Raw genomic sequence first — 57,671 nt, 5'->3', positions numbered from 1 at the left:
ATGGAAATACAATAAGATAGCAGGATGGCTGATAGAAGCTCTGTTAGTAGCAGGACTGGTCTATACGCTCTGCTTCCACTCTGTCTTCGATGAATACGGAGGCGGCGCGCCCAAAATAGCCAAGTTGTTCTTAGGCTGGAAGCTCTTGAGTTTTACGCTCCGTTTTCGTCTCCCGAGCATACGCAACGCGTGGCGGCGTGTTTCTCTTTATGCCGCATGGGGCATCTACGTGTTCCTCTTTCTCTGTGTAACGGTGGGCGAGATATTCTTCTGGCAGGAGTTTGGCGTACGTTATAACTTCATTGCCGTTGACTATCTGGTCTACACACACGAGGTTATCGGCAATATCATGGAGTCCTATGCGATTATTCCCATCCTTATCCTGGCGCTCCTCGTTACTGCAGGCATCATACTGTGGGACTCCCGCAAGAGACGTTTCCGTCTCACAGGCCTCTATACCCCCCGTTTGCTTGCCGTTCATTTAGCCATTTATGCCGCTTTTGCAGTCTGTGCAGCCCTGATACTCTGGGGAACACACTCCCTGCAGAGTGACAATCAGTATGTCACACAGCTCGAACAGAACGGCGCCTACGACTTCTGCATCGCTTTTCAAAGTAACAAGCTGGAGTACGACAGGTTCTACCCGATGCTGCCCAAGCCACAGGCAGTGGCTCTGTATCGCCAGGAAGCCGGCCTGAATGCCAGCGGTTACAAGAACATTGGCGACAGTCTGGGAGCCAACCGGCCTAACATCATACTCATAACCGTAGAAAGTCTAAGCGCCGACTTTCTGACCAGATACGGAAACAGCCAGCACCTAACGCCCGAACTCGACCGACTGATACCGAAAAGTCTTGTCTTCGACCGTCTCTACGCTGCCGGCAACCGCACGGTACGCGGACTGGAAGCCTTATCGCTCTGCATTCCGCCAAGCGCAGGCGAGAGCATCATCAAGCGCAAACAGAACCGCATGGGCAACCTGTCGGTAGGTGCAGTGCTCCGTAAGCTCGGCTACCGCACGCAGTTTTTGTACGGTGGCGACAGCTATTTCGACAATATGGGCGACTTCTTCGCCCACAACGGCTACGAAGTCATTGACCGTAAGGATATTGCATCCAATGACATTACCTTTGCAAATATATGGGGCGTGTGTGACGAAGATCTCTTCCGCAAGAGTCTCAGCGTGTTCGATGCCGATGCAAAAAGCAGCAAACCCTTCTTTGCTCAAATCATGACGACCAGCAATCACCGCCCTTACACCTATCCCGACGGCCGCATCCACACGGACGGAGAGCCCAACACGCGTGAAGCTGCCGTGCGTTATACCGACTATGCCATAGGTCGCTTCGTCCGTGAAGCAGCGAGCAAGCCCTGGTTTGCCAACACCGCAGTCATCATCATCGCCGACCACTGTGCCTCAAGCGCCGGAAAAACATCGCTGCCCATCCATCGCTACCACATTCCTTGCCTCATCTATGCACCACGACTGGTAAAACCAGCATATATAAATAAGGTGTGTTCGCAGATAGATGTCATGCCAACACTTCTTTCCTTGCTTCATCTGAGCTGCAAGGTGAGCTTCAGCGGGCAAGATGTACTTGCCCCAACCTTCCGTCCCCGAGCCTTTATGGCAACCTACCAGGACCTGGGATACTATGATTCCAATCGCCTCACGGTGCTCTCACCCGTACGCTCCGTCCGCCAGTTTGCCGTCCGTCCGCTCCCTGACGGCACATCCGACGAGCAGCCTGTCAGCCATCCCGACCCCACGCTGGTACGCAAGGCCCAGGCCAACTACCAATACGTGAACCTTTACCTCAACGCCAAGTAAACCTCATAGCGAAGAGGCTGGGGAAACAACAGCCACTACACATTTTTCCGCTCCCACCGACCAATTCCTTGTACAATCGCTTGCATATCTCGAAAAAAAGTGCGAATATTGCACAACTTTTGTACATACATTGGCCTGAACCTTCCTGTTTGGCCACCATCAAGTGGCCAACGGTCAATCACATGTGCAACTTTTTGAGTACAAGTATTTAAACTTTTGCCAACGGCTTAACATGCCTTTGGCGTACACATACAACAAGGAACAACCGAAAGATGAAAAAGAAACTGAAACCCTCGACCCTTTGCGTCAAGGCGGGTTGGGAACCCAAGAACGGAGAACCTGTGGAGCTGCCGATTGTACAGAGCACAACATTCAAGTACGACAATAGCGAGGAGATGGCCATGCTCTTCGACCTGAAGAAAGACGGATACTTCTACACCCGCCTGCAGAACCCCACCAACGATGCCGTAGCCCGCAAGATTGCCGCCTTGGAGGGCGGTGTGGGCGCCATGCTCACCTCCAGCGGCCAGGCTGCCAACTTCTACGCCGTGTTCAACATCTGCGAGGCGGGCGACCATATCGTGTCCTCCAACGAGATTTACGGCGGCACCTTCAACCTCTTCGGCGTAACGATGAAGAAGCTGGGCATTGAGTGCACCTTCGTTAATCCAGAGGCCCCGGACGACGAGATACAGCAGGCTTTCCGCCCGAACACGAAGGTGATGTTCGGCGAAACCATCTCGAACCCCGGCTGCAACGTGCTCGACATCGAGAAGTTTGCCCGCATAGCCCACCGCAACGGCGTGCCCCTGATAGTAGACAACACCTTTGCAACACCCATCAACTGCCGTCCCTTTGAGTGGGGATGCGACATCGTGACCCACTCCACCACCAAGTACATGGACGGCCACGCCACTTCAGTGGGCGGAGCGGTGGTAGACAGCGGCAACTTTAGCTGGGAGCAGCACGCCGGCAAGTATCCCGGGCTCTGCACGCCCGACGCCTCCTACCACGGTCTTACGTACACCAAGAGCTTCGGCCGCATGGCTTACATGACCAAACTCGTGGCCCAGCTCATGCGCGATCTTGGCAGCATACAGAGCCCACAGAATGCTTTTCTGCTCAACCTCGGCCTCGAGAGCCTGCATCTGCGCATGGCCCAACACTGCCGAAACGCCCAGCGCGTAGCCGAGTTCTTACATAACGACCCGCGCGTGGCATGGGTTCACTACAGCGGACTTACCGACGACCGCAACTACGAGCGCGCCCGCAAGTACCTGCCCAATGGAAGTTGCGGCGTGATAGCCTTCGGACTGAAGGGCAACCGCGACACCGCCATCAAGTGGATGGACTCACTCGAACTCATCAACATCGTGACCCACGTGGCCGACAGCCGCACCTGCGTGCTCCATCCAGCCAGCCACACCCACCGCCAGCTTACCGACGACCAGCTGCGCCAGGCCGGCATAGCCCCCGACCTCATCCGCCTGTCCGTGGGCGTTGAGGATTGCGACGACATTTTAGACGACATCAAACAGGCGCTGGACAAGATTTGAACGGCGCCCCTGCACCCAAAAGCCAAAGCCACTCCATGCGGCTTTGGCTTTTCCCGATTCACAGCAACACATGATAAAGACCAACGACATTAAACTGATAGCCTTCGACGCCGACGACACCCTGTGGGACTGCCAGTCGCACTTCGAGCAAGTACAGCGCTCGTACGAGCACATTCTCTCGCCTTACGCAACCGCAGAAGAGGTTGACAAGGCGCTCTTTGAAACCGAAACGGCCAACATGCCCCTCCTGGGCTACGGCTGCAAGGCCTTTACACTCTCGCTTGTAGAGAATGCGGTGAGAGTGAGCAAGGAGCAGATAGCGGCCTCCGACCTGTTGCGCATTACGCAACTGGGCAAGTTGCTGCTCCAGATTCCGGCCACGCCCCTGCCCGGAGTAGACGCCTGCCTGCGCACCATACGCCAGGCAGACAGGTACAGCATGGTTGTTTTTACTAAGGGAGAGCTGCTTGACCAGGAGCATAAGCTCATGCGGTCGGGCCTGCGCAACAGGTTCGACGACGTGGTTATCGTGTCCGACAAGTCGCCCGAAGCCTACCAGCAGCTGTGCCGCCGGTTCGGCGTAGGCATGGACCAGCTGCTCATGGTGGGCAATTCCTTCAAGTCGGATATCGAGCCCGTGCTCCTGCTGGGCGGCTATGCAGTGCACATACCCTTCCATGTGCAGTGGCAGCACGAGGTTACGGCCGAGTACGCCCACCCTCATCTGGCGCGTATCCAGCACTTCGGCGAGCTGGCTGAGGTACTCGGCATTTAGCCCGGAACAATGCCGGCCGGCGGCAGAAAGCATCAGTATTTATTTTTACAACACCCCTCGCGTAGCGGCCGTATTTGCAACCGGGCGTTCACCCCGTTGCAAATACGCGCCAAAAACGGCATCCTTTAAGTAACTGGCTATCAGCATCTTGCTTCCGGGAGCACGGAAACGGGCTGCCCGAAGGGCTGCATCAAGGCCGCAAAAGCATGCTTTCGGTGCCGCCAGAGGCGCCTTTCGGGCTCCTTGAAGCTATGCTTCAGGCGCGCCGGAGATATGCTTCGGGCAGCCTGAAGCATAACCTCAAGCCCGCGAATGATGACAAACGGGCTCCCGGAAGCATGTTTGCATCTTTCTCGTTATCTGTTTCGGCCGAAAACGCTGCACTGTTTTTCGGCATAAATTCCTTACATTCCGGCTTCACAGAGACAGGCAGCAAAGGGCCGTTGCGCCACCAGTCAGTGCGGCCATCACGCCGTCCGGCCATCCGGCAGCATCACTCCCGCAGTTTCTTTTTCAGTTTGTTGATGGCGTGCTCCAGGCTCTCCGTGGGCTCAATGATGTTGTCGTGGCCCCAGAACTGCGGGTCGTCGAACAGTTCCACCTTGTCGTAAAGCGACTCGTGTGGGCGGAAGCTGCTCTTGCCCCGTATGCGGTGAACGCGGTCGGGGGCTGCCCGGTCGGTGACAACCATCTCCGACGTGACCGTGTAACCGGAGTGGAAGAGGCGGCGCTTCCAGTCGCAGTTGAAGCGCGAGGTGCTGCGCACGTAGCTGATGCGGCTCACGCCGTCTTCGAGCGAGTAGTTTACAACGAGCGAGAGCTGGCGCGGCTTGAACCTCACTCCGGCCGGTTTGCTGACCAGCATCACGGCCGTGGCCCGGGTTCTGTCGGTCATGTCGAGGTCCATCTCCACGCGCGAGAACGACAGGGTCTCGCGGTCTATGTACACCTTGGCTATGTAGAGGGCGCCGTTGAGCATCTTGCGGGGGCGCATGAGCACAACCACCTGCGGGCGGTCGCCCGTCTTCTCGGGCGGTGCCAGCAAGAAGTCGTACAGCCGGAGCGTCTCCTCGCTGAAGAGATAGTCAATGTTCTTGGCCACGTCTATGTACACCGGCAGCGTTGGTCCGCCCACCATCTTGGCTCCAAGGGTATCGGTCTTGCGCGTGCTGATGAGCCTCCGGGCCTTGTCTATGCTCACACGGTCGGCATAAACGTCGCGGGTGTACTCCGTCTTGTACATGTTGACCACGGCCTCTGCCACGTAGATGCAGCGGCGCCCGCGCTCGGTGGTCTCGCGGTAGAAGCCGCGGAACAGCTCGGGTACGCTGCTGTAGTTGGCGGGTATCTTGCCGATGGCGCTGCGCAGTATCTTCTCCGCATCGCCCGAAGCCACCACCACCTCCGAGAGCTGGATGGTTCCGGGCTGCATGCGTATGTTCAGCCGCTGGCCCTCGGCACCCACCTTGCAGCGCGTGGTCTGATAACCCACGTGGGTGAGCACCAGCTGCGAGGGGCGGACAGGCGTCTTGAGCACGAACTCACCGTCGGCATTGGAGACGATGGAGACATGCTGCCCCGCCACGGCAATGGCCACGTAGGGCAGGCGGCGGCCCGTCTCGGCATCAGAAACGGTGCCCTGATAAGTGTAATAGGTGTTCTGTGAGCCGGCAAGTGCGCTCACCATCAGTGCCAGCAACAACAGAGTGGCACGGCAAAGGGTATCGGTCAGTTTAGTCATGGCAGGTTCCTCCCTTCCTTTGTTTTATGCTGTAAATATAATAAAATAATCGTAAAGTAATGGCAAAAAGCCGTTTATTTTTTCCCGACAGGCCACTGTTGGGCCGCAAAGCTGCCTAAAATCAAGAAAAAATGCCTACTTTTGCAACAAAATAGATAAAATGCAGTTTTAATATTGGAATGGGGAAACCATTCAACAGACTATAACGAACATCTGCGGGTCTGCATGTCAACCGGCATGCTGACCTACATGCGGAGGATTCCGAAGAGTTTCGACCTTGCTTGCCCACACCTTCTGATTTTGCTGCTTGCATTGGGAGGAAGAGAGGTCGTACACGCACGGAAGCCTCCGGCAGGATAAAACAAACGGACAATGAACATCAGAAATCTCGCTATTGCATCCTTACTGGCCCTGGGTATCGTATCCTGCGCCCCTCCGCAGAAGATAACCTACTTCGGCGGACTGCAGCAGGGCGAAATCCGCACGATGGCAGAGAACGCGGAAATCAGGCTCAAGCCGCAGGACAAAGTAACCATTGTAGTAAAGAGCAAGGACCCTGTATTGAGCAATCTCTTCAACTTACCCATCACTCAACAGATTGTTGGCTACACCGAACAGCAAGCTCTCATGCAGAGTAACTACTCTGCCGCCTACACCATTGACGGCGAGGGAAACATCGACTTCCCCATTGTGGGCAGCCTGCACGTGGCCGGCATGACGCGCAACGAGGTGGGACAGGCCATCAAGTCGGTGCTGCTGGGCAAGCAGTACCTCAAGGACGCCGTGGTTACTGTTGAGTATGCCAACCTCCGCCTCTCCGTTCTGGGCGAGGTGAAGGACCCGGGGCAGTTCGTCATCGACCGTGACAAGTTTACCATTCTCGACGCACTGAGCAAGGCCGGCGACATGACCATCTACGGCCGCAGGGACAGCGTAACCGTTCTGCGCGACTTCGGCGACCGGCAGTATGCCTACAAGGTGGACCTCTCGAGCGACAGCCTGTTCCGCTCGCCGGCCTACTACCTGCAGCAGAACGACATCGTCTACGTGTCGCCCAACAACTACCGGCAGCGCCAGGCCACCGTAAACGGCAACCAGCTCACGTCGGCCTCCTTCTGGCTTTCACTCATTTCGGTGCTCACCACGGTAGGAGTTTTATTGTTCAAATAACGCTAAGACACGCTCATGGTATTAAAGGAATATGACAATACGACGGCGCCGGACATGGGCACCGTGAGGTTCAAGGAGTTCGTGTCGCTGTGCATGGAGAAATGGAAGTGGTTTGTCGCCTCGGTGCTGGTGTGCATGCTGCTGGCCGTACTGTTCCTGCTCCGAACCGCTCCGCAATATACGCGCTCGGCAGCAGTGCTGATAAAGGAGGAAGACAACGCCGCCTCATCGGTCTCGAGCGAACTGGGAGCATTCTCGGGCATGGGACTCTTCAATGCCGTTTCAAACGTTTACAACGAGCAACTGGCGCTGCAGTCGCCCTCGGTCATGCTCAAGGTGGTGCGCAGGCTGCACCTCGACTACGCTTACAGACAGCGTCAGGGCCTGCGCAACGTGGAACTCTACGGCCGCACACTGCCCGTCAGCGTGCTTGTTCCTGCCCTGACCGATGACGACAGGCTCCGCTTCACCCTCACGGTGAAGGCCGACGGCAGCCTCACCATTGCCGACATCAGGAAGAACAAGGAACATATCGGCGGCTCGTTTACGGGCCGCCTGGGCGCCGTTGTCAAGACTCCGGCCGGCAGCATGATGGTTTCGGCCACGCCTTACTTTGCCAAACTCATGGGCAAAGACGAGGAGCTGACCGTCAAGGTTAACAGAGCTGCACCCATAGACTGCACCGAGGAGCTGATGAATAAGTTCACCGCATCGGTTGCGGACGAAAATGCGTCGGTCATCAACCTCGACATCAAGGATGCTTCCATTGAGCGGGCAGAGGACATTCTCAATGCAGTCATAGCCGCGTATCAGGAAGACTGGGTGAAAGACAAGAACAACGTGGCGCTCAGCACATCAAAGTTTATTGACGAGCGGCTGAAGTCCATCTCCCTCGAACTGGGCAATGTAGACAACGACATATCAGCCTACAAGAGCAAGAACCTGATTCCCGACGTGGCTGAGGCAGCCAAGATGCACATGGAAAACGCCAACCAGGCCGACCAGAGCAAGTTGCTGCTCAACAACCAGCTGTACACCGCGACCTATCTGCGCAACTATCTGCAGAACAACAGCAGGCATAACCAGCTGCTGCCGGCCAACGTAACCGAGGGCAACAAGGCGCTGGAAGCCCAGATAGCGGAGTATAACACCAAGCAGCTGGAACGCAACAAGCTCGTTGAAAACAGCAGTACGGCCAATCCACTGGTTGAAGACCTGGACTTGCAGCTCAAGAGCATGCGCCAGTCGATACTGGCCACGGTGAATAATGACATCCGTCGGCTCAACATACAGATAGGAGGATTCGCGGCAAACCAAAGCAAGAACACTGCTGAAATTGCCTCCAGCCCCGCACAGGCCAAGCATCTGCTCTCCGTGGAGCGGCAACAGAAGGTGAAAGAGTCGCTCTACATCTACCTTCTTCAGAAGCGGGAAGAGAACCAACTCTCACAGGCATTCACCGCCTACAATACCCGCATCATCACGCCTCCTATGGGAAAGCTGGAACCCACGTCGCCCCGCAAGGGCATCACGCTGCTCGTTGCGCTGCTCATGGGCCTCATCCTGCCCATCGTCATCATCTATCTGCGCGAGCTGCTCAACACCACCGTGCAGGGCAAGAAGGATTTGGAGAAACTCTCCATACCGTTCATAGGCGAGATTCCACTGACTCCCAGCAAGGCCAAAGGCAAGGACTTGGCGCCGGGCCGCATCCTCGTGCAGCCCAAGAAGCGCAACATGATAAACGAGGCTTTCCGTGTTGTGCGCACCAATGTGGAGTTCATGGCCAGCAGCAACAACCAGGCAAAGGTCTTCATGGTTACCTCCGTTAACCCCGGCAGCGGCAAGACATTCGTCTCCATCAACCTTGCAGCCGTGTTTGCCCTCAAAGGCAAGCGCGTAGCCTTGCTTGACACAGACATCCGCAAAGCCTCGCTCAGCGAGTACGTGGGCATGCCCCACGACGGCATTTCGACCTACCTGGCCGGTCAGAGCAATGACTGGCGGAAACTCATCGTACACCATGACGACTGCCCCGACCTCGACATCATCCCCGGAGGAGCCATTCCGCCCAACCCGACAGAGCTCCTTGGCAACGGCAGACTGCAGCAACTGGTCGGTGAACTGAAGCAGGAATACGACCTGGTGCTGATGGACTGTGCCCCGGTTGACATCGTTGCCGACACCAACATCATAGCCGGCATGGCCGACATGACGGTGTTCATCGTGCGCAGCGGCCTGCTGGAACGCGACATGCTGCCCGTTATCGAAGAGTTCTACACACAGAAGAAGCTCAAGAACATGGGCCTCATCCTCAACGGGAGCAAGGTTGTAAGCGGCAAATACGGCTACAGCCGCCATGGCTACGGATACGGCTATGGCTACGGAAGCTACGCCAAGGAGGACGAATAGGATGTGGCCGTTCAGCAGTAAGGTTACCATCAAGGACAGCGGACTCCTGCAGGGGTTCACCGATTACCACTGTCATTTGCTGCCGGGGGTGGACGATGGCGTGCAGAAAACAGACGAAACGCTCCGCATACTCCAGCTGTGGGAGAGCTTGGGCGTGGCATCCGTGTGGCTCACACCGCACATCATGGACGACATTCCCAACGACCCGGCCGACTTGCAACAGCGGTTCGACAACCTGCTCGCACACTACAAGGGGCACATCCGGCTCCACTTGGCAGCCGAAAACATGATGGACGACCTCTTTGCCAGCCGCCGCAAGCAGCTCAACCTGCTGGCTTTAGGCGAAAGCGGAAACCACCTTCTGGTAGAGACTTCCTACTTCAATCCGCCCTACGGAATGGCAGACATCCTGCACGACGTAAAGCGCATGGGCTTCTTCCCGGTGCTGGCACACCCCGAACGGTACCAGTACATGAACATCGGCGACTACGAGAAGCTCAAGCACAACGGCATTCTCTTCCAGCTGAACCTCCCATCCATCGTGGGTGCTTATGGCAAAGCCGTGCAGCGCAAGGCCGAAATGCTCCTCGACAAAGGCTTCTACGACCTCTGCGGTACCGATACCCACGGCCTGAGGTTTTACAACTACTTCCTCTCGCAGCCTATAGCTAAGCAGCGTATCGGCAAGATTGGCAGGATAATAGCAGGCCAACACCTCTGAAGCTGCTCCCTACCAGGATGAAAATCATCAATCACTTACTCGCCCAATACCGGCATTCCGACATCGCGAAGAGGATGGCCAGCGGCGCCATCTGGTCGTTTACGGGCACTGCCACGGCCAAGTTTGTCGTCATGCTGGCGGGCATCATCTGCGCCAACATACTCGGAAAGGAAGACTTCGGCAAGTTAGGCATCATCCGTTCAACCATCAACATGTTCATTGTTCTGGGCTCCGTAGGACTGGGAGTTACATCAACAAAGTACATATCGCAGTACCGCAACGGCGCCAAAGAGCAGATACCGTACATCTACAGCCTAACCAACACCTTTGCCACGGCATCGGGCATGGTGGTTACCCTCCTCATTCTGCTTTCTGCCCACGCCATAGCAACGGGCATACTCAAGGACCCGCAGCTCACCGCACCCATTCGTCTGGGTGCCGTACTGTTGTTTTTCTCCATCATCAACGGGGCGCAGAACGGTGCGCTCATGGGCTTCGAGAACTTCAGGGGCATAGCCTTCGGCACCCTTGCAGGCAGCATCTGCGAAGCCGTTTTCATGACTCTTGGCGCTTACTACTACGGGGTGAGCGGCGCCATACTGGGCTTTAGCATCGGGTTCATAGTCGTTTATCTATGCAACAGGCACTTTATCAGCCAGGACTTCAGGCACTTGGGACTTCGGCACACCTGGCACCGCATCCACCGAAAGGATTTGGGCATCATCTTCTCCTACAGTCTGCCCGCGGCCCTGTCGGCTTTGATGATAGCCCCAACGTTCTGGCTGCTCCGCTCGATGATAGTAAGGCACGACGGATTTGGCGAACTCGCCGTCTTTGAAGCTGCCGACCAATGGAAGGTAATGATACTTTTTGTGCCCACGGCCATCAGTCAGATAGCCCTGCCCATACTCTCGAGCCTCACTGCCGATGGCGACAAGTTCCGCCAGACGCTACGTGCCAACTGTCTGCTCATAGGCGCCGTGACGGCCGTGGCGGCCACTCTGGTGTGCCTGTTGAGCAATTCTATCATGTCGTTTTATGGCAGGGCGTTCGCTGATAACGTGCCGCTCGTCATCCTCTCCATCTCAACCGTCTTCTCGGCCGTAGCCAACATACTCGAAATGTCGATGTACAGCCTGGCCAGGATGTGGACAAGTTTCGCCTTCAACGTGATATGGGCGGCCATGACCATCATCGTTTCCTGGCTCCTGCTGGGGCAAGGCATGGGTGCAAGAGCCATAGCCATGGGCATTCTTGTAGCCTACATATTCAACTGCATCTTTCAGTTTGCCTACCTGAGCCGCATGGCCGGAAAGCTGCCTGCACCCTGACGGCAAAAGCACACCTACAGAGCACAAAAACAAGAGCTATGCTTCAAGCCCGCCGAAGGTATGCTTCAAGGCGCTTGAAGGATACATTTAAGAACGTTGAATGATACCTATCATATTTCTTGTCATCACCATCATTGAAGTCATACTGCTCTCCAGCCTGATTTCAAACCACAAGGAAAGGAACAGAGTGGCCCTTATTCTGTTCACGGTCCAGTTCTTTGTCTTCTTTGCTTTCAGGGACAGCAACGTCTTAGCCGATACTCACACGTACGCATATTTCTTCAACAGGATAAACGACCACCTTCCTTTTTACCACATCAAGCCGCACGAGAGGCTGGAATCCGGTTATGTCATCTATCAGCAATTTATCCATCGGTATATCTCTTCCAGCTTTCTGGTCTTCAATATCATCAACACCGCCATCGTACTCACAGCCATCATGCTGTTTTTGTACAGGAATTCTTCCAGAATGATGGTGTCCTTATTTCTGCTGGTTGCAACCCTGCAGGTTTACTACCAGTTCATAGCCATACGCCAGGGTATAGCGATGAGCATCCTTCTGCTGTCACATCCGCTGTTGGAGAAGAGGAGGTTTCTGCTTTATTCCCTGGCCGTTTTGATAGCCTACACTTTCCATTTCTCGGCTTTGCTGATGGTACTTTTCATTCTGTTTTACAAGTATCCGCGCCAAAACAAGCGGATTAAATACCTTGCAATAGGCGGGGCCGTAGTGCTGTTTGTTTCTTTGCAGGCTATACTCACCTTTTATTACAGGGGAGCGGCAGATACGGTTTATCTGGATAAATCGGCAGAGAAAGGGTTCTTCTCGGCCGTGGGCATCTTCAATACTGCCAACGCCTTGGTTCTTTACGTCTATTCCAATTACCTCAAGAAGCACCTGCAAATAGATAATGAAGAGGTGAGGCAAGAGAGCAACACGCTGAGTTTGGTGTGCCTCCTGAACCTGATTGTGGCCTTGCTTTCCATCAGGATGTTTGTATTTAGCAGATTTTCCATTTATCTGTTGCCCTATATCATTGCCTATATCTCCAACTTATACGGAACGGGGAGCAAGATACAAGGCAAATATAACGCGCTGGCCGCATTGTATCTGGTCGCTTCTTACATCTTCTATGTACTGTACCGCCCCGAATGGATTGGGCTCGAAACGTACCACTTCTATGGCTGACGCTCCTCTGTTCTCCATCATCATCCCCACCTACAATAACCTGCAGCTGTTCTGCCAGGCCTTGCAGTCGGTGCGCAGGCAGACTGTACAGGACTATGAGGTGATAGTTGTGGACGATTCTACCGACAACGCAATAGAGGAGTTTGTACGTCAGAACCCGCTGCCGCAGCTACGCTACCACCACAACGTGCCGCCCCGAGGAGCCGTAAGCAACTGGAACTACGGCCTGTCGCTGACCGGCGGGCAGTACGTTATCCTGCTGCACCACGACGAGGCGTTTGAGTCGCCCCGCCATCTGCAGTGCCTCCGCGAGCTGATGGACGGCGGAACGGAGGTTGCCGTTACGGGAGTGAAAGTCAGCAAAGGGGGCTGTACCGTTGCCAAAAGGCACAACGCCCTGCGCCGGCTGCTGCTCTCACGGCCGGCCTCGCTGCTGTGCTGCAACTATATAGGCCCGTGCGCCTGCCTCTGCTTTGCACGGCGGTGTCTCCAACAGTTCGACAGCAGGCTGCTGTGGCTTGTGGATGCAGAGTGGTACTATCGCCTTCTGGCTAAAAGGAAGACGGTGTTCGAGCCCCGTCTGTACGTTCTCTCATTCCATGAACACGCAGACAAGATAACCAACCGGATAAACATCACCAAGGCCTACTCGCAGGACTACACGACATTAAGGAGCAAATATAGGGGCCGGCCGGGTGCCTCGTTCTTTCTTATAATGAGCAGGCTGTACATGTGGCTGCATGCTGTAAGCCACCGGTAATAGTGGAGCACTTGCCGCGCATTAGGCAGCCTGCGCCGCTGCAAGCGGCAACTTTGGAACACGGAACAAAGAAACATGCGCATTGTTAAAATCATAGGAGGGCTTGGGAACCAGATGTTTCAGTACGCGCTGGCACTCTCCTTGCAGCACAGGTTTGAGGACGAAGAGGTAAAACTCGACCTGCACTGCTTCCGTGGTTATAGGAAACACTACGGCTTCGAGCTGCCCCGCATCTTCAATGTCAGGTATGCAGCGGCCTCGCTGTGCGAAATCGCCCGCGTTGCTTACCCCTACCCCAACTACCTGAGCTGGAAGGCAGGCCACAGACTGCTGCCCGCGCGCAGGACAATGCTGGTGGAGCAGGCCGACATGAAGCCTGTAGACGACCTCTTCGACCGCACCTCCATCGGTTACTACGACGGCTACTGGCAGCACGAGAGCTACTTCAGCGCCATCGGCGAGAGGGTGAGAGCGGCGTTCGCCTTTCCCGACTTAACCGACGAGCGCAACCGAGCCGTGCTGCAAACCGTTACGACCGGCAACAGTGTGGGCATACACGTGCGCCGCGGCGACTATCTTACCGACCCGCTGTTTCGCGGCACCTGTCCGGCCGGCTATTACGACCGGGCCATCCACCTGACCGAGGCACGCGTGAACCCCGACGTGTACGTGGTTTTTTCCAACGACATGGCATGGTGCCGCCAATACTTTGCAACGATAAGAGAAAGGAAGAAGGTGCTGTTTGTTGACTGGAACCGGGGGCAAGAGAGCTACCGCGACATGCAGCTGATGAGCCTATGCCGGCACCAGATAATTGCCAACTCGTCGTTCTCCTGGTGGGCTGCATGGCTCAACCCGTATGCCGGCAAAACCGTGATAGGCCCTGCTAAATGGATGAACCTGGAGGGAGCCAGCTCGCCAATGTGCGCCGACTGGCTGCAAGTATAACCTGCCCGCTCCGACCGTTAACTGCAATCACTACCCGAGAATGACTGAATTTGCTGTCCTGCTGGCAGTCTACGCCAAGGAGAAACCTGAATACATGCGCCAGTGCTTCGACAGTATCTACACGCAGACACTGGCACCCAAGGAGGTTGTGCTGGTGGAGGACGGAAGGCTGACGCCTGCTCTCTACGAGCTGGTGCACCGCCTGCAGGCCGAACACGGCAACCTGCGGGTGGTTTCCTACAACGTGAACAGGGGGCTGGGCTATGCACTCAACGAGGGACTGAGGCACTGCACGTGCGACCTCGTGGCCCGAATGGACACCGACGACATCAGCAAGCCCGAGCGTTTCAGGCTGCAGGTGCAGTACATGGAGCGGCATCCGGAGGTGGCTGTGGTGGGTTCCTGGATTGATGAATTCATCAACCGCCCCTCGAACATCAAGTCTACACGCAAGGTGCCCGAGCAGAACGAGGAGATTAAGCGGTTCGCTCGCAGCCGCAACCCCGTGAACCACCCCTCCTGCATGCTGCGCAAGAGCGCCGTGGAGACTGTGGGCGGCTACCGCACGCAGCCCTACTTCGAGGACTACGACCTGTGGGTGCGGCTGCTGCTGGCAGGCTACAGGCTGCACAACCTGCAGCAGTCGCTGCTCTGCTTCCGCCAGTCGGAACAGATGTTCAGCCGCCGCGGCGGGCTGAAATACAGCTGTGCGGAGATACGTTTCCAGCTGCACATCCACCGGATGGGGTTCATCAGTCTCGGCCGGGCCGTGGGTAACGTGTGCATCAGGTTCGGTTTGCGCCTCGTTCCAAATGTAATCAGACGTGTTATTTACTTAAAACTTCTTAGAAAGTAATGCCGTCCGGACACTAAAAACAGCAAGTTGTCGTTAAAAAAAATATGATGACAAACGAGACAACGTATATTCCCGACGGGATGACCGAGATAGAAAGAAACGTGAAACGCATTGTAGACATGCTCTTAGCCGCCATCGGCATGGTGCTTCTCTCGCCCCTCTTCGCTATTTGCTACATTGCCGTGAAGCGCGAAGACGGCGGCCCGGCCATCTTTAAGCAGGAACGCATAGGGCGCTTCGGCAGGCCGTTCTTCATCTACAAGTTCCGCAGCATGAAGCCGGGAGCTGAGGATGGGAGACCGGAACTCTACACGGAGGGCGACGAACGGCTGACCAAGGTGGGCAGATTTCTGCGTGACCACCATCTCGACGAGCTGCCGCAACTGTGGAATGTCTTTAAGGGCGACATGGCTTTCATCGGTCCGCGCCCGGAGCGCAAGTACTTCATTGACCTCATCATGCAGCACGACCCGCGTTACGAATACCTCTACCAGATACGGCCGGGCGTTACATCGTATGCCACGCTGCACAACGGCTACACCGACACCATGGACAAGATGCTCACCCGACTGGAGATGGATTTGTACTATTTAGCGCATCGCTCCTGGTTTCTCGATGCCAAGATTCTTGCAGAAACCATTCTGAATATCCTCTTCGGAAAGAAGTTTTAGAACTTGGTAAAATAGAGTTTTACCAGCTGGTTCTTTAGTATCATCTTTCCATCGCTCAACTTTTCCACCTCAAATCTTTCTTCCAAGGCGTTAATACCGTAGTGGCTGAGTTCCTGCGGGTCAGTTACCTTGCGGTCGCCCTCGCCGCTCTCGCGGTCGTACATGTAGGGTTGGCTTACTTCGAGCATGCCACCCGAGTGGCTGAAGCGCAGCAGGTAGATGTTGTAACCACCGTCGTAGTCGCTCATCTCCAGCAGTTTGCCCTCGAACATCCAGAAGATTCGGTTCTCTGACACGTCTTTCTGCTGCCCGTTTTGCAGCGAGTCTACCCGTTCCAGGTGCCAATAACCGTACACATCGCCCGATCCCAGCGAGTTTACATCGACGCTGCAGGAACTCAACGAGGCTGCCAACGCGAGCATAACCGTGAAAAACAACATCCTGAGAGGCTTCATTTCTTTCTTCATCTCTTAAACAGTCCGTATTTTGTCAGCGTGAACTGCACGCCGTAGTTGTCGCCCAAAATCTCGCCGAAGTCGGCTCCCGCGGCTCCCTTGACCATCCAGTTGCCCCACTTGGGCAGCGAGAAGCGGTAGTGCATCTCGGCCATCAGGCTCACGTTGTGCTGCCTGTGGGTAAACGGGCGATCGTAGTCGCCCCATCCGTTCTGGTAAGTTGCCAGCATGCGGTAGCCCATGTTGCGGTACGGATGGCCCGAGAAGCCCACGTGCCAGGCCACAAAACGGTTGTTCTCTACCAGGATTAGGCCGTCCGTATTATATATAGGAGAGCGGTAGAGCGGATTTCCCATCACCTGCCCCCAGTGCATGTAGCCGTTGTACCACCAGTGGTTGTAGTAGCTGTCGCGGCCTCCAATGTGGTCGCTGATGGTGGGCGTGCGGTCGTGATAAACCGGTCCGCTCTGGTACTTGGTCGTAATGAACTCAAAGACGGCATTGTCCAGCCAGCGGTAACGCGGCAATCGCAGCTCCGCACCCACCATGAAATCACGCAGACCGTAGGACACGTAGCGCCTGTCTTTTTTCGTATTCCACTCTTCGCCGGTGCCATAGCCGTCGTAATCGAGGAAGAGCATCTGCGAGTGATCTTCGAAGTAATGGTCGCCATAGAGGCTGAAGCCCCAACTGGGACAGTCCCAGTTGAAGCGTACCACATAGCTTCCCAACTGGTTACCCTCAACATTTTGGTACGTGGTCTCGCCAACTCCCGCGCCTCCTGGTAAGAAGGCATCCCAGTAAGAGCGCAATCCATGGGGCGCCTGGGTAACGGTAAGGTTGCCGTTCTCATCGTACGCGTGGCGCGTTCCACCGAACTGCGACACCATCTCCAGCCCCATCTCGAACGAGAAAGGGTACTCCTGCCGTCGGTTCTCTATCTTCAGATAGCCTGCCTTGCTGTGGTAGAGCGCTCCCGTGGCGTAAGGAGCCTTGCTGGTGCGCGTAAATTCCGTCTTCCAGCTGTTGTCCGTGAACTTTCCATAGGCTATGTGGCCTTTTACGTGCAGCCATCCGTAGAGCAGGGGGAGCGTCCAGTATTCCGGCAAAGCGAGCCTCACCTGCGGCACGGGGCGTGCATTGATGCCCAGAGTCTGTGCTCCGCTGCTCAAGCTGTTGTTCTTCAGCTCCATCGGATACTCCTTGCTGCCCACGGTGAGCAGGCCGTGAAGCCAGCGCAACTCACCGTACGCCTGCTGCACTATGGGCTTGCTGGTATAGTGCCAGGCGCCGGCCACGTCGAGCCCGTAGCCTATCGCCCACCTGCGGGCAGAGTCTACGGACAGCGGCCGGATAACTGCCGCCCGCAAATAGCCGTTTGTTTTCTCCAGTGAACTTAGCCCGTACTTGTTGGCATTGAGCCATAAGGGAGTCTTGCCTTTCGACACCGAGCCCTGCATCTCCACGCGGTATTCCAGCCCCTTGGCAAGCTCAGGCTTGCCCGGAGCCGTGTTGTTCTTCCAATAATATTGTGCATGAAGCTCTGTCAGTGCAAGAAACAAAGCCATGATGACGGATATTCTCTTCATTCCTCTTCATTATTCCTACTTATAACGGCGTATTGTGATGATTATTTTAAAGTGTAGGGATTTTCCTCTGCCTATTTAGGGAAAATCCTTTCACTGCCCTCCCGATTTGCGTTACTTTTGCATCAGACAAAGAACAGAACATTTTAAACGATACGCAAATGAAGAAGTTTATAATTGCCTTGACAGCACTGCTGACACTGACGGTTTCAGTGAGCGCCATGAGTTACGAACAGGCACGTGAACAAGCTCTTTTCCTTACGGACAAGATGGCGTATGAACTGAACCTGACTGATGACCAATACGAGGCTGCCTACGAGATAAATCTCGACTACCTGATGGGCATCAGCGATTACAACGACATATACGGAGCATACTGGACGCAGCGCAACCTCGACCTGAGTTATATCTTGCTCGACTGGCAATACCGCGCCTTCTGTGCTGCCAACTACTTTTACCGTCCGTTGTATTGGGACGGCGGCTACTGGCACTTCCGTGTCTATGCCCGCTACCCGCACCGTACCTACTACTACTTCGGGCGCCCCCACTTCTACACTGTGTATCGCGGAGGTCACAGCTGGAGGTCTAACGGAGGCAGAAGCTGGTACCACGGGCGCTCTTACGGACAGCGCCATAACGACCGCAGGATAGGCATGCGCGACGGATTTGACCGCGGCGACTACGGAAAAGGCAGAACCTTCGGCGGACGCAGCAGAGACTACGGACGCAACAACGCCAACTACGACCGCGACTGGAACCGCCAGAACCAGAACCGCAGGCTTGAGAACAGGCAGAACCGAACCTTCGGCGGCCGCGCCGACAACAACCTGCAGCGCAACAACACCATGCGCCAGAGCAGCACGCGGGCTACGGAGAGAGGCTCGTTCGGCGAAAGAAGCAACCGGATAGAGGAACGCTCGTCAGGCAGCTTCGGCCGTCCGGAGAACCAGACGCCTAACCGCACCTTCACGCCCAGCCGTTCGGCACAGGAGCGCCAGACAGCCCCCACCCGCTCGTTCGGCTCGCCCTCACGCAGCAACGGCAACTTTGGCGAAAGCCGCAGCAGAGGTTCCTTTGGCGAAAGCCGCAGCAACGGCAGCTTCGGCAACATGGGGCGCAGCAACGGCAGCTTTGGAAGCAGCCGTAATAGCGGTTCCTTTGGAAGTGCCGGACGCAGCGGCGGCAGCTTCGGAAGCATGGGACGCAGCGGTGGCGCCACGAGAGGCGGCGGTTCTTCCAACGGCCACTTCGGAGGCCACAGATAACAAGAAAGTTGCTATAAAAATAAAGACATAGGTGTTAAACAGAAAGAAAAAGTTGTTTTTCGGGATCTCATAATTAGAGAGTTATTATTTAGGGAAGAGGCTTCCGGGTTATCCGGAAGTCTCTTTTTTTGGTTACCCGCACGGTTCCCTGCCCCGTATATGCCCGCTGCGGGCCCGTTTCCTACAGCAGCAGCACGCGTACGTCGGCATTGGTCATGCGCTGTATCTCGTTCATGGGCTTGCGGTAGTACACGCTCTGGATGGCTTTGTTCACGATGCCGTGGCCCACGGCGAGCACCGTCTGGTCCGGATAAGCCACCTTGAGCCATGTAAGAAAGTTCTGCGCCCTGGCCCGCAGATGCTCGATAGTCTCCACATTGCCGGGCCATTCGGCATCCTTGAGGTCGGGAATGAACTTGCCCGTAAAGTCTCCCCAGTCGCGTTCGCGCAGCAGCGGCGTAGTAACAACCTCGCAGTTGTGCGGTTCGGCGATGATGCGACACGTGTCGACGGAGCGCTTCAGGTCGCTGGCCACGAAGGCGTCTATGGGTTCCGCCCTCAGTTCATCGCGCACCTTGCGGGCCTGAGAGATGCCCGTGGCATTGAGTTCACCCTGTTCCTGCCCCTGCAATATCTGCTTGGCGTTGTCTACAGTTTCTCCGTGGCGCACTAAGTACAATTTTGTCATCATCTGCGTTTTAGGCTACAAAATTACAAAAAATATTGCACGGTTGGCAGATTGTTTGTATTTTTGCAACAAATAAATTGCCTATGAAAGTCTTCAGAAGTTCCCTTTTCCGTGCGCTTTGCGCCATCGTTATAGGCGTATTGCTTATTCTGTACCGCGAGCAAACCGTTACGTGGATAACCATTGCCATCGGCGTGCTGTTCTTCCTCTCGGGAGTTATATCCGTGGTATCCTACTACAGCGCCAAGCACCATGCCCAGGAGACCGAAGTCTACGACGCCGAAGGGCGGCTGATAGCCGGCGGCAAGCCCGTGTTCCCCATCGTGGGCATAGGCAGCCTGTTCTTAGGCATCATCCTGGCGCTGATGCCCAACACCTTCATTACATGGCTCATGTACATCCTGGCGGCCGTTCTGATACTGGGAGCCATCAACCAATACATGAACCTTGCTACCGTTGCAAAGGGCGGCCACGTAGGACTTGTTTTCTGGCTCCTTCCCTCCATCATCCTCATGATAGGCATCGTGGCCATCGTTCACCCAGCAGCCATTGCCAGCGCGCCGCTCTTCATCATTGGCTGGAGCATGCTTTTTTACGGCGTGGTGGAGTGTGTGAACGCCATCAAGATAAACCACGAGCGCAAGAAGAACGTGCCGCAGCAACCTGCCCCGCAGCCTGCAGAAGCCATAGAGGCACCGCAGGAGGAGGCACAGGAACCGGAGCAGAACCCCTGACGGCTCCCCCCACGCTCCGCTCCACGCGTAAAGCGCAGACCAAGAAACCTACAAACAGAAACAGCAAACGGCACTCCGAGGGTGCCGTTTGCTGTTTACGGGAACTTTTGACAAGTGTCGCACGATTGTGCGACAGGTGTCACATGATTGTGCGACAGGTGTCGAAAGTTCGCGAAAGATACGTTTAAGAACCTAACGGGATATTACTCGGTAGGCGGAACAATGCCCTCAATGTACTTGCACAGTATGGCTATGCCCTTTGCATTCTCGCCTCCCTGCGGAATAATGAGGTCGGCATAGCGCTTGGTGGGTTCGATGAACTGCTCGTGCATGGGCTTGAGCACCTTCAGGTAGCGGTCAACCACCATGGAGACAGTGCGCCCGCGGTCTATCGTATCGCGCTGTATGTTGCGGATGAGGCGCTCGTCGGGGTCGCAGTCTACAAAGATTTTGAGGTCCATCATGTCGCGCAGCTTCTTGTTGATGAGCGTCATGATACCCTCGATGATGATAACGGGCTTGGGTTCTACGTGCACCGTCTCCGGCAGTCGGTTGCAGAGCAGGTACGAATAGGTAGGTTGTTCTACGGCGATGCCCTGCCGCAGGTCGTTTATCTGCTTGTTGAGCAGCTTCCAGTCGAAGGCGTCGGGATGGTCGAAGTTGATGTTGTGGCGCTCCTCATCGGTCATGTGAGTGGTGTCGTTGTAGTAAGAATCCAGCGGAACAACGGCTACGAAGTGGGGCGGCAGGGCTTCTACGATTTTACGAACCACGGTAGTCTTGCCCGAACCCGTGCCTCCGGCAATGCCGATGATGGTGATATGGTCGTCTGTTACGTTCATAGTATATCTGTTATAGTATTTCGTCAAACATTGTCCGATAGGCTTCTGCCTTCTTCTCCACCTGCAGCGGGTAGGCGCGCGAGCTGCTGGGCTCGCGGTACAGGCGCAGCGTGCGGCCCTCGAAGCCGAACTCGGTGTAGGTTCCCATCTTGGGTGTGTGGCGGATGTTGTAGTGTTCCATGAACACCTGCGTGGCCAGCTGACCCGCTGCCAGCACGGCACGGCACTGTGGCAGGGCGCGCAGCATGCCGTCGAGGTCGGCCTGCTCTACGATTTCCAGGTCCTTGTCGGAGGCCGTTCCCTTGGTGCGGCGTATGCGCAGGGCGGTGTCGAAGATGGCGATACCACGCTGCCGCAGGAAGTCCTTGATGGCTTCCACGCGGAAAGTCTTGCGGCGTGCGTCCACGAAGTGCATCTTGTCGCCGAAGAAACACAGGCCCACGATGCGCCACATGTCGTTCTGGAAGTTGGGGTAATACCACTCCATGCACCACCGCTTGGGAGCGGGCGGAAAGGTGCCGAGCATGAGCAGCTTGGCATTTCCGGGCAGGAACGGCTCAAAGGGGTGAACCTCGATGGGGTTCGGAGTTAGGTCTGTCATCGCATATATGTCCGTTTCCCGCCGGCAAAGGCCGGCAGGAAAAAGCATGTTACTTCTGTTCTTTCACAAAATAGGCCACCACGGGCAGGTGATCTGAATAGCCGTCGAGCCACACACCACCGGCAGTGGTGCGCTTGGTGGAACCCTTGTAGGGGCCTTCGGACTGGAAGAGATAGTCGCGGCGGAATATCTGGTTGGTCCAGAACTTGAGCGTTGAGTAGTCGCGTTGCCCCTTCTTGTTGAGCAGGTTGGGCGTCATCACAATCTGGTCGAAGAGGTTGGGGCTGCCCTCATAGGTCAAGGTGCCCTGTCCCTGCTTAACGAGCAGGTTGTACCAGGGGTTATACATGTCGCCTGGGCCAACCATGTCGACTTCTTCCTTGGCCGATAGCACCTCGTGCATGCTTTTGTTCGTGGGGTCGTCGTTCATGTCTCCCATCACCAGTATCTTGCAGTCGGGGTCGTCGGCAAGGAGCGAATCCTTGAGTGCCTTTACCTGGCTGGCCCCCTGCTCGCGGTAGAAGGAGCCGCTGTAACGGCTCGGCCAGTGGCACACTACGGCCGTAACGTGCTCGCCGGCCAGCGTTCCGCTCACGGTGAGGAAGCCGCGCGTGTGGTAGGCGCTGTCTTTCTTCAGGCTCTGCACGTAGGGTACGAGCTTGACATCGCGCACGGTGAAGAGGCTGGGATTGTAGATGAGGGCGCAGTCGATGCCGCGTTCATCGGACCCTTCGATATGGCAGAACCGGAAGTCGCGGGCCTTGAGCGGCTCCTGGGCCACGAGATCAGTCAGCACGTGGGCGTTTTCCACCTCGCTCAGTCCGATGAAGGCGCAGCCCACACCGGGCAGTTTGTCGGTGCCCATCTCGGCCAGCACCTTGGCCATGTTGCGCAGTTTGTGGGTGTACTTCAGCTCATCCCACTTGTAGGAGCCGGAGGGCAGGAATTCGTAATCATTCTTTCCTTCGTCGTGAATACAGTCAAATAAATTCTCCTGGTTATAGAATCCCACTGCGTAAACAGAGTAGGTTTTCTGTGCCATGACAGGCAGACAGAGCAGGCAGGCTAATGCCAGCAGGATAGATTGTCTTTTCATCATATCTTGAATTATTCTGCAAATATCGTAATTATATCCGAACAAATTACCTTTTTCATGAAAATTTAATGAATAATACTTTCTTTTTTAAAATTTATTTCGTTACTTTGCAGTCAAAGTATAACAATTATTAATCAACAATCGACTATGCAGAAAAAGCTGAAATTAGCAGTGATAGCACTCTGTTATTCATCTTTGGTTGCGGCTCAGAACACCAACCAGCAGAGCCAGGCACCCAAGACGATGGATGAGACAGCCTTCACGTTCACTGAAGCACAGCTTGGAGAGGATGATAACATGTCGCAGAATGTTACCGTTCTGAACTCCACAACCAACATGTATGCCAGCGAGGTGGGGTTCCTCTTTTCTCCCGTGCGCTTCCGCTACCGTGCCTTCAACCAGAAATACAACGACATCTATATCAACGGAGCGCCGGTAAACGACATGGAGACGGGTCAGTTCCGCTACTCGCAGATAGGAGGACTGAACCGCTTTACACGCAACGTGGACTTTGCCCTGCCCTTTGAGAGCAACAACTTCTCGCTCAACGGCATGGCGGGCAGCAACAACTACAACATGCGGGCAGGCAGCATGCAGACGGGCAACTATGCCTCGGTAGCGGCGGCCAACCGCAACTACACCCTGCGCGGCATGTACACCTACGCTTCGGGGTTCAACAGCAAGGGCTGGGCTTTCGCTGCCGGCCTCACGTATCGCTGGGCCAACCGGGGCTATGTGGAGGGTACATTCTACAATGCACTGTCGTACTACTTCGGTGTACAGAAGAAGTGGAACAACGGTCACAGCCTCTCACTCTCCACCTGGGGCAACCCGACGGAGCGCTCCACGCAGGGAGCGTCGACTGATGAGGTTTACTGGCTGGCCAACGACTATTCCTACAACCCCTACTGGGGCTACCAGAACGGGCACCGGCGCAACTCGCGCGTGGTTAACGACTTCGCACCGTCGGCCCTGCTCACCTGGGACTGGGACATCAACAACAACAGCAAGCTCACCACTTCGCTCTTCGGGCAGTACAGCATGTACAAGAGCACAAAGCTCAACTACAACAACGGCGACAATCCACAGCCCGATTACTGGAAGAATCTGCCCAGCTCGTACTACGACGTTTGGGACGAGAACGACTCCCGTTACCGTACTGCACAGGCACTGGCCGACTGGAACGGCGCCTACGACTGGTGGCAGGACAAGGCTAACAGGCAGGTTAACTGGGACCGCCTCTACTACGTCAACGGCCAGCTCAGGGAGCAGAACAAGGACCTGATGTACTATGTACAGGCCAAACACAACGACGCCCTGACCACTAACCTAAGCTCTACGTTCAGCACACACATAGACCGCAACAAGGTGTTCAACCTGGGCATTGTCCTTGGTCAGAGCCGCGGCCGCCATTACCAGACCATGGACGACATGCTGGGAGGCGGCAGCTTCCACAACGTAAACTCCTACGCAGTGGGCACCTACGCAGCTTCGGACCCCCGCGTGCAGTACGACCTCAACACGGTGGGCACCCAGGGACTGGGCAAACTCATCTACGAAGGCGACAAGTTCGGCTATGACTATGACCTTACCGTGCGCCGCGGACTGCTCTGGAGCAGCTATACCGAGAATATCGGACGGCTGCATTACACCGTTGCCGCCAAGCTGGCGTACGACAACATGTACCGTAAAGGCTACATGCGCAACGGTATGTTCGCCGACAACTCATTCGGCAAGAGCAAGCAGTCCAACTTCCTGTCGGGCGGCTTCAAGTTCGGAAGCAACTACGACTTCGGCCACGGCCATGTCATCATGCTGGGTATAGGCTACGAGCACAGAGCTCCACAGGCCAATACTGCCTTTGTTTCGCCCGAAATGAACAACGACTTCGTAGACAATCTGCGCAATGAGCGCGTCTTCAGTTCCGAGGTAGGCTACCAGTACAAGAACTCCTGGCTCAATGCCAACGTGAACGCATACTACAGCAGGCTGACGAACGTAACCGAATGGCAGAACTATTACTTCGACGATATCAACTCCTTCTCCTATGTCTCCATGACTAACGTGAAGAAATCGTACTACGGCGTGGAGGCCGGATTGAAGTTCAAGCTCACCAGCTTCCTTGACCTGAAGACGATAGGAACCATCAGCGAGGCCAAGAACATCAACAACGCCAACGTGCGTTACCTCAACTCAACGTCGGCCAACTACACATCAGAGACCTTATATAATAAAGGTATGCGCGAGAACGGCACCCCGCTCACGGCTACCAGCGCAGGACTGAGCTTCCACCAGGGCGGCTGGTTCATCGACCTGAACGCCAACTGGTACGACCGCATCTACCTTTCCTATGCACCGAGCTACCGCTACAAGAGCACGCTCATTACCAGTGGTTCGATTGACAACGACGGAGAATACATCATCCCGGCACAGGCCAAGGGGCACGGAGGCTGGATGCTGGACGGCAGCATCGGCAAGTCGCTGCGCCTGAAGCACGGCTCGCTGAACTTCAACCTCATGGTTACCAACATCCTGAACAACCAGACAATCGTCTCGGGAGGCTACGAACAGAGCCGCAGCGACTACACCCTGAAAGACGACGGCACGCGTACCGACCGCGCCTACAAGTTCTCCAGGAACCCAAAGAAGTATTACGTATTCGGAACCAACGGCATGTTCCAGGTTTCATACAGATTCTAAAAGCACATCGAAATGAAAACATTAAAATACATTACCTTAGCTTTTGCCGGGCTGCTCATGGCTTCGTGCATGGGCGACAGCTATGCCGACCCGCAGGGAGAGACCTCTCCGTTCGGCAATCAGGAGATTACCGAGACCAATGTCATCACCATCGCCCAGCTGAAAGAGCAGTTTGCCAAAGAGATATCTACCGACTATCGAGACGGCAACAGCTACCGCCAGGTAACCGATGACATCAAAATCAAAGGCATCATTACCAGCAGCGACGAAGCCGGAAACATCTACAACGAGATTGCCCTGCAGGATGAAACGGGGGCCGTCATCATCGCCGTGGCCCAGGGAGGTATCTACGGCTTCCTGCCGGTGGGCACAGAAGTGCTCGTAGACCTCAAGGATCTCTATGTAGGCAACTACGGATTGCAGGCCGAAATAGGCGTACCCACGACCAATGCCAGCGGCTCCACCTACGTGGGGCGCATGAGCCGGGTCACCTGGGACAAGCATTACAAGATACTGAGTACCGGCAACACCGTTACGCCCGAACTCTTTGCCAACGGCGCCCAGCCCACGACATGGGACCTGAACAAAGACGGCGGCAAGCTGGGAGTGCTCAGAAACGTAACTCCCCTCTTCTGGTCGCGCGACTCCACCTACGCCAATGCCAACGCCGGAGCAGGCTCCAAGAGCTGGTATTTCGTAGAACAAGGCAGCAACGTGATGCTGTACAACAGCAACTTTGCTGACTTTGCGAACGCCGTTTTGCCCAATGCAAAGCTGAATATCACCGGCATCATCAAGCGTTACAACAACACTTGGGAAATCATTATCCGCTCACTGGCCGACGTGGAGGTTGTTACCGACCCGTACGCCAACATCGACGGAACCGGCCTGGGCACCGAGGAGTCGCCCTACAACGTAACCAGAGCGCTGAGCCTTGTTGCCAACGGAGCCAATGATGCCAACAAGAATATCTACATCAGCGGCATTATCTCCAGAGTGACCGAAGTGAGCACGCAGTACCACAACGCCACTTACTACATCTCAACCGACGGTACGGCCAACAACGAGCTGCAGGTGTTCCGCGGCAAGTACCTGGACGGAGCCGACTTTACAGCTGCAGATCAAATCAAGGCAGGCCAGAAGGTAACTCTCGTAGGCAAGCTCATAGACTACAACGGGACACCCGAAGTAGGTGCCAACAACAAGATTACCTCTCTTGAATAGTTAACATCAGACAACAGAACAGGAAATAAAAACAGATAGAAATATGAAAAAACTCATTTATTCAATGCTTGCCATGGCGCTTGTTGCCATGACTTTTACCAGCTGCGAAGATGTGCCGATGCCTTACGGCTGGCCATTTGAAAATACCGAAAATCCTACCCAGACCGCTGAACCCAAGGGAGACGGCACCGTGGAACATCCGTTTAACGTGGCCGGAGCCGAGAACTACATCGCCAGCGGAGGCGATGCAAACGCGGTGGTGTACGTTGAAGGCACCATATCAGAGATTAAGAGCATAGACACTTCCAACTATGGCAATGCCGAATACTTCATCTCCGACGACGGTACCACCAAGGGGCAGTTCACCGTGTACCGCGGTTACGCCCTGGGAAACAAGAAGTTCACCAGCAAAGATGAAATCAAGATTGGCGACAAGGTAGTTGTTTGCGGCAAGCTCGTAGACTTCAACGGCACCAAGGAATTCACCTCCGGCAACTACATCTACTCACTGAACGGCCAGACGGCTAAGCCCGCCGAGACCAATACACCTGAGACCGCATACACCGTAGCCGAAGCTATTGCCAAGATAAAGGACGGCACAGCCCCGTCAGAGGGCGTTTACGTAAAAGGCATCATCTCCGAGGTAACATCCTACAACGCAACGTACAAGAGCATTACCTATTACATTTCGGACGACGGCAAGGCCAAAGACCTGCAGGTGTATTCGGGCAAAGGACTCAACGGAGCCGACTTTACAGGCAAGGAAGACCTGAAAGTAGGCCAGAGCGTAGTGATTTTCGGAATTCTCAAGGACTACAACGGCAAACCTGAGATTGACAAGGAAAACAAGCTGATATCCATCTCCGGCGCCAGCACTCCCGGCTCGCAGGAGAGTACAGCCGAGTCTCCGCTCACCGTGGCCCAGGCCATCAGTCTCGTTACTGCCGACCCCACTTACAGCAAAGAGGTATTTGTAAAGGGCACCATCTCCGAGATTAAGTCATACAATGGCACGTACAAGAGCATTACCTACTATATTTCAGACGACGGCACCACCACCGGCCAGCTGCAGATTTACTCCGGCAAGGGTAAGGACGGAGCCGACTTTGCCAGCAAGGACGACCTGAAAGTAGGAGAAACCGTGGTGGTTAACGGATTGCTCAAGAGCTACAACGGTACGCCGGAGATTGACAAGAACAGCAAGATTGTTACCCCCGGCAGCACAACTCCGGGCACAACCGGAGGCATAGGAACCGTTTCGGGCAACACCATCACTGTCAAGGCAGCCGACTTCAAGTTAGAGAACGCCAAGGACATGGGCACGCAGACGCTGGCCGACGGTACCAAGTTGACCTTTGACAAGGGCACCAACACCAATGCACCGAAGTTCTATACAGCCGGTGACGGCACCATCCGCATGTATCCAACCAACAAGGTAGACATCGTATCGGGCAAGAAGATAGCCAGCATCACACTCAACTGCGACTCTTACAACGGCACTGACTACACGGCCGAGGGGCTGCTCAAGTCGGCTCCGGGTACGGTAGCCCTTGACAAACTTGTCTACACCGTGAGCGGCATCAATGCCACCAGCCTCACCCTGACCAACGGCGCAGAGGGTACAGGCGGCACCAAGCAGCTGCGAATTGTCTCCATGACAATTACTTACGCCAACTAAAAATATTCTCAAAATATTTGGCAGGGTGCATAATTCTTTGTAATTTTGCACCCTGTTACGTTGTGTAGCAAATCAATTAATAACAAATATATTTAGATTACAATGAAAAAAGGTATTCACCCAGAAAACTATCGCCCCGTCGTATTTAAGGATATGTCCAACGGCGATATGTTCCTTACACGTTCTACATGCAAGAGCACAGAGACAGTAGAATTTGAAGGAGAAACTTACCCGGTGGTAAAAATCGAAATCTCAAGCACCTCTCACCCGTTCTATACAGGCAAGAGCAAGCTCGTAGACACAGCAGGACGCGTTGACCGCTTCATGAACCGCTACGGTAAGCTGAAGAAGTAATATATCTGTTCGGTAAGTATATATTCCCAAAAAGAAGTGCGTCCTAACGTAGTTGCATATACGTTAGGCCGCACTTTTGCTTTTTCAAACCCACACCAAACCATGCACAAACTCAAGATTATTATCTATTCCCTGCCCCTTTTGATGGCACTTGCTGCCTGCAGTGGCAACGACAACGGCACCGATAACGGCGGCAGCAACACCGTAAAGAACGAGAACGGCAACAAGATTGCTGCTTCAGCCCCGGCCGACATCCTGCGATTGGAATTTCCACGCGTAAAGGGCGGCACCAGTCAGGTAATCGTGCACCGCACGGCCCAGTACGGCATGACCTACGCCTTGGAGTGGGACCACCAGAAAAGGGCGCAGCGCTGGACCTGCTTCCGGATTTACAAGGACAACGCCGTGAAGAACTGGAGCCGCTACCAGTGGGAAGGAACCAGCTGGGGAGGCGACCCCTTCCAGCCCGACCCACTCGTACCGCTGGGCGAGCAGCCCAACGTGAGGGGCGAATTCAGCGGCAGTTACTACCCCAACTCCAACTCTTATTACCAGCGCGGGCACATCTGTGCATCCGAGGACAGGGTCTATTCGCAGGAAGCCAACGAGCAGACGTTCTACATGACCAACATGATGCCGCAGGTGGGAAACTTCAACGGGGGGATATGGATGAAAATGGAAGACCGCGTCCGCTCGCTGGCCAAGTCGGTAGACACGCTCTACGTGTGCAAGGGCGGCACCATCGACAACGGCAGCCAGATAGTAGGGCGCACCAAGAGTGGATTCATCGTGCCCCGCTACTTCTTCATGGCGCTGCTGGGCAAGAACAAGCAGGGCTACAAGGCCTTGGCTTTCTGGGCTGAGCACCTCAACGTCGACAAAAGCAGCGACAACCTGAGCAACTACATCATCAACATCTCTACCCTGCAGCAACTCACCGGCATCGACTTCTTCTGCAATCTGCCCGACGACGTGGAGAACCATGTAGAGTCGCTCAGCGCCGAGAGCGTGAAGCGCGCCTGGGGCTTCCAGTAAAGCCTCCGCCCACCACTTGCCGCCCGTAAATACTCTGTTACCCTGTCTCAAGATGATAAAAGACAAAGTAACAGAGTGTTTTTTTATTGCAACGGGATTGCTGCCGGCTCGCTCCTTATCGTTAAAGACAGAGTAACAGAGTAGTTTTTTGATACTGAATGTTATTTTGTTACTATGTTTTTAAGCACCAGTTACGCTGCCATTTGAGTTTCGCTATTTTGTCTTTAACTTGCAGAGACAAAGTAACAGAATTGTACCTCGTTACATGGAAGTATGCTTCAAGGAGCTTGAAGCATACCTTCAAGGCGCTTAAAAGTGCCTTTCAAGAGGCTTGAAAGACACCTTTTACTTCCTCATCTATAATTTGCTGATTTCTAACAAATTACAAGTAGGTGTCAAAAATCTCTTTTTATGTCGGTTCAAAACGTTGTTGCAGGCATCATCCCCTCCTAACCTCCCCTTTCTAAGGGGAGGAATCGCAGCGACAAACTCTCTGATGTCAAAAGACTGATAGCTAAAAAATAGCCACAAAACAAACCAGTATCCTCCCCTTAGAAAGGGGAGGCGGAGGAGGGGATGACCGCATAGCAAGAAATAACAGGCCTGCTGCAGGCATCATCCCCTCCTAACCTCCCCTTTCTAAGGGGAGGAATTGCAGCGACAAACTCTCTGATGTCAAAAGACTGATAGCTAAAAAATAACCACAAGACAAACCAGTATCCTCCCCTTGGAAAGGGGAGGCGGAGGAGGGGATGACCGCATAGCAAGAAATAACAGGCCTGCTGCAGGCATCATCCTCACCTACCCTCCCCTTTCTAAGGGGAGGAATCGCAGCGACAAACTTTCTGATGTCAAAATGTTGATAATCAAAGAATAGCCACAAGACAAACCAGTATCCTCCCCTTGGAAAGGGGAGGCGGAGGAGGGGATGACCACATAGCAAGAAATAACAGGCCTGTTGCAGGCATCATCCCCTCCTAACCTCCCCTTTCCAAAGAGAAGAGCCATTACGGCAGACTCATCCATTATAAAAGAAGGAAGGACATGACCGAGAAGCCTTTTAACAGCCTCGGAACAAACAAAAACGACAGAAAAACAAACTAACAACAGGCAAAACGACTAATAAAGCAGACTATCCGCTTGCATTTTATCAATTAATCGCTATCTTTGCAAGCAAAATTACAGGATTTAAGTTAGTAGTTATGAGTAAACTGATTAAACCGGAAGGCTACCGCGCTCTGCTCGACAAACGAGAGACCGAGCAGGGCATTAAACTGATAAAGGACTTCTTCCAGCAGAACCTCGCTACCGAGCTGAGGCTCCGCCGCGTAACGGCACCGCTCTTCGTGCTCAAGGGATTGGGCATAAACGACGACCTGAACGGCGTGGAGCGGCCTGTCTCCTTCCCCATCAAGGACCTGAACGACGCCCGTGCAGAGGTGGTTCACTCGCTCGCCAAGTGGAAACGCCTCACGCTGGCCGAGTATGGCATAGAGCCGGGCTACGGCATCTACACCGACATGAACGCCATTCGCGCCGACGAGGAGCTGGACAACCTGCACTCTCTCTATGTTGACCAGTGGGACTGGGAGGCTGTTATCACGGCCCAGGACCGCACGCTGCAGTTCCTCAAAGACGTGGTAGAGCGCATCTACTCGGCCGTACTGCGCACGGAATATCTGGCCTGCGAGTGCTATCCACAGCTCAAGCCGTTCCTGCCTCGCACCATTCACTTCGTTCATAGCGAAGACTTGCTGCAGATGTATCCCAACATGAGCGCCAAGGAACGTGAAGACGCCATCTGCCGCAAGTACGGCTGCGTGTTCCTCATCGGCATAGGAGCCAAGCTGAGCAACGGCGAAAAGCACGACGGACGCGCGCCCGACTACGACGACTGGTCGACAGTTGCCGAGAACGGAAAGCAGGGGCTGAACGGCGACATACTGATTTGGTACCCCGTGCTGGAGCGCTCGTTCGAGCTTTCGTCAATGGGTATCCGCGTAGACAAGGAAGCTCTGCTGCGCCAGCTGAAGATAGAGGGCGAGGAAGAAAGGGAGCAACTGTACTTCCACCGGCAGCTGCTCGAGGGCAAACTCCCGCTGAGCATTGGCGGCGGTATCGGTCAGAGCAGGCTCTGCATGCTCATGCTCCACAAGGCTCATATAGGCGAGATACAGGCCAGCATCTGGCCTGCAGAAATGCGTGAGGAGTGTGAGCGCAGCGGTATGCCGCTCATTTAAGGGTTCAGGTGAGTTCGAGGTTGAGGGCGTTGCGTAGCTTTTCGATGGCTGTGTTCTTCTTTCTGATTTCATCGAAAACCTCGCGCTTGGTCAGTATCTTCTTCACTTCCTCGGGTTTGGCCAGGCGTATGGAGAGCTTCATGTCGCTGTTGTGCAGTCCGCGCGACAGCGTGGCATGGATGCGCCCCTCTATTTGCTTGATGTCGTCAAGCAGCAGTGGGTTGTCGGCCACTATCTCCACGTTGGGATAGTTGGTTATGACGGGCGTCATGTTCTTCATGCGCTGCGCCAGTCCGGTGTACTGCCGTGGCATGCGGTTGCACATGGCAATCCACTGCAGTTCCAGCTCGTCCTGGGTGAACGCGTGCTGTTCATCCGGGGCGGGCTGTTCTTCTTCCTTGTCCTTGGCATAGTCGGGCTTGTCAGGACCTCGCAGGATGTCCTTGAAGGTCATGCCGATGGCGCCCAATTTCAGCACGGGCTTGGAGTTGGCGGCAGTGTCTTCAACAGGTTGGGGGGTAGCCGAAGGCGTGGGGACAGCATCCCGGTGGCGCGCTGCCTTCGTGGGGCGGGCTATCGGCTTCTCAGCGGCAACCACCCTGGAGGCTGCCTGGGGCTGAGATACTATCAGGTTCTTGAACAGGGATTTCAATCGTTTGGGGCTGCGCCCCGCGCCGGGCACGTCTTCGTCCTCGGGCTGGGTAATCTGCGCAACCTGTATGAGCGTGAGCTCTGCCAGCAGCCGTTTGTTGCTGCTCTGGCGGTAGTTGATGTCGCAGCTGTTGAGTATCTGCAGCGCTTTATAGAGGAATGTAGCGGGGCACTTCTGTGCCTGCTCGCTGTACTTGAGCCGCTGTTGCTCGCTCACCTCCAGCAGGGGCAGCGTCTCGGGGTTCTTGGCCATGAGCACGTTGCGCATGTGGGAGGCCAGTCCGTTCATCATGTTGCCGCCGTCGAAGCCTTTCTCGATAACGGAATTGAACAGAAGCATGATGTCGGGAACCTTGTTCTGCAGGGCCAGGTCGGTAATGCGGAAGTAGTTGTCGCTGTCGAGTACGTTGAGGTCTTCGAGCACTTTGCGGTACGTGATGTTGCCTTGGCAGAAGCTGGCGGCCTGGTCGAAGATGGAAAGGGCATCACGCATGCCGCCGTCGGCCTTCTCTGCTATCACGTTGAGGGCCTCCTCCTCGTAGCTTATGGATTCCTTCTGGGCCACCATCTTCAGGTGGTTGATTATTTCGGAAACCGTCATCCGCTCGAAATCATATATCTGGCAGCGGCTGATGATGGTGGGTAGAATCTTGTGCTTCTCTGTAGTGGCGAGGATGAAGATGACATGCGCGGGCGGCTCCTCAAGTGTTTTGAGGAATGCGTTGAATGCAGCCTGCGACAGCATGTGCACCTCGTCGATGATGAACACCTTGTACTTGCCCGTCTGCGGCGGAATTTGCGTCTGCTCCATCAGGCTTTTGATGTTCTCGACGGAGTTGTTGCTGGCTGCGTCGAGTTCGAAGATGTTGTACGAACGGCCCTCATTAAAGGACTTGCAGCTCTCACACTGGTTGCATGCCTCGCCGTCGGCAGAGGGGTTCTCGCAGTTAATGGCCTTGGCGAAGATGCGGGCACAGGTTGTTTTGCCTACGCCGCGCGGGCCGCAGAACAGATAGGCGTGGGCCAACTTTCCGCTCTTCACGGCATTCTTCAGCGTGGTAGTAAGGGCTGCCTGGCCCACAACGGAGTCGAATGTCATCGGGCGGTACTTGCGTGCCGATACGATATAGTTTTCCATTTTATTTTCATCTTGTTGCTTGCAAAAGTAACTAAAAAAGTCGAGAATCTCAATTATATTTCCTATTTTTGCACCCGGAAAGAGAAACAATATGAACAGTCGTCTACGTGTAGTTTGGAGTTTCCTCAGCCATTATAAGTATCTTATCGTGGTTGTGCTGGGCATTCTCGTCGTCGGATTTCTCGATGAGAACAGCTTCATGAAGCGAATCCAGTACGAAATGCAGATAGACGACCTCGAAGTGCAGATATCCAAGTACAACAAACAGCACGATGCCGATGCCAAGAAGCTGCGTGAAATCAAGCGAAATCCCAAGGCCATAGAGAAGATAGCACGCGAACGCTACTTCATGAAGGCATCGGATGAGGATATCTTCGTACTGAGCGACGACGAGAAACCGACTGAAGAACAAAATGAAACAACTGAATAAGACTCAAAGTCTGATATTTCTGGCCGGAGGCGTGCTGATGGTCATTGGCGCAGGTTGCTACGCTTTCATGTGGCAGGAGAAAGTGGTGTGCTGGGTGTTCCTGCTGGGCACGGTTCTTTTCTCGCTCATGCAGCTCATGCAAAGCTACGAGGGCAACAACCCCGTTATCCGCAGGTTGAAGAGCATTCAGGGCATAGCAGACTTGTTCTTCGTGCTCTCCGGCATCCTCATGGCCGACTCCGCGTATCAGTTCCTGCTGCCTCTGTTCAACAATCGGAGCGGCAGTGGCTATCTTAACTACATCCAGTACGTGTACAACAAGTGGGTAATTCTGCTGCTCATAGCCGCCATTCTGGAGATATATACCACCCACCGGCTGGCTCATGAATTACGGAAAGAAGAGGGCAAAGAATGAAATTCCCAAAAAATTATAAAAGAGCAAGAATTTCATTTAATTTGCATAAAAATCTTTCTCTACATCAATTATAGATATTACCTTTGTCAGACAAGAACAAGAAAACGGTTTATGAATAAAGTATTATACGCGTTTATCACTCTGTTGGCGCTCACTTCGTGTGCGGATACCTTTGATATTCAGGGGAGCTCAAATGTTTCCACCCTGGATGGACGCAAGCTGTACCTCAAGGTTCTGAAGAATAATGACTTCAAGAATCTGGATTCCTGCGATGTTGTGCATGGCCAGTTCAGCTTCTCCGGTACCGTAGACTCCGTGCGCATGGCCAGCATCTTCATGGATGATGAAAGCGTACTGCCGCTGGTCTTGGAAGGTGGAGACATCCTGATAAAGATAGACAACACCCAGCAGAACGTGAGCGGAACCCCTCTGAACGATAAACTTTTCAAGTTCTTCAATAAATACACGCAACTTAAAAACCAGGAGGCAGAACTCGTACACAGGCATGACCAGGCCATCATGAATGGCGGCGACATGGATGCCGTTAATGCCCACCTCAATGCCGAGGCCATGAAACTGTCCAAGCAGGAGGACGATTTGGTGACAAACTTCGTGACCGAGAACTTCGACAACGTGCTGGGAGCAGGCGTGTTCTTCCTGGTCACCATAGGCAACGAATATCCCATGCTCACTCCCTGGATAGAAGACATCATGAGCAAGGCCACCGATAACTTCAAAAAAGACCCCTACGTGAAGGACTACTATCAGAAAGCACAGGAGAACGAGCAGATTATGAACGGCCTGAAAGATACTCCCGCACCGCAGGCCCCGCCTGCAGCAGTGCAGCCGGAGACGGCTCCCGCTCCTACGCCCAGCGACCTGGCAAAGCCGTCGGAAGCCCCGCAGGCTAACTGACAAGTAAGAAACGAATGACAAATAGATGAAGATAAGGATTGTTGGTGGGACGGTAGTAAACGAGGGACGGTCATTCAAGGCCGACATCGTGACAGAAAACGACCGTATTGCTGAGATTATCGAAGATACGAAAACTCCCCGTGGAAGCTACAATCAAGAAGTAGATGCCACGGGGTGTTTTGTTTTACCGGGCGTCATTGATGAGCATGTGCACTTCCGGGAGCCCGGACTTACGCGCAAGGGCGACATCGGGAGCGAGAGCCGGGCGGCAGCTTACGGAGGCGTAACGTCCTACTTCGAGATGCCCAACACCGTGCCCCAGACCACTACTCCGGAGGCGCTGGCCAGCAAGTTTACACTTGCACGCGAGAAAAGCCACGTAAACTACAGCTTTTTCTTTGGCGCCACAAACGACAATGCGCCGCTTTTCAAGCAGCTGGACTGCCACAGCATTCCCGGCATCAAGCTCTTCATGGGAGCCAGCACGGGCAACATGCTCGTCGACAAGACGGACTCCCTGGCCCTTGTATTCCGCACCGCAGCCGATTTAGGGCTGCCTGTAATGACGCATTGCGAGGACACCGCCCTCATCAACCGCAACATGAGCGAGGCCAAAAAACGGTATGGCGACGACCCGCCCATAGCGCTCCACCCGCTCATCCGCTCGGCCCAAGCCTGCTTCAACAGCAGTTCGCTGGCCGTAAGGCTGGCCCGCGAGAACGGCACCCGCCTCCACATAGCCCATGTAAGTACAGCAGCCGAATTGGAACTGATAACTGCCAACGCCCCTGCCGAGGCTCTCCCGCAGATTACGATGGAGGCTACACCGGCCCATCTCTTTTTCTCCGACGCCGATTATCACGACCTTGGCGCACGCATCAAGTGCAACCCGGCCGTGAAGACGGATGCCGACCGCGCCGCATTACGCAAAGCGCTGGCCGACGGACGCATAACTTGCATAGGCACCGACCACGCCCCCCACGAGCTTGCCGACAAGCAGGGCGGATGCGCCAAGGCCGCCTCGGGCATGCCGATGGTGCAGTTCTCGCTGCCCCTGATGCTGGAGCTGGTTGACCGGAAGGTGCTTACCATCGAGCGGCTTGTCGAGCTTATGAGCCACAACCCGGCCCGGCTGTTCGGCGTAAACGGCCGCGGATACCTCCGCAAGGGCTGCAAGGCCGACATTGTTATCGTGAAGCCGCATTCGCCCTGGACCGTTACGGAGCGCACGATACAGAGCAAATGCAAATGGAGCCCGCTGCTGGGGCACCGCTTCAGCTGGCAGATACGGCAGACGCTCTGCAACGGCCGCCTGATTTACAACCTGGGGCAGTTCGACGAAAGCAGCCGGGGCGAGGCCATCAACTTCAGATAAGGCGCCCTTGCCCGGGGCATACACAAACGAAATGGAACTGAAGAAGCACATAGACTACAGCATTAACGAGATATCCCCTTACATCAACTGGATTTATTTCTACCATGCCTGGGGACTCAACGGCAAGCCCGCCGCCGAGCGGGAGAAGCTGCGCGCCGAGGCCGAGGACATGCTCCGCGAGTTCCAGGGGCGATACCTTACGCATGCGGTGTTCGGCATCTTCCCCGCCAACAGCGACGGCGACGACCTCCTGGTGGCCGGTACGCGCATACCGCTACTGCGCCAACAGCGCCCCGCTCATGAGGGTGAACCCAACCTCTGCTTGTCCGACTTCGTCCGTCCGCTCTCCTCCGGCAAGCCCGATGAGGTGGGTCTCTTTGCCACAACCGTTGATGCAGCCATGGAACAGGACTACAAGGGCGACGCCTACAGGCAGCTGCTGTCGCAGACACTGGCCGACCGGCTGGCCGAGGCCACGGCCGAACGCATGCACCAGCAGGTGCGTACAACCTTCTGGGGCTATGCACAGGCCGAGCAGCTCTCCATGAGCGAGCTGCACCTTGAGCACTATCAGGGCATCCGCCCGGCCGTGGGCTATCCCTCGCTGCCCGATACGAGCCTCAACTTCATCCTCTCCGGCCTCATCGGCATGAAGGATATCGGCATCCGACTCACCGAGAGCGGCATGATGACGCCCCACGCCAGCGTCTCCGGTTTCATGTTCTCTCACCCCCAATCACGATATTTTGACCTCGGAAAGATAGGCGAAGACCAGCTTACTGACTACGCCCGCCGCCGCGGCATACCCGTTGAGCTGATGCGGCGCTTCCTTGAATCGAGCTTGTTGAAAAGATGATAGCACGCATTTTCATACCCATCATATTGGCGATAGTGCTGCCCGACCTTTATATATACGTGCACTATCTGAGCCGCCGCAACAGAATGAGGTGGTGGAAACGGCTGCTGTGGTGGCTGCCGGGCCTGCTCATGATGGCCTACACAGTGGGGCTGACCTCCATCCACAACTTTGCACCCGACGACATGTCGTGGCTCAGCCTCTATCTCATCCTCGTTGGGCTCTTCGTAATGCCCAAAGCCATCTTCGTACTCTGCTCCGCACTGGGCCTGGCATGGTGCCGTCTGCGCCACTCGCACCACAATTGGGGCAACCTGGTGGGGCTCCTGCTCGCCGTGTTTGCGGTGTACGTGCTGCTCTACGGGTCGCTGTTGGGCTACCGCAAGCTGGAGGTAAAGCACGTTGACGTGTATTTCAAGGACCTGCCCCCGGCGTTCGACGGCTATCGCATCGTACACTTCAGCGACCTGCACCTGGGCACTTTCCAGGGCGGATACGAGCAGTTGGTTGAACGCGACATCGACAGCATAAACGCCCAGCAGGCCGACCTGATAGCCTTTACGGGCGACTTGCAGAACCTGCAGCCGGCCGAACTCTACCCATTCCAAGACATGCTGGGCCGGCTTAAGGCCAAGGACGGCGTCTTCTCCGTACTGGGCAACCACGATTACAGCATGTACATAGACGCCGACCCGGCCGTGAAGGTGGCCAACGAGCGCGAAACCGTGTCGCGCCAGCGCCAGTTCGGCTGGAACGTACTGCTCAACGAGCACCGCTCCATCCACCGCGGACAGGACTCGATAGTCATTGCCGGCGAGGAGAACGACGGCAAGAAGCCCTTTCCCCACAAAGCCAATTTGGAGCAAACGCTGCAGGGCGTGGACGCCGGAGCCTTCGTGGTGCTGCTGCAACACGACCCTTCGGCGTGGCGGCGCACCATCCTCTCGTCCTCTCAGGCACAGCTCACGCTGAGCGGTCACACGCATGGCGGGCAGCTGAGTATCTTCGGTTTCCGCCCTTCTCATCTGGTTTGCCGCGAAGACTGCGGCCTCTACATGGAGGCCGACCGTGCCATCTACGTTTCTGCCGGTCTGGGCGGACTCGTCAGGTTCCGCTTTGGCGTGCCGCCGGAGATAGCAGTCATCACCTTGCATAAACTCCAATAACATGAAATACCTGTACCGTCTCTATCAGCTCTTCATTGTGTTGCCGCTCTTCCTGGTGGCATCCGTGCTCACCTCCCTGGTAACAGTTATCGGCTGCCTCATAGGCAACGGCCACTTCTGGGGCTACTATCCCGGCAAGTGGTGGTCAATAGTTGCCGTGCGGCTGTGCCTGCTTCCCATCCGCATCAAGGGCAGGGAGAACCTCGAAAAGGGGCAGTCGTACGTCTTCGTGAGCAACCATCAGGGCGCGTTCGATATCTTCGTAATCTACGGGTTCCTAAACCGGAACTTCAAATGGATGATGAAGAAGGGCATCCGCCGCATCCCCCTGGTGGGCATAGCCTGCGAGGCGGCTCACCACATCTTTGTAGACAGGAGCGGCCCCAGCAAGGTGCGGGCCACCTACGACAAGGCCCGCGAGATACTGAAGGAGGGCATGTCGCTCGTCGTTTTCCCCGAAGGCTGCCGCACCTTCACCGGTCACATGGGTTTGTTCCGCCGCGGTGCCTTCATGCTGGCCGACGAGTTGCAGCTGCCGGTGGTGCCGCTGACCATCAACGGGTCGTTCAACGTGCTGCCGCGCATGCGCGACTGGCGCTTCGTAACCTGGCATCCGCTCACCCTGACCATCCACAAGCCCATCGCGCCCAAGGGCAAAGGGCCCGACAGCGTGAAGCAGACAATGGACCAGGCCTACGCTGCCGTGATGGGCGGACTGGTGCCCGAGTACCAGGGTTACGTAGAGAATCCGGACCAGTAGCAGGCCTGCGGCAAAGCCGGTTGGGGCAAGTGCGAAAACAGAAGCTATGCTTCAAGCCGCCTGAAGGTACCGTTCAGGGGACTTGAAGGTATGGGTCAAGAGGCTTGAATGATACCTCTGCTGCAACGCCCGCCGGCAGGCAGTTCAGGCGGAGCTAAAAAAATATCCTCCCGCCCGGCTGTAATCACCAATCTTTTATTATCTTTGCAACTATTAAAAGCGATACACCTATGGAGCAGAACGACAGCATCGTCATCATTCCCACATACAACGAGAAGGAGAACATCGAGAAGATAATCCGCGCGGTGTTCGGCCTCGAGAAGCGTTTCCACATCCTCATCATCGATGACGGCAGCCCCGACGGCACCGCCTCGATAGTTCACCGCCTCATGGAGACCGAGTTCAGCGACCGCCTCTTCATCATCGAGCGCAGCGGCAAGCAGGGACTTGGCACGGCCTACATAGCCGGTTTCAAGTGGTCTCTGGCCCGTCAGTACGAGTATATATTCGAGATGGACGCCGACTTCAGCCACGATCCCAACGACCTTCCACGCCTCTACGCGGCCTGCCACGACGAGGGCAACGACGTGGCTATAGGCTCCCGCTACGTGAGCGGCGTGAATGTGGTGAACTGGCCCATGGGTCGGGTGCTGATGAGTTACTTCGCCTCGCAGTACGTTCGGCTCGTTACGGGCTTCAGCATACACGACACCACGGCCGGCTTTGTGTGCTACCGCCGCCGTGTTCTCGAGACCATACCGCTGGACGAGGTACGTTTCAAGGGCTACGGGTTCCAGATCGAGATGAAGTTCACAGCCTACAAGATAGGCTTCCGCATCAAGGAAGTGCCCGTGGTCTTCGTGAACCGCCGCGAGGGAACAAGCAAGATGAGCGGCGGTATCTTCGGCGAAGCCTTCTTCGGCGTGATACGCCTGCGCCTCGACGGATGGTTCCGCAAGTACCCCACGATAAAGAATTAAACCTTACCGCGAGCGCCTGACCGGGCACTCACAGTGCCATGGACCGGCTGCGCGATGCCGGCGGCACAGCGGGCCGGGCGTTTCGGTTACGCTACATGCCTCCGCCTGCCGGGGGCCTCATGAGCTATCCGATGAATATAACAGACATCATTCAACTTTACGGAGCGTCGCCAAAGGCCGGAGCGCTCCTGAAGACCCTGCAGGAAGACTCCGTACGGAACGTTTTCCTGCAGGGTCTCGTGGCCTCTTCGGCCCCCATGGCCTTTGCTTCCGTGGCCTCGCGCCTGCACCGCCCCGTGCTTTTCATGCTGCAGGATGCCGACGAGGCCGGCTACTTCTATCACGACCTCACGCAGCTGTTGGGCCAGGAGAGCGTGCTCTTCTTCCCCTCCACCTACCGCAGGGCTGTGAAGTACGGCCAGCGAGACAGTGCCAACGAGATACTGCGGACGGAGGTTCTGGCCCGCCTCTCTGCCCTCTCTGGGGGCAGCAACGGGCCGGCGGAGGCGCTGTTCATCGTTACCCATCCCGATGCCCTGGCCGAGCTGGTGGTGAACAGGCAGCGGCTGGACGAGCGCCGGCTCTCTCTCAAGGCCGGACAGCGCGTTACCGTAACCGCTGTTGAGCAGACCCTGCGCCGGTTCGGCTTCCGGTTGGAGGACTATGTCTATGAACCGGGCCAGTACGCCGTGCGTGGCAGCATCCTCGACGTGTACTCCTACTCGTGCGAGTTCCCGTTCCGCATCGACTTCTTCGGCGACGAGATTGACACCATCCGCACCTTCGAGGTGCAGGACCAGCTGTCAAAAGACCGCCGCACGGAGGTGGAGATTGTGCCCGAACTGGCCTCCATCGAGGCAGAGAAGATACCTTTCCTGAGCTTCCTGCCTGCCAACACGCTCCTTGTTGCCAAGGATTTTGAGTACATTCGCGATACGATAGGCCACATCTACGGCGAGGGTTTCTCCGCCCAGGCACTCACTGAACAGCTCGAAGGGGCCACGGAAGTGGAGCAGGAGCAAATCAGGCGCAGCCTCATCAAGGAGAACATGCTCTGCAGCGCCACGCAGTTTGCCGAATCGGTAGGATCCTTCAAGAAGATTGTCTTTGGCGCGGCGGCCTCTGTCTCGGCCAAGCAGAAGAGTCTGCTGGCCTCATCCGGCACTGCCGCAACTGCCGGTCAGGCCACGCTCAACTGGCAGATATCGCCGCAGCCGCTGTTCCACAAGAACTTCGACCTGCTCCGTCAGTCGCTCGAAGACTATCTGTTGCAGGGCTACAAGCTCTACATCCTGGCCGACAGCAAGAAGCAGCAACAGCGTCTGCGCGATATTTTTGACGAGCTGGGAACCGACCCCGAGCGCTCGCCTTCTAACGAGCAGCGGTCGTCTGTATCGTTCATGCCCGTTGACAAGACCCTGCACGAGGGTTTTGCTGACAACGAACTGAAGCTCTGCTTCTTCACCGACCACCAGATCTTCGACCGTTTTCACAAGTACAGTCTGCGCAGCGACAGCGCCAGAGCTGGCAAGATGGCGCTCACTATGAAGGAGCTGCAGGAGATGGAGCCAGGAGATTACATCGTGCACGTTGACTTCGGCATCGGCAAGTTTGGCGGTCTGGTTCGCGTACCCACACCAGAGGGCGGCTACCAGGAAGTTATACGCATCATCTACCAGAACAACGACAAGGTTGATGTTTCCATTCACTCGCTCTACAAGATAAGTAAATACCGCAGCCAGGACAGTGGAGAGGCCCCGAGGCTTAGCACCTTGGGCACCGGAGCATGGGAGCGGCTCAAGGAACGCACAAAGAAAAGGATTAAGGATATAGCCCGCGACCTCATTCGCTTGTACGCCAAGCGGCGCCAGGAGAAAGGTTTTGCCTACAGCGCCGACTCATTCATGCAGCACGAACTGGAGGCCAGCTTCCTTTATGAGGACACACCCGACCAGCTGAAAGCCACCCAGGAGGTGAAAAGCGACATGGAGAGCGCCCGCCCCATGGACCGGTTGGTATGCGGCGACGTGGGCTTCGGCAAGACCGAAGTGGCCGTGAGGGCGGCCTTCAAGGCTGCCTGCGACTCCAAGCAGGTGGCCGTCATGGTGCCCACTACGGTGCTGGCATTCCAGCATTACCAAACTTTCAGGGGCCGGTTGAAGGACTTTCCCGTCAGGGTAGACTATCTCTCGCGGGCCCGCTCGGCCAAACAGACCAAGCAGGTGCTGGCCGATTTGGAGGCCGGAAAGATTGACATCCTCGTAGGAACGCACAAGCTTATCGGCAAAAACGTAAAGTGGCACGACCTCGGTCTGCTCATCATAGACGAGGAACAGAAGTTCGGAGTCTCCACGAAGGAACGCCTCCGCACGCTCAAGACCAACGTCGACACCCTCACCATGAGTGCTACGCCCATTCCGCGGACGCTCCAATTCTCGCTCATGGGTGCCCGCGACATGAGCATTATACGCACACCGCCGCCCAACCGTTACCCCATCCACACCGAGCTTGCTACCTACGGACACGACGTGATAGCCGATGCCATCAACTTCGAGATGAGCCGCAACGGGCAGGTCTTCTTCGTCAACGACCGCATCTCCAACCTTCCGGAGATTGCCAGCCTCATCAGGAAGCACGTGCCCGATTGCCGCATAGCCATCGGCCACGGTCAGATGTCGCCCGACGAGCTGGAGAACATCATCATGGGTTTCATCAACTACGACTACGATGTGCTGCTTTCAACCACCATCGTAGAGAACGGCATCGACATTCCCAACGCCAACACCATCATCATAAACGATGCTCACCGCTTCGGACTCTCGGACTTACACCAGATGAGAGGCCGCGTGGGGCGCTCCAACCGCAAGGCTTTCTGCTACCTGCTGGCCCCGCCCAAGAGCGTGCTCACACCCGAGGCGCGCCGCCGGCTGGAGGCACTGGAAACCTTCTCCGAGCTGGGCAGCGGCTTCAACCTGGCCATGCAGGACCTCGACATACGCGGAGCGGGCAACCTGCTGGGTGCCGAACAGAGCGGATTCATGGAGGACCTGGGCTACGAGACCTATCTGAAGATAATCAAGCAGGCCATGGCCGAGCTCCGTAACGAGGCCGACACCTACCTGGATGCCGGCGACGAAAGGGGCCGAGAGGCTGTGGCAGCATTTGTGAAGGATGCCTCCGGCGACGATTTTGTTGACGACTGTGCCATCGAGAGCGACCTGGAGATGTACTTCCCCGACAGCTACGTGCCCGGCTCCAGCGAGCGCATGCTGCTGTACCGGGAGCTTGACAACATTACGGACGACCGCGATTTGGAGGCTTACCGCCAGCGTATCATCGACCGCTTCGGCCCTGTGCCCAAGGAGGGAGAGGAACTCATGAACGTTGTAGCGCTGCGCCGCATCGGCAAGAGGCTTGGTTGTGAGAAGATAACCCTGCGCCAGGGGCGCATGAACATGCAGTTCGTAGGCAATCCGCAGAGCCTTTACTACCGCAGCCAGGCCTTCGACCGCATTCTTTCCTACATCGGGCGCAACCCCCGCCGGTGCGACCTGAAGGAAATCAACGGCCGCAGGCTGATGCACGTCAGTAGCGTGGCATCGGTCGGGGAGGCCGTGGCCGTGCTGCGGGACATAGAGAAGGGGCAGGCTGAAAGCTGAAGGCGCGGTTGCAGAAGCCCCCTGTCAGGCAGCCTGAATGAATGAAAAAAAGGGGCTGAAGGATAACTTCGTGAACTTTCGACACTTGTCGCACGATGATGCGACAGGTGTCAAACGATTGTGCGACAAGTGTCGAAAGTTCACGAAGCACATCTTTTGAAAGCCCTCCGGCCAATTCCGGCAACTCCAGGGCAGGCTTCCCGCCCCCTGCCCCACTTGTTTCCGCACGCCATCCACAAAAAAACAGCCGGGCAACAAGCATCTACGCTTGCTGCCCGGCCGACTATATAATAAGGTGACAAGCCGCGGCACTTACACCTGCGGCACAGCCTTGAGGTTCTCGGCTATCTCCTCGTCGGTTACTGTATAGTTGTTCAGGTCGCCGTTAATGTAGCTGTCGTAGGCCGTCATGTCCAGCAGTCCGTGGCCCGAAAGATTGAAGAGGATGACCTTCTGCTCACCCGTTTCCTTGCACTTCTTGGCCTCGCGTATAACGGCAGCTATGGCGTGGCTGCTCTCCGGAGCCGGGATGATGCCCTCGGTGCGGGCAAAGAGCATGCCGGCGGCAAAGGTTTCGAGCTGCGGAATGTCTACGCCGTGCATGTAGCCGTCCTTGAGCAGCTGGCTGATAATGACGCCCGCGCCGTGGTAACGCAGGCCTCCGGCGTGGATGTTGGCCGGCTTGAAGTCGTGCCCCAGGGTGAACATGGGCAGCAGGGGCGTGTATCCGGCCTCGTCGCCGAAGTCGTATTCAAACTTTCCCCGTGTGAGTTTGGGGCAGCTGTTGGGCTCTGCCGCGATGAACTCGGTGCGTTTGCCGTCCTTGAGGTTATGGCGCATGAAGGGGAAAGCTATGCCGCCGAAGTTGCTTCCGCCACCAAAGCAGGCGATGACGGTATCGGGATATTCGCCTGCCATTTGCATCTGCTTCTCTGCCTCCAGCCCTATGATGGTTTGGTGCAGAGCCACGTGGTTGAGTACAGAGCCCAGGGTGTACTTGCAGTTGGGCGTGGTGGTGGCCAGTTCTATGGCCTCGGAGATGGCCGTTCCGAGCGAGCCGGGGTGCGTGGGGTCGCGGGTGATGATGTCTTTTCCGGCACGCGTCGACATTGATGGCGACCCCTCGACCGTTGCACCGAACGTTCGCATGATGAAGGAGCGGTAGGGTTTCTGCTGCAAACTTATCTTTACCTGGTACACGGCGGCCTCAAGGCCGAAGATTCTGGCCGCATAGCTGAGCGCTGCTCCCCACTGTCCGGCCCCCGTCTCGGTAGTAACATTGGTCACGCCTTCCTGCTTGCAGTAGTAGCATTGGGGCAAGGCAGAGTTTATCTTGTGCGAACCGAGGGGGTTGGTGCTTTCGTTCTTGAAGTAGATGTGGGCCGGCGTGTCGAGTGCCTGCTCCAGTTCGTAGGCCCGCACCAGCGGTGTGGAGCGGTAGAACCTGTACTTCTCGAGCACCGCCTCGGGTATGTCAATCCATGCGTGCTGCTGGTCGAGCTCCTGCTTGGAGCACTCCAGGCTGAAGATGTGTGCCAGGTCGTCGGCTTTCAGCGGCTCGTGCGTGGCCGGATTGAGGGGCGGCAGAGGCTTGCTAAGCATGTCGGCTTGGATGTTGTACCACTGTGTAGGGAGCTCGCTCTCCTGCAGTAAAAACTTTTTTTGTCGCATATTCATGAAGCGTTGGTTAGATTTTTACACGGACAAAGGTACTAAAAATAGTTCTATCAGAGGCCTTTAATCGGCAATCTTTTCGTAATTTTGCACGCATGATTATCATTCTGACCATCTTCCTTTACTTCTGCGTGCTGCTGGTATTCAGCAGGCTGACGGCCCGGACGACCGACAACGACACCTTCTTCAGAGCCAACCGCAAGTCGCCCTGGTACATGGTGGCCTTCGGCATGATAGGAGCATCCATCTCGGGCGTGTCGTTCGTCTCGGTGCCGGGCATGGTTCTGAAAACCGGCATGACCTACATGCAGACCTGCATCGGCTTCATCTTCGGCTATATAGCGGTGGCTTTTCTGCTCCTGCCCGTATATTACAGGCTCAACCTGACCACCATCTACAGCTATCTGCAGCAGCGGCTGGGCGAGCGGTCGTACAAGACGGGCGCGGCATTCTTCCTCCTTTCGAAGATGACGGGGGCCGCCGTGAAGTTCTACGTGGTGTGTATCATCCTGCAGGAGTTCGTGCTCAATGCCCTGGGAGTTCCCTTCGCGCTTACGGTAACGGTGCTGGTGGCGCTCATCTGGCTGTACACGCGCAACGGCGGAATAAAGACTCTGGTGTGGACGGACAGCTTTCAGACGCTCTGTATGTTCACTGCGCTCGTGCTGATTATCGTACACGTAACGGGTGCCCTGGGCCTCACCGCGGGCGAAGCCATTGAGGCAGTGGCGCACGACGGCCGCAGCCGCATGTTCGTTTTCGACGACTGGGTGTCGAAACAGAACTTCTGGAAGCAGTTTCTGAGTGGTATCTTCATCGTGATTGTGATGACCGGACTCGATCAGGACATGATGCAGAAGAACCTGACCTGCAAGTCGCTGCGCGCTGCTCAGAAGGACATGTGCTCTTACGGGCTGGCTTTTGTGCCGGCAAACCTGCTGTTCCTTGCCCTTGGCGTACTGCTGGCACAGCTTGCGGAGCGTGAGGGAATGGCGCTGCCGGCATCGGGCGACGAGCTGGTAACTATGTTTGCAGCCAGCGGAAGGCTGGGAGAAACGGTGGTGGTGCTCTTCACCGTGGGCATCGTGGCTGCCAGTTTCTCGACTGCCGACTCTGCCCTTACCTCGCTCACCACGAGCTTCTGCATCGACATACGCAACAAGCCCGACGACGAAAGCTATCGCCGCCGCGTGCATATCCTGATGGCCGCGGTGTTTGCAGGGTTCATCCTGCTGTTCCGTGCGGTTAATTCAACCAGCCTGATAGATGCCGTCTACATCATGTGTTCCTACACCTACGGCCCGCTGTTGGGGCTTTTCGCCTTCGGACTGCTCACCAACCGGCCAACCAACGACCGCCTGGTGCCTCACGTTGCCGTGGCTTCGCCCTTCTTGTGTTTTGCCTTGGATACAATAATAGCCGAACTTACAGGCTATAAGTTCGGCTATGAATTGCTGATGCTCAACGGCGCCTTGACCTTTGCAGGCCTCTGGCTCGCCAAGCGGTAATTACTGGTTGAGGTACCGCTCGGCCTCCAACGCGGCCTTGCAGCCCGAGCCCGCAGCCACGACAGCTTGCCGGTAAGTGGGGTCGGCACAGTCTCCGGCAGCGAAAACACCCGCCACGCTGGTGCGCGGAGTATCGCCCTGGACCTTGATGTAGCCCACTTCGTCCATGTCGAGCTGCCCCTTGAAGATGTCGGTATTGGGCTTGTGGCCGATTGCGAGGAAAAATCCGTCGATGGCGAGGTCATACTTCCGCTCGTCTGCTTCTCCCTTGCGGTACACCACGTGGGCACCTTCAACGCCGTTGTCGCCGTAGAGTCCGAGCGCATTATGCTCGTAGAGAATCTCTATCTTGGGGTTGTTTGCCACCCGTTTCTTCATTACTTCCGATGCGCGCAGGTAGGGTTTGCGCACCAGCAGGTACACTTTCTGGCAGAGACCGGCCAGGTAGATGGCCTCCTCACAGGCCGTATCGCCGCCGCCAACCACGGCAACGGTCTTCTTGCGGTAGAAGAATCCGTCGCACGTTGCACAGGCGCTGACGCCCTGACCCATGTATTTCTGCTCGTCGGGCAGGCCGAGATACTTAGCACTTGCACCCGTTGCAACGATTACGGTGTCGGCCTCAATCTTGTCGCCGCGGTCGGTCGTGGCCACGTAGGGCGCCTTGCTGAGGTCTATCTCGGTAATGATGCCGTCGCGAACGTCGGTACCGAAGCGGCGTGCCTGTTCCTGCAGGTCCGCCATCATCTGGTTACCGTCAACGCCCTGCGGGTAACCCGGGAAGTTCTCCACGGTGGTGGTAGTGGTCAGCTGGCCGCCCATTTGCAGCCCGCAGTACTCTATCGGCTCCAGATTAGCTCTGCCGGCATAGATTGCGGCGGTGTAACCGGCGGGGCCGCTGCCTATAATCAGGCATTTCGTATGTTCCATTATTTCAAGAGTTCCTTTATCTGTTGCTCAATGTTCTCTATCTTCTCGGTAGGCTCGAAGCGTGCTACCACGATGCCCTTCTTGTCGACCAAGAACTTGGTAAAGTTCCACTTGATGTCCGGATTGTCCTTGTAATTGGGGTCGGCCTCACTGAGCATCTTGTCAAGAACAGGGTAGATGGGGTGCGACTCGTCCCATCCGGCGAAGCCCTTCTGCTCCTTCAGATACTTATACAGTGGGTCGGCATCGTCGCCGTTCACCTTGACTTTCTTGAAGCGAGGGAACTCCGTACCGTACGTGAGCTTACAGAAGCTGTGGATGCTCTCATCCGTTCCGGGGGCCTGTTGGCCGAACTGGTTGCACGGGAAGTCGAGAATCTCGAAGCCCGCAGCGTGATATTGCTCGTAGAGTTTTTCCAGTTCTTCGTACTGGGGGGTAAATCCACACTTGGTGGCAGTGTTTACGATGAGGAGAACCTCATTGGAATACTCTTTTAAGGACACTTCGTTACCTTTTCTGTCTTTTACAGAAAAATCGTATACAGTCTTCATTTTGTTTATGATGTTTATAATGACAATGCAAATATACGAAAAAGATTAGACTTCGGATGGTGGTTTTACAGATTTTATGTTTTTTTTGTTAGCGAGGGGGAAAGCTCCCAGAAGAGTAGGGATTTTCCTACTCCACAATATGCGAATTACGCTTGCAGCATGCCCACTTATAGCTAATTTTGCAGCAGAAACATTGAAAGTTACTGACGACAATTAAAAAGCAAAAAGATATGAAACGGTATTTTACACTGATAACAGTCATGCTGATGGCCCTGACGACCTTCACCTTCAGCTCTTGCGAAGTTGACCCTGACACCGAAATAGCCACCACCCTCTGGGGCACATGGAGCGGTTCCATCTCTTCCGTATACCGTGACAGGTGGGGACTGCAGGGCAACAGCTACCGTACTACCATCCAGTTCAACACCGACGGCACAGGTTACGAGGTCGACTACGACGTGCGCAACCCCTACCGCAACTACGCCTACACCCCCTTCAACTGGTATGTGAGCCACGGACAGATAGAGATTGACTACGACGATGCCGACTGGACCACCGCCTACATCTACGATTACGAACTCACGGACTACAGCTTCTCGGGCATGCTCGACGACGGCACGAACCGCGACATCTACTTCAACCTGGCCTTGCAGCAGAGCTTCGACTGGGATCCCTACTGGGACTACATGGGCTATGCCAAGCCAACCATCGGCATGATACGCACCGACTCCATGGGCGGACATGCCTCCAAGAGCGGCGAATTCGCAAGAACAATGAAAAAATAAAATAACTTTCTAAATTACAGGATTATGAAAAAGGTATATCAATTCATGCTCGTGGCTGCAGCAGCCATGTTCATCTTCGCCTCCTGCAGCGACGATGACTACTACTGGGACGACCGCGACGACTATTACTTCGATGTAGAACAGGCGCTCGACGACTACTTCTACAAGTACGGCGCCTTCGGTACTGACGACCAGACCACCGCCAACTGGTTCTCCAGCAACTACCCCGACGCCTACCAGAGCGACTGGAACGACTTTGTGAACGGCATAGCCCAGGAGCGCGACGCCAACAAGCGGGCTATGGCGCGCATACTCACAACGGGCGCATGGAACGGCCCCATGAAGATGAACTGGCGCGACCAGGGCAACAGCCAGTACCAACAGGCAAGCTGCACGGCCGAGTACGACTTCGATTTGGCCAAGAGTAACGCCGCCTACGGACGCGGAAAAGAAACGCGAACCGACTACTCCGACGGCTCTGCCGATACGCAGACAGCCTTCAACTGGGAAATAGACGACTACGGAAACATCATCCTCGACTTCGATTCAGATGAAGGACAAGGCAAGGGAGTGGAAATGGTAGTCTACTACGCAGACCTCAATCTCGACGACGATCAGAACCTGTTTGCCGGCACCATGACCAGCAACACCGAGGGACTTGACGAGTATGACGACTTTGAATTCCATCGCGCCAGCTACGCCAAGGCAGCACCGGGCGCACAGAAGCAATCGAGCGGCCTGAGCTTCTCGGGCAAGGGAACCCCCAAGAACGCACTTACGGCAGTTAAAAGGAGCGTAAAAACCAACAGCCACCGTTAGGAGACTGACCATATACAACGCAAGCGGAGGCTCTCACAAGAGCCTCCGCTTTTTGCGTTCTCCTCCCGGCACCTGCGCAAAAAGCTCCCTCCGGCAGTCTGCAAGGCATCGGAAAAAGATGCTGAAGATATGCTCCGTGAACTTTCGACAAGTGTCGCACAATCATTCGACACTTGTCACACCATCGTGCGACACTTGTCGAAAGTTCCCGCTCCACACAAACAACACCCCCGCAGCTGCAAGCCGCCACTCTCGGCAGGCCGAGGCAAACGGCAAGGCGGCAGCGCCAGGCGGACATCAAAAAGCAGAGGCAGCGCCATAAATTCGGTCGTTTTCTTTGGTCGTTCTGTTTTTTTTCCTTACTTTTGCATCGTCTTACGGCTCCGTAGCTTAGCTGAATAGAGCGTCAGATTCCGGTTCTGAAGGTCCTGGGTTTGAATCCCAGCGGAGTCACTAAGCAAGAATTTCATCATGAGAAGCCTCACTCCGGCTTCTCATTTTTTATGTCTGTTGGCCTTAATAGGCAAAATCGCAGGGATTGATTGCTGGCACGGAAGCGCGGAGATGAAATAAATTAATGTTTAAAATGAGCGATTTAGAAATTTTATCGTTATCTTTGCAGAACAAGAACAAAACCTACCAAGATGAATATAACTGAAAGATTTCTGAATTACACCAAGTTTGACACGCAGTCGGCAGAAGACTCTGAGACTGTGCCCAGTACCTCCAAGCAGCTCATCTTTGCCAAATACCTGAAAGAGGAGTTGGAACGCGAGGGGCTGGCAGACGTTGAGATGGACGAGATGGGTTACATCTACGCCACGCTGAAGGCCAATACAAAGAAAGACATTCCCACCATCGGATTTATTTCTCACTACGATACCAGTACCGATTGCAGCGGTGCTGACATCAAGCCGCGCATAGTTGCCAACTACGACGGGCAGGACATAGAGCTCTCGCCGGGCATCATCTCGTCGCCCAAGAAGTTCCCCGAACTGCTTGACCACGTGGGCGAAGACCTCATCGTGACCGACGGCACTACCCTGCTGGGCGCCGACGACAAGGCCGGAATAGCCGAAATCGTGCAGGCCATGTGCTATCTGCGCGACCATGACGAAATCAAGCACGGCGACATTCGCGTGGGTTTCAACCCCGATGAGGAAATAGGAATGGGCGCACACCACTTTGACGTGGAGAAGTTCGGATGCCAGTGGGCCTACACGATGGACGGAGGAGACCTGGGGAACCTGGAGTACGAGAACTTCAATGCAGCCGCCGCAAAGGTGCGCATCAAGGGAGTGAGCGTACACACGGGCTATGCAAAGGGCAAGATGGTGAACGCCAACCGGCTGGCCTGCGAGTTCAACAGCCACATACCCGATACTGACATACCCGAAACTACCGAGGGCTACCAGGGCTTCTACCACCTGCTGAACATCGAAAGCCGCACGGAAGAGGCCAAACTGAGCTACATCATCCGCGACCACGACCGTGAGAAGTTTGAAGACCGCAAGGACTTCATGGAGTCGATAGCCAAGAAGATGAACGAAAAGTACGGCGAGGGCACCGTCAAGGTGGAACTGCGAGACCAGTACTACAACATGAAGGAGAAGATTGACCCCTGCATGCACGTTATCGACATCGTAGTAAAAGCGATGCAGGACTGCGGTGTTGCGCCCAAGGTGGAGCCCATACGCGGCGGCACTGACGGTGCTCAGCTCTCGTTCCGCGGCCTGCCATGCCCCAACATCTTCGCCGGCGGCGTCAATTTCCATGGCCCCTACGAGTTCGTATCCGTGCAGGTAATGGACAAAGCCATGCAGGTTATCGTGAAGATATGTGAGATTACGGCCGGCTTTGAAGACTGACCGCCGCGGCTTCCGGAAGCCGTCCGCGCACCGGGAAACAAGTTTCCGGCAACCAAGAGAAATGACATTGTATAACCAACTATAACTGCCTTCCTCAGCCCCCCCATAGGAGGGAGCGGGGAAGGTTTTACTTTTATGGCAGAACTTCCAGACTTAATAAAGGACTTGGCGCTCATACTGGTCGTGGCGGGAGCCGTGACCCTGCTCTTCAAGAAGTTCAAGCAGCCGCTGGTGTTGGGCTACATCGTAGCCGGATTCCTCGTCTCACCCCACATGCCTTATACCATGTCGGTAGTCGACAAGGCTGACATACAGACCTGGGCCGACATAGGCGTGATGTTCCTGCTGTTCTCTTTGGGGCTCGACTTCTCGTTCAAGAAAATCCTGAAGATGGGCATGGCGCCCGTCATAGCCACCCTTACCATTATCTTCTCCATGATGATGACGGGCATACTCGTGGGCCACGCCTTCGGTTGGAGCAAGATGGACTGCATCTTCCTGGGCGGTATGCTGGCCATGTCGTCAACCACCATCATCTACAAAGCATTCGATGACATGGGCCTGAGGCAGCAACGCTTCGCCGGACTCGTCATGAGCGTGCTCATTCTGGAAGACGTGCTGGCCATCGTGATGATGGTCATGCTGAGCGCGATAGCGGGCGGCAGCAATCCCGACGGCGGCCAGATGCTGGGCTCGGTGCTCAAGATAGGCTTCTTCCTCGTGCTCTGGTTCGTGGTTGGTATCTTCCTCGTGCCGTGGTTTCTGCGTGCCACGCGCAAGCTGATGAACGACGAAACCATGATTATCGTGGCCCTGGGGCTCTGCTGCCTCATGGCAGTGGTCTCCACGGCAGTAGGCTTCAGCAGCGCGTTCGGTGCCTTCGTGATGGGCAGCATACTGGCTGAAACCATCGAAGCCGACAAGATTATCAAGCTCGTAGAGCCGGTCAAGAACCTTTTTGGTGCCGTTTTCTTCGTCTCGGTGGGCATGCTGGTAGACCCGAAGATACTTACAGACTACGCATTGCCTATCGTCGTTATCGTGCTGGCCATCCTTTTGGGGCAGGGAATATTGGGAACAACGGGCTTCATGCTGAGCGGGCAGTCGCTCAAAACAGCCATGCGCTGCGGCTTCTCCATGGCTCAGATAGGCGAGTTTGCCTTTATCATCGCCTCGCTCGGCCTCTCGCTGCATGTCATCGGCGAGTTCCTGTATCCTGTGGTGGTAGCAGTATCGGTCATCACAACCTTCCTCACGCCTTATATGATTCGCTTCGCCGAGCCTTGTTACAACCACATAGAGAAGCGACTGCCCAGGAAATGGAGCCGATGGCTGAACCATTTGGGCACTGCCCACCAGACTTCGGCCGAAGAGGACAGCGACTGGAAGAAGCTGCTCAAGGCTCTCGGCATCAACGTTCTTATCTACTCCATCCTCTCCTCGGCCGTTATTGCCGTGATGTTCACCTTCTTCCTGCCCTTTATCCGGAGCCTCCTGCCCCACTGGTGGGCCAATGGCGTGTGCGGCGTGCTCACGGTTGCACTGATTGCTCCGTTCCTCCGCTCCATCGTCATGAAGAAGAATAACAGCGCGGAGTTCAAGTCTCTCTGGACGCAAAGCCACCTCAACCGCCTCCCGCTGGCGTTTACGATACTGGTGAGGGTGGTTATCGCCATCGCCTTTATCTTCTATATCTGCAACTATCTCACCCGTTTCACCCACGCGCTGATGATAAGCATCGGCGTGGCTGCCATCGTCCTGATGGTGCTCTCGCGCGGGTTGAAGCACCGCAGCATCCGTCTGGAGCGCCTCTTCGTGCAGAACCTGCACTCCCGCGACATTCAGGCACAGGTCATGGGGCGCAAGCGTCCGCTCTTTGAAAGCCGGCTGCTGGACCGCGACATACACATTTCAGACTTCGACATACCCGAAGATTCCACCTGGGGAGGCAAGACTTTGCAGGAGCTCCAGTTCCGTAACCGCTTCGGCATCCACGTGAGCAGCATCCTGCGGGGCAACCAGCGGATAAACATTCCCAACGGAGCAGCCATGATATTCCCCGGCGACAAGATACAGGCCATAGGCAACGACGAGCAGCTACAGGCCTTTGGCAACGCGCTGCGTCACGACACCGCCGACGCCGACCCGGAGATAGAACAGCGCGAAATGAAGCTCTCACAGCTGGTGCTGCGCGAAGGCAGCCCCCTCATTGGCCTCACTTTGAGGGAGAGCGGCATCCGAAACAAGTTCAACTGCATGGTGGTTGGCGTGGATGAAGGGCAGGAGAACCTGACCCTCATAGACCCTTCGCGCCCCTTCATGCAGGGCGACATCATCTGGGTTGTGGGCGAGCAGGCTTCGCTCGACGCCCTCTTCAACACACAAAACAAACCAACCAAGTCATGAAGAAACTAACTCTGGCCGCAGTCCTGTTGTGCCTCATCGCTACGGCTGCCCGTTCGCAATCGCTTACACAGAAGTTTGAACGCCTGCTGACCACCCCCAAGAGCTACGTGTGCCGGCGCACTGCAGGCAGCCTGAAGATTGACGGAAGGCTCGACGAAGCCTCCTGGCAGCAGGCAGAATATACGGAACTGTTCCGGGACATCAGCGGAAAAGGCTTCGCCAAGCCCAAATATGCCACCCGCGCCAAGATGCTCTGGGACGACGACTACCTGTATATAGGTGCCGAGATGGAGGAGCCCAACGTGACCGGAAAGCTCACTGAGCGCGACGCCATCATCTATCACGACAACGACTTCGAGGTATTCATCGACCCCGACGGTGACTGCGAGAACTACTTTGAGATGGAGATGAACGCCCTGAACACCGTCTTCGACCTGATGATGGGCCGCCCCTACCGCGACGGGGGCACCTTCTTTCTGCAATGGGACTACCGCACCATGAAGACTGCCGTGCACATAGAGGGCACGCTGAACGACAGTACAGACCGCGACAAGGGCTGGAGCGTGGAGATTGCCATCCCCAGGGAGGACGTCATGACGGGCTTCGACAACCTGCTCAAGGCCGGCAACTGCTGGCGTATAAACTTCTCGCGCGTGGAATGGCTCAAGCAAGGAGGGCCCGAGGAGAACTGGGTATGGAGCCCCACAGGCAAGATAGACATGCACATGCCCGACCGTTGGGCCTACCTGTACTTCTCCGGCAAGACCGTTGGAAGCCGTGACAACGAGCCGATTGCCTATCCCCATGACCCCGGCATCTACCGGCTGATGTGGGCACTCTACTACGCCCAGCAGGCCAGCAGGGAGCAGCACCACCGCTACCTTGCCGGCACAAAGGAACTGGGCCTAACGGCCGAGGACATGAAACTGCTGCCGCAGGGAGCCGACCTGCAGCTGGAAGTAACGCCAACCACCTTTAAGATAACCATAAAAGACGCCCGTCAGGGCACCGTCTACACACTGAACGAGACCGGGCACTTTACCCAAAAGAAGCCCGCCTGACCCCCATCAGCCTATAGCTGCAGCCAGCTGGGCGAGCGCTTGGCGTATAACAGCGCGCGGCTCGCCCACGTTCATGCGCATGAAACCTTCGCCCCCAGGGCCGAACATCTCGCCGTCATTGAGCGCCAAGTGAGCTTTATTGACAAAAAGATCCGTCAGTTGGTCGTGCTGCAGGTGCAGGGCCGTGCAGTCGAGCCACACCAGGAACGAGGCCTGCGGCCGCAAAGGCCTGATTTGCGGCATGTGCTCACGGCAGAAATCCTCTACCAGCAGCACGTTGCCCTCTACGTATTCCAGCATCTGCCTGCGCCATTCTTCGCCGTGCCTGTAGGCAGTCACGGTGGCAACCGATGAGAAGAGAGGGGCTTCATCGAACTCATTGGCCTCTATCCAGCTAAAGAACCGCTCGCGGATGGAGGCATCCGGCACGATACAATAGCTGCTCACGATGCCTGCTATGTTGAAAGTCTTGGTTGGAGCCTGAAAGGTGATGCTGTTGTTGCGTGCCTTCTCCGACACCGATGCAAAGGGTACGTGCCTGCGACCGAAGAGAGCCATGTCGCAATGTATCTCGTCCGAGACCACGAGCAGATGGTGTTCGTAGCAGAAGTCGGCCAGTCTTACGAGCGTCTCACGGCTCCAACAGAGGCCTGCAGGGTTGTGGGGATTGCACAGGATAAGCACTTTGCAATCCTCGTCGCACACCTCCGCCAGGTTGTCAAAGTCCATGTCGTAGTATCCGTCGCCCCTTCGCACGAGCGGATTCCACACCACCCGGCGGCCGTTACGCTGCGGCGTGATGCGGAAGGGATGGTAAACGGGAGGCTGGCAGATAATCTTCTGGCCCGGCTCGGTAAACACATTGGTCACCATGCCTATGCCTTTGACAATGCCGGGGATAAACTTCAGCCACTCCGCCTGTACCTCCCACTGGTGGTGAGTGCGTATCCAGTCGACCACGGAAGGCCAGAAATCGGCCGATTTGCCCGTATAACCGAAGACAGGATGCTGCATGCGCTGCTTCAGCGCATCGACTATGGCGGGGCAGACGGCAAAGTCCATGTCGGCTACCCACAGCGGAATAAGGTCTTCCCTACCCCAAAGTTTTTTCAGTAAATCGTGTTTCAGGTCGCCCGAACCTTTGCGGTCGATGACCGTATCGAAATCGTATTTCATGCTATTATTGTGTTTTCTTGTCTCTCTTCCATGTAAATTTGCAGCTCGCAGTTCATCACCCATCACCTAACACCCATCACCTATCACCC

The 57,671-nt window shown here is 55.6% G+C and carries 47 protein-coding genes and 1 tRNA gene (1 of these 48 only partly in view); 36 read left to right on the top strand and 12 right to left on the bottom strand.

Features of this window, described 5'->3' with window-relative positions:
* From BMW31_RS04110 to BMW31_RS04100, 3 genes are all read left to right on the top strand, one after another.
* On the top strand, positions 1 to 1,831 hold the 3' portion of the coding sequence (locus BMW31_RS04110) for an LTA synthase family protein (RefSeq protein WP_091821398.1). 242 nt of this gene lie to the left of the window's left edge; 1,831 of the gene's 2,073 nt are visible here — the last part of the coding sequence; the start codon falls outside the window, past its left edge; the stop codon is at positions 1,829 to 1,831.
* Between the two features lie 272 nt (positions 1,832 to 2,103).
* Positions 2,104 to 3,387, top strand: coding sequence for an O-acetylhomoserine aminocarboxypropyltransferase/cysteine synthase family protein (locus tag BMW31_RS04105; protein WP_091821396.1), 1,284 nt, complete (start codon positions 2,104 to 2,106; stop codon positions 3,385 to 3,387).
* A 70-nt stretch (positions 3,388 to 3,457) separates the two neighbouring features.
* Positions 3,458 to 4,162, top strand: a complete 705-nt coding sequence (locus tag BMW31_RS04100) for an HAD family hydrolase (RefSeq protein ID WP_091821393.1) — start codon at positions 3,458 to 3,460, stop codon at positions 4,160 to 4,162.
* Between the two features lie 493 nt (positions 4,163 to 4,655).
* Here the strand turns inward: BMW31_RS04100 and BMW31_RS04095 are convergent, their stop codons facing one another.
* The gene (locus tag BMW31_RS04095) at positions 4,656 to 5,903 is read right to left on the bottom strand and encodes a carboxypeptidase-like regulatory domain-containing protein (protein ID WP_091821390.1); all 1,248 of its coding nucleotides are present in this window, start codon (positions 5,901 to 5,903) and stop codon (positions 4,656 to 4,658) included.
* 372 nt (positions 5,904 to 6,275) lie between these two features.
* Between BMW31_RS04095 and BMW31_RS04090 the strand changes: the two genes are divergently transcribed.
* The 9 genes from BMW31_RS04090 (at position 6,276) to BMW31_RS04050 (ending at position 15,961) form a co-directional block, all read left to right on the top strand.
* Positions 6,276 to 7,073 carry a polysaccharide biosynthesis/export family protein gene (locus tag BMW31_RS04090; RefSeq protein WP_091821387.1) on the top strand — a complete coding sequence of 266 codons (798 nt, stop codon included), beginning with the start codon at positions 6,276 to 6,278 and terminating at the stop codon, positions 7,071 to 7,073.
* A 15-nt stretch (positions 7,074 to 7,088) separates the two neighbouring features.
* Positions 7,089 to 9,485: a GumC family protein gene (locus BMW31_RS04085; protein WP_255404811.1), complete on the top strand. Its 2,397-nt coding sequence runs from the start codon at positions 7,089 to 7,091 to the stop codon at positions 9,483 to 9,485.
* A gap of 1 nt (position 9,486) precedes the next feature.
* A complete protein-coding gene (locus BMW31_RS04080; protein ID WP_091821384.1) occupies positions 9,487 to 10,206 on the top strand; it encodes a tyrosine-protein phosphatase in 720 nt (239 codons plus the stop codon).
* 17 nt (positions 10,207 to 10,223) lie between these two features.
* A complete protein-coding gene (locus BMW31_RS04075) occupies positions 10,224 to 11,537 on the top strand; it encodes an oligosaccharide flippase family protein (protein WP_091821381.1) in 1,314 nt (437 codons plus the stop codon).
* Between the two features lie 100 nt (positions 11,538 to 11,637).
* Positions 11,638 to 12,726: an EpsG family protein gene (locus BMW31_RS04070; protein WP_091821378.1), complete on the top strand. Its 1,089-nt coding sequence runs from the start codon at positions 11,638 to 11,640 to the stop codon at positions 12,724 to 12,726.
* Positions 12,719 to 13,486, top strand: coding sequence for a glycosyltransferase family 2 protein (locus tag BMW31_RS04065; protein ID WP_177166265.1), 768 nt, complete (start codon positions 12,719 to 12,721; stop codon positions 13,484 to 13,486). The genes BMW31_RS04070 and BMW31_RS04065 overlap by 8 nt, the downstream gene beginning before the upstream one ends.
* Before the next feature lie 75 nt (positions 13,487 to 13,561).
* Positions 13,562 to 14,434, top strand: coding sequence for an alpha-1,2-fucosyltransferase (locus tag BMW31_RS04060; RefSeq protein ID WP_091821372.1), 873 nt, complete (start codon positions 13,562 to 13,564; stop codon positions 14,432 to 14,434).
* Positions 14,435 to 14,474: 40 nt separating this feature from the next.
* A complete protein-coding gene (locus tag BMW31_RS04055; RefSeq protein ID WP_091821370.1) occupies positions 14,475 to 15,290 on the top strand; it encodes a glycosyltransferase in 816 nt (271 codons plus the stop codon).
* Between the two features lie 47 nt (positions 15,291 to 15,337).
* Complete coding sequence (locus tag BMW31_RS04050) at positions 15,338 to 15,961, top strand: sugar transferase (protein WP_091821462.1); 624 nt, start codon at positions 15,338 to 15,340, stop codon at positions 15,959 to 15,961.
* Here the strand turns inward: BMW31_RS04050 and BMW31_RS04045 are convergent.
* Both BMW31_RS04045 and BMW31_RS04040 read right to left on the bottom strand, forming a co-directional pair.
* Positions 15,958 to 16,428 (bottom strand): lipocalin-like domain-containing protein, encoded by a 471-nt coding sequence (locus tag BMW31_RS04045; protein WP_091821367.1) that lies wholly within the window; start codon positions 16,426 to 16,428, stop codon positions 15,958 to 15,960. The two genes, BMW31_RS04050 and BMW31_RS04045, sit on opposite strands and share 4 nt — an antisense overlap.
* Positions 16,425 to 18,005: a capsule assembly Wzi family protein gene (locus tag BMW31_RS04040; protein ID WP_091821364.1), complete on the bottom strand. Its 1,581-nt coding sequence runs from the start codon at positions 18,003 to 18,005 to the stop codon at positions 16,425 to 16,427. Before BMW31_RS04040 ends, BMW31_RS04045 begins: the two co-directional genes overlap by 4 nt.
* 158 nt (positions 18,006 to 18,163) lie before the next feature.
* On the opposite strand from BMW31_RS04040, the gene BMW31_RS04035 reads away from it, so the two are divergent.
* Positions 18,164 to 19,267: a hypothetical protein gene (locus BMW31_RS04035; protein ID WP_091821360.1), complete on the top strand. Its 1,104-nt coding sequence runs from the start codon at positions 18,164 to 18,166 to the stop codon at positions 19,265 to 19,267.
* Between the two features lie 181 nt (positions 19,268 to 19,448).
* Here BMW31_RS04035 and BMW31_RS04030 read toward each other — a convergent pair whose 3' ends face one another.
* On the bottom strand, positions 19,449 to 19,955 hold the full coding sequence (locus BMW31_RS04030) for a histidine phosphatase family protein (protein ID WP_091821459.1): 507 nt from the start codon (positions 19,953 to 19,955) through the stop codon (positions 19,449 to 19,451).
* Between the two features lie 83 nt (positions 19,956 to 20,038).
* Between BMW31_RS04030 and BMW31_RS04025 the strand changes: the two genes are divergently transcribed.
* Positions 20,039 to 20,689, top strand: coding sequence for an HdeD family acid-resistance protein (locus BMW31_RS04025; protein ID WP_091821359.1), 651 nt, complete (start codon positions 20,039 to 20,041; stop codon positions 20,687 to 20,689).
* Between the two features lie 203 nt (positions 20,690 to 20,892).
* Here BMW31_RS04025 and udk read toward each other — a convergent pair whose 3' ends face one another.
* Genes udk through BMW31_RS04010 form a run of 3 tightly spaced genes read right to left on the bottom strand, consistent with a single transcriptional unit; the run spans position 20,893 to position 23,228 of the window.
* Positions 20,893 to 21,531, bottom strand: a complete 639-nt coding sequence (udk, locus tag BMW31_RS04020) for a uridine kinase (protein WP_091821357.1) — start codon at positions 21,529 to 21,531, stop codon at positions 20,893 to 20,895.
* Positions 21,532 to 21,541: 10 nt separating this feature from the next.
* Positions 21,542 to 22,132: a uracil-DNA glycosylase family protein gene (locus tag BMW31_RS04015; protein WP_091821354.1), complete on the bottom strand. Its 591-nt coding sequence runs from the start codon at positions 22,130 to 22,132 to the stop codon at positions 21,542 to 21,544.
* A gap of 49 nt (positions 22,133 to 22,181) precedes the next feature.
* Positions 22,182 to 23,228, bottom strand: a complete 1,047-nt coding sequence (locus BMW31_RS04010; RefSeq protein WP_091821456.1) for an endonuclease/exonuclease/phosphatase family protein — start codon at positions 23,226 to 23,228, stop codon at positions 22,182 to 22,184.
* A gap of 147 nt (positions 23,229 to 23,375) precedes the next feature.
* Between BMW31_RS04010 and BMW31_RS04005 the strand changes: the two genes are divergently transcribed.
* The 6 genes from BMW31_RS04005 (at position 23,376) to asnA (ending at position 32,459) form a co-directional block, all read left to right on the top strand.
* The gene (locus BMW31_RS04005) at positions 23,376 to 25,928 is read left to right on the top strand and encodes a TonB-dependent receptor (RefSeq protein ID WP_091821351.1); all 2,553 of its coding nucleotides are present in this window, start codon (positions 23,376 to 23,378) and stop codon (positions 25,926 to 25,928) included.
* A gap of 12 nt (positions 25,929 to 25,940) precedes the next feature.
* On the top strand, positions 25,941 to 27,152 hold the full coding sequence (locus BMW31_RS04000) for a DUF5689 domain-containing protein (RefSeq protein ID WP_091821348.1): 1,212 nt from the start codon (positions 25,941 to 25,943) through the stop codon (positions 27,150 to 27,152).
* 43 nt (positions 27,153 to 27,195) lie between these two features.
* Positions 27,196 to 28,830 (top strand): OB-fold nucleic acid binding domain-containing protein, encoded by a 1,635-nt coding sequence (locus BMW31_RS03995; protein WP_143049144.1) that lies wholly within the window; start codon positions 27,196 to 27,198, stop codon positions 28,828 to 28,830.
* Positions 28,831 to 28,932: 102 nt separating this feature from the next.
* Positions 28,933 to 29,184: a type B 50S ribosomal protein L31 gene (locus BMW31_RS03990; protein WP_091821342.1), complete on the top strand. Its 252-nt coding sequence runs from the start codon at positions 28,933 to 28,935 to the stop codon at positions 29,182 to 29,184.
* Between the two features lie 102 nt (positions 29,185 to 29,286).
* Positions 29,287 to 30,219, top strand: coding sequence for a DNA/RNA non-specific endonuclease (locus BMW31_RS03985; protein ID WP_091821339.1), 933 nt, complete (start codon positions 29,287 to 29,289; stop codon positions 30,217 to 30,219).
* A 1,202-nt stretch (positions 30,220 to 31,421) separates the two neighbouring features.
* Entirely contained in the window at positions 31,422 to 32,459 is a 1,038-nt protein-coding gene (gene asnA / locus BMW31_RS03980) for an aspartate--ammonia ligase (protein ID WP_091821336.1), read from the top strand.
* Between the two features lie 4 nt (positions 32,460 to 32,463).
* Here the strand turns inward: asnA and BMW31_RS03975 are convergent, their stop codons facing one another.
* Positions 32,464 to 34,248 carry a DNA polymerase III subunit gamma/tau gene (locus BMW31_RS03975; protein WP_091821333.1) on the bottom strand — a complete coding sequence of 595 codons (1,785 nt, stop codon included), beginning with the start codon at positions 34,246 to 34,248 and terminating at the stop codon, positions 32,464 to 32,466.
* Positions 34,249 to 34,339: 91 nt separating this feature from the next.
* Between BMW31_RS03975 and BMW31_RS03970 the strand changes: the two genes are divergently transcribed.
* The 9 genes from BMW31_RS03970 to mfd all read left to right on the top strand — a co-directional run bounded on the left by BMW31_RS03970 (position 34,340) and on the right by mfd (position 44,804).
* Complete coding sequence (locus BMW31_RS03970) at positions 34,340 to 34,678, top strand: FtsB family cell division protein (RefSeq protein WP_091821330.1); 339 nt, start codon at positions 34,340 to 34,342, stop codon at positions 34,676 to 34,678.
* Positions 34,662 to 35,093: a hypothetical protein gene (locus tag BMW31_RS03965; RefSeq protein WP_091821326.1), complete on the top strand. Its 432-nt coding sequence runs from the start codon at positions 34,662 to 34,664 to the stop codon at positions 35,091 to 35,093. Before BMW31_RS03970 ends, BMW31_RS03965 begins: the two co-directional genes overlap by 17 nt.
* Positions 35,094 to 35,204: 111 nt before the next feature.
* On the top strand, positions 35,205 to 36,008 hold the full coding sequence (locus BMW31_RS03960) for a DUF4369 domain-containing protein (RefSeq protein WP_091821323.1): 804 nt from the start codon (positions 35,205 to 35,207) through the stop codon (positions 36,006 to 36,008).
* Positions 36,009 to 36,033: 25 nt separating this feature from the next.
* Positions 36,034 to 37,383 carry a dihydroorotase gene (locus tag BMW31_RS03955; RefSeq protein ID WP_091821320.1) on the top strand — a complete coding sequence of 450 codons (1,350 nt, stop codon included), beginning with the start codon at positions 36,034 to 36,036 and terminating at the stop codon, positions 37,381 to 37,383.
* 31 nt (positions 37,384 to 37,414) lie between these two features.
* On the top strand, positions 37,415 to 38,239 hold the full coding sequence (locus BMW31_RS03950) for a vitamin B12 dependent-methionine synthase activation domain-containing protein (protein ID WP_091821317.1): 825 nt from the start codon (positions 37,415 to 37,417) through the stop codon (positions 38,237 to 38,239).
* A complete protein-coding gene (locus BMW31_RS03945) occupies positions 38,236 to 39,405 on the top strand; it encodes a metallophosphoesterase (protein ID WP_091821314.1) in 1,170 nt (389 codons plus the stop codon). The genes BMW31_RS03950 and BMW31_RS03945 overlap by 4 nt, the downstream gene beginning before the upstream one ends.
* 1 nt (position 39,406) lies before the next feature.
* Positions 39,407 to 40,165 carry a lysophospholipid acyltransferase family protein gene (locus BMW31_RS03940; protein ID WP_091821311.1) on the top strand — a complete coding sequence of 253 codons (759 nt, stop codon included), beginning with the start codon at positions 39,407 to 39,409 and terminating at the stop codon, positions 40,163 to 40,165.
* Between the two features lie 230 nt (positions 40,166 to 40,395).
* Positions 40,396 to 41,145 carry a polyprenol monophosphomannose synthase gene (locus BMW31_RS03935; RefSeq protein WP_091821308.1) on the top strand — a complete coding sequence of 250 codons (750 nt, stop codon included), beginning with the start codon at positions 40,396 to 40,398 and terminating at the stop codon, positions 41,143 to 41,145.
* Between the two features lie 131 nt (positions 41,146 to 41,276).
* Entirely contained in the window at positions 41,277 to 44,804 is a 3,528-nt protein-coding gene (mfd, locus tag BMW31_RS03930; protein ID WP_091821452.1) for a transcription-repair coupling factor, read from the top strand.
* A gap of 312 nt (positions 44,805 to 45,116) precedes the next feature.
* Here the strand turns inward: mfd and BMW31_RS03925 are convergent, their stop codons facing one another.
* Positions 45,117 to 46,475 (bottom strand): TrpB-like pyridoxal phosphate-dependent enzyme, encoded by a 1,359-nt coding sequence (locus tag BMW31_RS03925; RefSeq protein ID WP_091821448.1) that lies wholly within the window; start codon positions 46,473 to 46,475, stop codon positions 45,117 to 45,119.
* Between the two features lie 98 nt (positions 46,476 to 46,573).
* Between BMW31_RS03925 and BMW31_RS03920 the strand changes: the two genes are divergently transcribed.
* The gene (locus BMW31_RS03920; protein WP_091821305.1) at positions 46,574 to 47,986 is read left to right on the top strand and encodes a sodium:solute symporter; all 1,413 of its coding nucleotides are present in this window, start codon (positions 46,574 to 46,576) and stop codon (positions 47,984 to 47,986) included.
* On the opposite strand, the gene trxB is transcribed toward BMW31_RS03920, so the two are convergent.
* Both trxB and BMW31_RS03910 read right to left on the bottom strand, forming a co-directional pair.
* A complete protein-coding gene (gene trxB, locus BMW31_RS03915; RefSeq protein ID WP_091821303.1) occupies positions 47,987 to 48,916 on the bottom strand; it encodes a thioredoxin-disulfide reductase in 930 nt (309 codons plus the stop codon). It abuts the gene before it with no gap.
* Positions 48,916 to 49,467, bottom strand: a complete 552-nt coding sequence (locus tag BMW31_RS03910) for a glutathione peroxidase (RefSeq protein ID WP_091821301.1) — start codon at positions 49,465 to 49,467, stop codon at positions 48,916 to 48,918. The genes trxB and BMW31_RS03910 overlap by 1 nt, the downstream gene beginning before the upstream one ends.
* A 230-nt stretch (positions 49,468 to 49,697) precedes the next feature.
* On the opposite strand from BMW31_RS03910, the gene BMW31_RS03905 reads away from it, so the two are divergent.
* The 6 genes from BMW31_RS03905 to BMW31_RS03880 all read left to right on the top strand — a co-directional run bounded on the left by BMW31_RS03905 (position 49,698) and on the right by BMW31_RS03880 (position 56,406).
* Positions 49,698 to 50,252, top strand: coding sequence for a lipocalin family protein (locus BMW31_RS03905; RefSeq protein ID WP_143049143.1), 555 nt, complete (start codon positions 49,698 to 49,700; stop codon positions 50,250 to 50,252).
* A 24-nt stretch (positions 50,253 to 50,276) separates the two neighbouring features.
* Positions 50,277 to 51,071, top strand: a complete 795-nt coding sequence (locus BMW31_RS03900; RefSeq protein ID WP_091821295.1) for a hypothetical protein — start codon at positions 50,277 to 50,279, stop codon at positions 51,069 to 51,071.
* Positions 51,072 to 51,450: 379 nt separating this feature from the next.
* Positions 51,451 to 51,524, top strand: a tRNA-Arg gene (locus tag BMW31_RS03895).
* 191 nt (positions 51,525 to 51,715) lie between these two features.
* The gene (pepT, locus tag BMW31_RS03890) at positions 51,716 to 52,939 is read left to right on the top strand and encodes a peptidase T (RefSeq protein WP_091821292.1); all 1,224 of its coding nucleotides are present in this window, start codon (positions 51,716 to 51,718) and stop codon (positions 52,937 to 52,939) included.
* A 135-nt stretch (positions 52,940 to 53,074) separates the two neighbouring features.
* Entirely contained in the window at positions 53,075 to 55,345 is a 2,271-nt protein-coding gene (locus BMW31_RS03885) for a monovalent cation:proton antiporter family protein (protein WP_091821289.1), read from the top strand.
* Positions 55,342 to 56,406: a carbohydrate-binding family 9-like protein gene (locus tag BMW31_RS03880; RefSeq protein WP_091821286.1), complete on the top strand. Its 1,065-nt coding sequence runs from the start codon at positions 55,342 to 55,344 to the stop codon at positions 56,404 to 56,406. Before BMW31_RS03885 ends, BMW31_RS03880 begins: the two co-directional genes overlap by 4 nt.
* Positions 56,407 to 56,412: 6 nt before the next feature.
* Here BMW31_RS03880 and BMW31_RS03875 read toward each other — a convergent pair whose 3' ends face one another.
* Complete coding sequence (locus BMW31_RS03875; RefSeq protein WP_091821283.1) at positions 56,413 to 57,582, bottom strand: MalY/PatB family protein; 1,170 nt, start codon at positions 57,580 to 57,582, stop codon at positions 56,413 to 56,415.
* Positions 57,583 to 57,671 lie beyond the last annotated feature (89 nt).

The sequence above is a fragment of the Prevotella sp. kh1p2 genome, from assembly GCF_900111525.1.
Taxonomy (GTDB): Bacteria; Bacteroidota; Bacteroidia; order Bacteroidales; family Bacteroidaceae; genus Prevotella.
Note: the sequence above shows the minus strand (reverse complement) of the source record. Positions and strands in the feature narration are given on the sequence as shown.

Bases quoted from the DNA above. Each gene is read 5' to 3' on its own strand.
- BMW31_RS04100 (WP_091821393.1), top strand. From the start codon at position 3,458: ATGATAAAGACCAACGACATTAAACTGATAGCCTTCGACGCCGACGAC.
- BMW31_RS03960 (WP_091821323.1), top strand. From the start codon at position 35,205: ATGAATAAAGTATTATACGCGTTTATCACTCTGTTGGCGCTCACTTCG.
- BMW31_RS03880 (WP_091821286.1), top strand. From the start codon at position 55,342: ATGAAGAAACTAACTCTGGCCGCAGTCCTGTTGTGCCTCATCGCTACG.
- BMW31_RS04025 (WP_091821359.1), top strand. From the start codon at position 20,039: ATGAAAGTCTTCAGAAGTTCCCTTTTCCGTGCGCTTTGCGCCATCGTT.
- BMW31_RS03975 (WP_091821333.1), bottom strand. From the start codon at position 34,248: ATGGAAAACTATATCGTATCGGCACGCAAGTACCGCCCGATGACATTC.
- BMW31_RS04015 (WP_091821354.1), bottom strand. From the start codon at position 22,132: ATGACAGACCTAACTCCGAACCCCATCGAGGTTCACCCCTTTGAGCCG.
- BMW31_RS03935 (WP_091821308.1), top strand. From the start codon at position 40,396: ATGGAGCAGAACGACAGCATCGTCATCATTCCCACATACAACGAGAAG.
- BMW31_RS04105 (WP_091821396.1), top strand. From the start codon at position 2,104: ATGAAAAAGAAACTGAAACCCTCGACCCTTTGCGTCAAGGCGGGTTGG.
- BMW31_RS03995 (WP_143049144.1), top strand. From the start codon at position 27,196: ATGAAAAAACTCATTTATTCAATGCTTGCCATGGCGCTTGTTGCCATG.
- BMW31_RS03970 (WP_091821330.1), top strand. From the start codon at position 34,340: ATGAACAGTCGTCTACGTGTAGTTTGGAGTTTCCTCAGCCATTATAAG.
- BMW31_RS03965 (WP_091821326.1), top strand. From the start codon at position 34,662: ATGAAACAACTGAATAAGACTCAAAGTCTGATATTTCTGGCCGGAGGC.
- BMW31_RS03950 (WP_091821317.1), top strand. From the start codon at position 37,415: ATGGAACTGAAGAAGCACATAGACTACAGCATTAACGAGATATCCCCT.
- asnA (WP_091821336.1), top strand. From the start codon at position 31,422: ATGAGTAAACTGATTAAACCGGAAGGCTACCGCGCTCTGCTCGACAAA.
- BMW31_RS04065 (WP_177166265.1), top strand. From the start codon at position 12,719: ATGGCTGACGCTCCTCTGTTCTCCATCATCATCCCCACCTACAATAAC.
- mfd (WP_091821452.1), top strand. From the start codon at position 41,277: ATGAATATAACAGACATCATTCAACTTTACGGAGCGTCGCCAAAGGCC.
- BMW31_RS04060 (WP_091821372.1), top strand. From the start codon at position 13,562: ATGCGCATTGTTAAAATCATAGGAGGGCTTGGGAACCAGATGTTTCAG.
- BMW31_RS03925 (WP_091821448.1), bottom strand. From the start codon at position 46,475: ATGCGACAAAAAAAGTTTTTACTGCAGGAGAGCGAGCTCCCTACACAG.
- BMW31_RS04030 (WP_091821459.1), bottom strand. From the start codon at position 19,955: ATGACAAAATTGTACTTAGTGCGCCACGGAGAAACTGTAGACAACGCC.
- BMW31_RS03875 (WP_091821283.1), bottom strand. From the start codon at position 57,582: ATGAAATACGATTTCGATACGGTCATCGACCGCAAAGGTTCGGGCGAC.
- BMW31_RS03955 (WP_091821320.1), top strand. From the start codon at position 36,034: ATGAAGATAAGGATTGTTGGTGGGACGGTAGTAAACGAGGGACGGTCA.
- BMW31_RS04090 (WP_091821387.1), top strand. From the start codon at position 6,276: ATGAACATCAGAAATCTCGCTATTGCATCCTTACTGGCCCTGGGTATC.
- BMW31_RS03920 (WP_091821305.1), top strand. From the start codon at position 46,574: ATGATTATCATTCTGACCATCTTCCTTTACTTCTGCGTGCTGCTGGTA.
- BMW31_RS04005 (WP_091821351.1), top strand. From the start codon at position 23,376: ATGCAGAAAAAGCTGAAATTAGCAGTGATAGCACTCTGTTATTCATCT.
- pepT (WP_091821292.1), top strand. From the start codon at position 51,716: ATGAATATAACTGAAAGATTTCTGAATTACACCAAGTTTGACACGCAG.
- BMW31_RS04040 (WP_091821364.1), bottom strand. From the start codon at position 18,005: ATGAAGAGAATATCCGTCATCATGGCTTTGTTTCTTGCACTGACAGAG.
- BMW31_RS03885 (WP_091821289.1), top strand. From the start codon at position 53,075: ATGGCAGAACTTCCAGACTTAATAAAGGACTTGGCGCTCATACTGGTC.
- BMW31_RS04095 (WP_091821390.1), bottom strand. From the start codon at position 5,903: ATGACTAAACTGACCGATACCCTTTGCCGTGCCACTCTGTTGTTGCTG.
- BMW31_RS04035 (WP_091821360.1), top strand. From the start codon at position 18,164: ATGAAGAAGTTTATAATTGCCTTGACAGCACTGCTGACACTGACGGTT.
- BMW31_RS04010 (WP_091821456.1), bottom strand. From the start codon at position 23,228: ATGAAAAGACAATCTATCCTGCTGGCATTAGCCTGCCTGCTCTGTCTG.
- BMW31_RS03905 (WP_143049143.1), top strand. From the start codon at position 49,698: ATGAAACGGTATTTTACACTGATAACAGTCATGCTGATGGCCCTGACG.
- BMW31_RS03900 (WP_091821295.1), top strand. From the start codon at position 50,277: ATGAAAAAGGTATATCAATTCATGCTCGTGGCTGCAGCAGCCATGTTC.
- BMW31_RS04075 (WP_091821381.1), top strand. From the start codon at position 10,224: ATGAAAATCATCAATCACTTACTCGCCCAATACCGGCATTCCGACATC.
- BMW31_RS03985 (WP_091821339.1), top strand. From the start codon at position 29,287: ATGCACAAACTCAAGATTATTATCTATTCCCTGCCCCTTTTGATGGCA.
- BMW31_RS04080 (WP_091821384.1), top strand. From the start codon at position 9,487: ATGTGGCCGTTCAGCAGTAAGGTTACCATCAAGGACAGCGGACTCCTG.
- BMW31_RS03945 (WP_091821314.1), top strand. From the start codon at position 38,236: ATGATAGCACGCATTTTCATACCCATCATATTGGCGATAGTGCTGCCC.
- udk (WP_091821357.1), bottom strand. From the start codon at position 21,531: ATGAACGTAACAGACGACCATATCACCATCATCGGCATTGCCGGAGGC.
- BMW31_RS04070 (WP_091821378.1), top strand. From the start codon at position 11,638: ATGATACCTATCATATTTCTTGTCATCACCATCATTGAAGTCATACTG.
- trxB (WP_091821303.1), bottom strand. From the start codon at position 48,916: ATGGAACATACGAAATGCCTGATTATAGGCAGCGGCCCCGCCGGTTAC.
- BMW31_RS03940 (WP_091821311.1), top strand. From the start codon at position 39,407: ATGAAATACCTGTACCGTCTCTATCAGCTCTTCATTGTGTTGCCGCTC.
- BMW31_RS03990 (WP_091821342.1), top strand. From the start codon at position 28,933: ATGAAAAAAGGTATTCACCCAGAAAACTATCGCCCCGTCGTATTTAAG.
- BMW31_RS04000 (WP_091821348.1), top strand. From the start codon at position 25,941: ATGAAAACATTAAAATACATTACCTTAGCTTTTGCCGGGCTGCTCATG.
- BMW31_RS04055 (WP_091821370.1), top strand. From the start codon at position 14,475: ATGACTGAATTTGCTGTCCTGCTGGCAGTCTACGCCAAGGAGAAACCT.
- BMW31_RS04085 (WP_255404811.1), top strand. From the start codon at position 7,089: ATGGTATTAAAGGAATATGACAATACGACGGCGCCGGACATGGGCACC.
- BMW31_RS04045 (WP_091821367.1), bottom strand. From the start codon at position 16,428: ATGAAGAAAGAAATGAAGCCTCTCAGGATGTTGTTTTTCACGGTTATG.
- BMW31_RS03910 (WP_091821301.1), bottom strand. From the start codon at position 49,467: ATGAAGACTGTATACGATTTTTCTGTAAAAGACAGAAAAGGTAACGAA.
- BMW31_RS04050 (WP_091821462.1), top strand. From the start codon at position 15,338: ATGACAAACGAGACAACGTATATTCCCGACGGGATGACCGAGATAGAA.